Annotated in this window: 40 protein-coding genes and 1 pseudogene; 6 read left to right on the forward strand and 35 right to left on the reverse strand. The window is 46.5% G+C overall.

Annotated elements, in window-relative coordinates; all coding sequences use genetic code 11:
- Positions 1 to 255 precede the first annotated feature (255 nt).
- The 13 genes from BUA56_RS19200 to BUA56_RS19260 are packed head-to-tail and all read right to left on the reverse strand — an operon-like array spanning position 256 to position 11,925.
- Entirely contained in the window at positions 256 to 723 is a 468-nt protein-coding gene (locus BUA56_RS19200) for a PTS sugar transporter subunit IIA (protein WP_072854400.1), read from the reverse strand.
- Positions 724 to 764: 41 nt separating this feature from the next.
- A complete protein-coding gene (locus BUA56_RS19205; RefSeq protein WP_084068127.1) occupies positions 765 to 1,430 on the reverse strand; it encodes a ribulose-phosphate 3-epimerase in 666 nt (221 codons plus the stop codon).
- Positions 1,431 to 1,450: 20 nt separating this feature from the next.
- Positions 1,451 to 2,269 carry a BtpA family protein gene (locus BUA56_RS19210; protein ID WP_072854402.1) on the reverse strand — a complete coding sequence of 273 codons (819 nt, stop codon included), beginning with the start codon at positions 2,267 to 2,269 and terminating at the stop codon, positions 1,451 to 1,453.
- Between the two features lie 36 nt (positions 2,270 to 2,305).
- A complete protein-coding gene (locus tag BUA56_RS19215; RefSeq protein WP_084068129.1) occupies positions 2,306 to 3,427 on the reverse strand; it encodes a M42 family metallopeptidase in 1,122 nt (373 codons plus the stop codon).
- Positions 3,420 to 4,157 (reverse strand): SDR family NAD(P)-dependent oxidoreductase, encoded by a 738-nt coding sequence (locus BUA56_RS19220; RefSeq protein WP_084068130.1) that lies wholly within the window; start codon positions 4,155 to 4,157, stop codon positions 3,420 to 3,422. The genes BUA56_RS19215 and BUA56_RS19220 overlap by 8 nt, the downstream gene beginning before the upstream one ends.
- A complete protein-coding gene (locus BUA56_RS19225; protein WP_072854404.1) occupies positions 4,154 to 5,206 on the reverse strand; it encodes an alcohol dehydrogenase catalytic domain-containing protein in 1,053 nt (350 codons plus the stop codon). Before BUA56_RS19225 ends, BUA56_RS19220 begins: the two co-directional genes overlap by 4 nt.
- A 37-nt stretch (positions 5,207 to 5,243) precedes the next feature.
- Positions 5,244 to 6,509: a PTS galactitol transporter subunit IIC gene (locus BUA56_RS19230; RefSeq protein WP_072854405.1), complete on the reverse strand. Its 1,266-nt coding sequence runs from the start codon at positions 6,507 to 6,509 to the stop codon at positions 5,244 to 5,246.
- A gap of 26 nt (positions 6,510 to 6,535) precedes the next feature.
- A complete protein-coding gene (locus BUA56_RS19235; RefSeq protein ID WP_072854406.1) occupies positions 6,536 to 6,841 on the reverse strand; it encodes a PTS sugar transporter subunit IIB in 306 nt (101 codons plus the stop codon).
- A complete protein-coding gene (locus BUA56_RS19240) occupies positions 6,826 to 7,656 on the reverse strand; it encodes an HAD hydrolase family protein (protein ID WP_072854407.1) in 831 nt (276 codons plus the stop codon). The genes BUA56_RS19235 and BUA56_RS19240 overlap by 16 nt, the downstream gene beginning before the upstream one ends.
- Entirely contained in the window at positions 7,649 to 9,394 is a 1,746-nt protein-coding gene (gene ptsP / locus BUA56_RS19245; RefSeq protein WP_084068132.1) for a phosphoenolpyruvate--protein phosphotransferase, read from the reverse strand. The genes BUA56_RS19240 and ptsP overlap by 8 nt, the downstream gene beginning before the upstream one ends.
- On the reverse strand, positions 9,387 to 9,653 hold the full coding sequence (locus BUA56_RS19250; protein ID WP_072854408.1) for an HPr family phosphocarrier protein: 267 nt from the start codon (positions 9,651 to 9,653) through the stop codon (positions 9,387 to 9,389). The genes ptsP and BUA56_RS19250 overlap by 8 nt, the downstream gene beginning before the upstream one ends.
- A 12-nt stretch (positions 9,654 to 9,665) precedes the next feature.
- Positions 9,666 to 10,121, reverse strand: a complete 456-nt coding sequence (locus BUA56_RS19255) for a PTS sugar transporter subunit IIA (RefSeq protein WP_072854409.1) — start codon at positions 10,119 to 10,121, stop codon at positions 9,666 to 9,668.
- On the reverse strand, positions 10,078 to 11,925 hold the full coding sequence (locus tag BUA56_RS19260) for a BglG family transcription antiterminator (protein WP_072854410.1): 1,848 nt from the start codon (positions 11,923 to 11,925) through the stop codon (positions 10,078 to 10,080). The genes BUA56_RS19255 and BUA56_RS19260 overlap by 44 nt, the downstream gene beginning before the upstream one ends.
- Positions 11,926 to 12,214: 289 nt before the next feature.
- Between BUA56_RS19260 and BUA56_RS23065 the strand changes: the two genes are divergently transcribed.
- The 4 genes from BUA56_RS23065 to BUA56_RS19280 all read left to right on the forward strand — a co-directional run bounded on the left by BUA56_RS23065 (position 12,215) and on the right by BUA56_RS19280 (position 15,246).
- Positions 12,215 to 12,490 carry a PTS sugar transporter subunit IIB gene (locus BUA56_RS23065; RefSeq protein WP_072854411.1) on the forward strand — a complete coding sequence of 92 codons (276 nt, stop codon included), beginning with the start codon at positions 12,215 to 12,217 and terminating at the stop codon, positions 12,488 to 12,490.
- A 15-nt stretch (positions 12,491 to 12,505) separates the two neighbouring features.
- On the forward strand, positions 12,506 to 13,765 hold the full coding sequence (locus tag BUA56_RS19270) for a PTS galactitol transporter subunit IIC (protein WP_072854412.1): 1,260 nt from the start codon (positions 12,506 to 12,508) through the stop codon (positions 13,763 to 13,765).
- 22 nt (positions 13,766 to 13,787) lie between these two features.
- Positions 13,788 to 14,291, forward strand: coding sequence for a GNAT family N-acetyltransferase (locus BUA56_RS19275; protein ID WP_072854413.1), 504 nt, complete (start codon positions 13,788 to 13,790; stop codon positions 14,289 to 14,291).
- 169 nt (positions 14,292 to 14,460) lie between these two features.
- Entirely contained in the window at positions 14,461 to 15,246 is a 786-nt protein-coding gene (locus BUA56_RS19280) for a DeoR/GlpR family DNA-binding transcription regulator (protein WP_072854414.1), read from the forward strand.
- A 130-nt stretch (positions 15,247 to 15,376) separates the two neighbouring features.
- Here BUA56_RS19280 and BUA56_RS19285 read toward each other — a convergent pair whose 3' ends face one another.
- The 13 genes from BUA56_RS19285 to BUA56_RS19345 form a co-directional block, all read right to left on the reverse strand.
- Entirely contained in the window at positions 15,377 to 16,288 is a 912-nt protein-coding gene (locus BUA56_RS19285) for a LysR family transcriptional regulator (protein ID WP_072854415.1), read from the reverse strand.
- Between the two features lie 90 nt (positions 16,289 to 16,378).
- A complete protein-coding gene (locus BUA56_RS19290) occupies positions 16,379 to 17,698 on the reverse strand; it encodes an O-acetylhomoserine aminocarboxypropyltransferase/cysteine synthase family protein (protein WP_072854416.1) in 1,320 nt (439 codons plus the stop codon).
- Positions 17,699 to 17,829: 131 nt separating this feature from the next.
- The gene (locus BUA56_RS19295) at positions 17,830 to 18,273 is read right to left on the reverse strand and encodes a DUF3021 domain-containing protein (protein WP_072854417.1); all 444 of its coding nucleotides are present in this window, start codon (positions 18,271 to 18,273) and stop codon (positions 17,830 to 17,832) included.
- 13 nt (positions 18,274 to 18,286) lie between these two features.
- A complete protein-coding gene (locus tag BUA56_RS19300; RefSeq protein ID WP_072854418.1) occupies positions 18,287 to 18,724 on the reverse strand; it encodes a LytTR family DNA-binding domain-containing protein in 438 nt (145 codons plus the stop codon).
- A gap of 35 nt (positions 18,725 to 18,759) precedes the next feature.
- Positions 18,760 to 19,674, reverse strand: coding sequence for an ABC transporter permease (locus BUA56_RS19305; RefSeq protein WP_072854419.1), 915 nt, complete (start codon positions 19,672 to 19,674; stop codon positions 18,760 to 18,762).
- Positions 19,667 to 20,590, reverse strand: a complete 924-nt coding sequence (locus BUA56_RS19310) for an ABC transporter ATP-binding protein (protein ID WP_072854438.1) — start codon at positions 20,588 to 20,590, stop codon at positions 19,667 to 19,669. Before BUA56_RS19310 ends, BUA56_RS19305 begins: the two co-directional genes overlap by 8 nt.
- Positions 20,591 to 20,783: 193 nt before the next feature.
- Positions 20,784 to 22,025 carry an LPXTG cell wall anchor domain-containing protein gene (locus BUA56_RS19315; protein WP_072854420.1) on the reverse strand — a complete coding sequence of 414 codons (1,242 nt, stop codon included), beginning with the start codon at positions 22,023 to 22,025 and terminating at the stop codon, positions 20,784 to 20,786.
- A gap of 439 nt (positions 22,026 to 22,464) precedes the next feature.
- Complete coding sequence (locus BUA56_RS19320) at positions 22,465 to 23,997, reverse strand: acetyl-CoA hydrolase/transferase family protein (RefSeq protein ID WP_072854421.1); 1,533 nt, start codon at positions 23,995 to 23,997, stop codon at positions 22,465 to 22,467.
- Positions 23,998 to 24,031: 34 nt separating this feature from the next.
- A complete protein-coding gene (locus BUA56_RS19325; protein ID WP_072854422.1) occupies positions 24,032 to 24,586 on the reverse strand; it encodes a 2-oxoacid:acceptor oxidoreductase family protein in 555 nt (184 codons plus the stop codon).
- Between the two features lie 12 nt (positions 24,587 to 24,598).
- Positions 24,599 to 25,330: a thiamine pyrophosphate-dependent enzyme gene (locus BUA56_RS19330; RefSeq protein WP_072854423.1), complete on the reverse strand. Its 732-nt coding sequence runs from the start codon at positions 25,328 to 25,330 to the stop codon at positions 24,599 to 24,601.
- A gap of 2 nt (positions 25,331 to 25,332) precedes the next feature.
- A complete protein-coding gene (locus BUA56_RS19335; protein WP_084068138.1) occupies positions 25,333 to 26,409 on the reverse strand; it encodes a hypothetical protein in 1,077 nt (358 codons plus the stop codon).
- 11 nt (positions 26,410 to 26,420) lie between these two features.
- Positions 26,421 to 26,624, reverse strand: coding sequence for a 4Fe-4S binding protein (locus BUA56_RS19340; RefSeq protein WP_072854424.1), 204 nt, complete (start codon positions 26,622 to 26,624; stop codon positions 26,421 to 26,423).
- A gap of 22 nt (positions 26,625 to 26,646) precedes the next feature.
- A complete protein-coding gene (locus BUA56_RS19345) occupies positions 26,647 to 27,633 on the reverse strand; it encodes a C-terminal binding protein (RefSeq protein ID WP_072854425.1) in 987 nt (328 codons plus the stop codon).
- A 165-nt stretch (positions 27,634 to 27,798) separates the two neighbouring features.
- Here BUA56_RS19345 and BUA56_RS19350 point away from each other — a divergent pair, with 165 nt between their 5' ends.
- The gene (locus BUA56_RS19350) at positions 27,799 to 28,458 is read left to right on the forward strand and encodes a GntR family transcriptional regulator (RefSeq protein WP_072854426.1); all 660 of its coding nucleotides are present in this window, start codon (positions 27,799 to 27,801) and stop codon (positions 28,456 to 28,458) included.
- Positions 28,459 to 28,860: 402 nt separating this feature from the next.
- Here the strand turns inward: BUA56_RS19350 and BUA56_RS19355 are convergent, their stop codons facing one another.
- The 9 genes from BUA56_RS19355 to BUA56_RS19395 all read right to left on the reverse strand — a co-directional run bounded on the left by BUA56_RS19355 (position 28,861) and on the right by BUA56_RS19395 (position 45,338).
- A complete protein-coding gene (locus BUA56_RS19355; protein ID WP_072854427.1) occupies positions 28,861 to 31,656 on the reverse strand; it encodes an ATP-binding protein in 2,796 nt (931 codons plus the stop codon).
- Positions 31,657 to 31,727: 71 nt separating this feature from the next.
- Positions 31,728 to 33,599: an extracellular solute-binding protein gene (locus BUA56_RS19360; protein ID WP_072854428.1), complete on the reverse strand. Its 1,872-nt coding sequence runs from the start codon at positions 33,597 to 33,599 to the stop codon at positions 31,728 to 31,730.
- 13 nt (positions 33,600 to 33,612) lie between these two features.
- On the reverse strand, positions 33,613 to 35,751 hold the full coding sequence (locus BUA56_RS19365) for an ATP-binding response regulator (protein ID WP_072854429.1): 2,139 nt from the start codon (positions 35,749 to 35,751) through the stop codon (positions 33,613 to 33,615).
- Between the two features lie 49 nt (positions 35,752 to 35,800).
- Positions 35,801 to 37,270, reverse strand: coding sequence for a GntR family transcriptional regulator (locus tag BUA56_RS19370; protein ID WP_072854430.1), 1,470 nt, complete (start codon positions 37,268 to 37,270; stop codon positions 35,801 to 35,803).
- Positions 37,267 to 39,363, reverse strand: a complete 2,097-nt coding sequence (locus tag BUA56_RS19375; protein ID WP_242946815.1) for a diguanylate cyclase — start codon at positions 39,361 to 39,363, stop codon at positions 37,267 to 37,269. The genes BUA56_RS19370 and BUA56_RS19375 overlap by 4 nt, the downstream gene beginning before the upstream one ends.
- A gap of 390 nt (positions 39,364 to 39,753) precedes the next feature.
- Positions 39,754 to 40,596: a carbohydrate ABC transporter permease gene (locus tag BUA56_RS19380; protein ID WP_072854432.1), complete on the reverse strand. Its 843-nt coding sequence runs from the start codon at positions 40,594 to 40,596 to the stop codon at positions 39,754 to 39,756.
- Positions 40,593 to 41,474, reverse strand: coding sequence for a carbohydrate ABC transporter permease (locus BUA56_RS19385; protein WP_072854433.1), 882 nt, complete (start codon positions 41,472 to 41,474; stop codon positions 40,593 to 40,595). Before BUA56_RS19385 ends, BUA56_RS19380 begins: the two co-directional genes overlap by 4 nt.
- Before the next feature lie 65 nt (positions 41,475 to 41,539).
- A complete protein-coding gene (locus tag BUA56_RS19390) occupies positions 41,540 to 42,859 on the reverse strand; it encodes an ABC transporter substrate-binding protein (RefSeq protein WP_072854434.1) in 1,320 nt (439 codons plus the stop codon).
- A gap of 13 nt (positions 42,860 to 42,872) precedes the next feature.
- Entirely contained in the window at positions 42,873 to 45,338 is a 2,466-nt protein-coding gene (locus BUA56_RS19395; protein WP_072854435.1) for a GH116 family glycosyl hydrolase, read from the reverse strand.
- Positions 45,339 to 45,487: 149 nt separating this feature from the next.
- On the opposite strand from BUA56_RS19395, the pseudogene BUA56_RS23455 reads away from it, so the two are divergent.
- Positions 45,488 to 45,704 (forward strand): annotated as a pseudogene (locus BUA56_RS23455) (IS1182 family transposase); the annotation flags it as partial.

The raw sequence follows: 45,704 nt of genomic DNA on the forward strand, positions 1-45,704 counted from the left end.
CTATATCCTGGCAGAGACTCACTTCACATTCACGGAAAACGGGTGGGGAAGGTCGAGAGTGGTACACTTTTCCTCTTGTTCCGCACTATTGTCCGCTTGATGTTTTGGATAAACTGCCAAAAACCTCCCTCCCGCCCGAACCAGTCAGCCCGCTGCCGCGGGATTTCTCTCACCGTCCCCCTGCCACACAACACCTGCTGTCATGAAGCATCTTGAGCCGAAGTACACGTAGTTATATCCCTAAATTCCAAATATCTATAGATAAGACATCAAGATATCATACACCTCATCCCCAGCCCCAGCCCCAATCAACTGTTCAATCATCGCCCCGTTTTGAACCACTAAATTAATCAGCTCTTTCAATACCCCAAGCTGAGCTTTCTGCTCCTTAATGGCCAGCATAATCACTAGTTCAACTGCAACCTTCTCCCCTGATCCGCTGCCCATAACCTGGAATTCTACCGGGTGTTTTAGGACAGCCACACAGATTCTGGTTTCCTTTACGTATACCGCATCCGTATGGGGGATTGCCACCTTACGGCCCTCTAAAGGAAGTCCTGTGGGATATTTCTGTTCCCTCAGTATTACATTTGATTCGTATTCCTCTGTTACCAGCCCAAGCTGAAACAGACGCTCTGATAACGTACGCAGCACTTCCTCGCTGCTCTCCCCGCTCACCCCTACGTAGCAGGTTTCTCTGCTTAAAGCCTCTTTTAACGGCATAATCTTCCCCCTTATACTTTATCATACGGCAAATCCGTACGTCAGTGCCCTGGACAAGTACGATGGTGTGTCCCCGGGTATAATTTACTAAATTTTTCAATAGTGTCACAAGGATGTTCTGATGCAAAGATAGTCCGCCCCATAACAGTTCCTGTGGCTCCTGCTTTTCTCAGACAGAGAAATTCGTTCTCACCAATTCCCCCATCTGCAATAATCTCTGTCTCAGAGCCGCATACTCCGGCCAGCCATTCTACTTTTTGAATCATCTCCATCTGAAACAGATCACCCTCGCCGTCTGGTTCAGAAGTCATAATTAAAATATAGTCCAGCCGGTTAACATACGGCTTTAAGACAGCTGCAGGCGTATTTGGATTCAGCGCAATTCCTGCCTTCATCCCCATTTCTTTTATCTTATGAAGCACCCGGAGGGGATAGCCCGTGGATTCCCAGTGAAAAGCGGCTGCACTGCATCCCGCTTCCGCCAGTTCCTCTAAATACATCAAAGGGTTTGTGACCATAAGATGGGCATCCCATATCTTATTATATTTAGACACAACCGACCGAATAGTTTTCATACCAAACGTTATATTCGGGACAAAGTTACCGTCCTCAATATCAAAATGCAGATACTTATGGTTCCCCAGCGCTTCTATCTCCCTGCCCAGACACAGCTGATTGGCAGATGCCGCTGACGGCAGAATCTTCATTATTACCTGCCTCTCCGCCGTTACAATGTGGCTCTGAATTCTTTTACAACATCCATAAATTCTTTTACGCGTACCTCATCCACCGGATTCTCAAACTTGCCGTCCCTCTTGAAAGTGGTGCCTACCACTGCACCGTCTGCTATCTTTAACTGCTCCTTTACATTATTGATCCGCACACCTGTGTTTGCAAATACAATCGTATCCGGGACCTCATTTTTTACAGTTTCAAGCACTTGGGAATCCGTCGCCGCCCCTGCGGTCAGTCCGGATACACAGAGTGCGTCCGGTTTACAGTTAAATACCGTACTCTTAGCAATCTGACTGATATCATCTCTCTGAATATACTTAGCCGCCTCCGGTACAATATTAAATAGAAGCTTCACATCCTCCGCACCAATCTCGTGCTGGTGTCTTACGACTGCACCGCAGTTCGTATTCCACAGGCCAAAGTCACTTGCATATACACCTGTAAAAATTTCTCGGACAAACTTTGCGCCTGTCGCCACTGCCAGGTCCAGAGACTTCGCCGGATCCCACAGCACATTAACCCCGAACGGAATCTCAAGCTCTGATTTCAGTTCCCCGATCACCCGGGCCATGGCTGCCACGGTCTCTGTTCTCACGTCCGTGAGATAAGGCAGGCTGAATTCATTGGAAAACATAATTGCATCCACTCCGCCCCGCTGCAGTGCCAGCATCTCCTCCCTGGCCCGTTTAATCACAGCTTCCATGCCGCCGGCCTTGTCAAATCCCGGGTCCCCCGGAAGCGCCATAAAATGACACATTGCGATAATTGGTTTGTCTGTTCCCAGTACTTCCTCTGTCCATTTTCTTTCCATAATAAATTCTCCTTTATATATGTTTTATTAATTTTATTATTTGATGCCTCTGGCAAGCTCCACCTGTCTGCTGAATCTGCAGGCAGCTGCCATCATAAGGGCAATACAGTCTTCGATATCCTGCCGGCTGGCTACTTCAGCCAGTGAATGTGTGTAGCGCAAAGGAATTGATAAGTGGGCCATAGGGATCCCTTCGGTTCCTGCCAGCTGGGTAAATGCATCATCAGTGATTACCCCGATAACCACTTCTTTCTGGCATTTCAGTCCCTCTTCTTTTGCTGTCCTTTCCAGGAATGCATTCAGCCTGGGGTTGGGCAGCAGCCCTCCCAGCGTGCCTCTTCCGTGAAAGTTCATATACATAATGGCAACCCCTTTGTCAAGCTCCATCTCATACCTTCCTTTTAACTCCGGTGTATCGCAGGCAGGGGAAATATCTACACAGATAGCTGCATCCGGCTGCAATCTTTGAAAGGTCGGTGTTGAGGAACGGATATTGAATTCCTCCTGAACGGTAAATATAAGATGCACGTCGGCCTTATGTTCCCTCTGGTTTAGTTCCTCTGCCATTCTGAGCAGGGCATAAATCCCCATTCTGTCATCCAGCGATTTGGAAGCCACATAGTTTCCCAGGCTTGTATAATTGGGTAGGTAGGTGACAACACTGCCGATATCAATCCCCTTCTCTAAAACTTCTTCCTTGGATTTGCATCCCAGATCCACATAAAGTTCCGATATGGTTGTGACCGCAAACTTTTTGTCGGCCGGTGTCAGATGATGGGACGTATTCCCCACCACCCCCCTGTAAGACTTTGTTTCGTCCAGCGTATGCACATCCAGAAATGCTGAGGGCAGTACCTTCTCAGGAACCCCACCCACCCGCTCAAGCCGCAGGAATCCATTATCCTCTATTTTTTTGACCATCAATCCCACCTCGTCCATGTGGGCAAAAAATGCAATAGATGTCCCATCTTTCTCTGTCCCGGGGTAGGTTGCTGTAATATTTCCCAGCTTGTCTACGTGAATCTTATCGCAGGTCCTCCTGAGCTTTTTCAGTACATAGGCAATCATTTTGTCCTCATGCCCGCTCAGTGCAGGTATATCCGTCAAGTCCTTCAAGTCTTTATCAAAGTTCATCATAATCTCCTCTCTGTTAACCAATGTGCATTCTGCCTCCGTCCGCGATTAACACTTCTCCGCACAGATATTCGGAGAGCTCACAGGCCAAAAACAGGGCAATGTTAGCAATATCTTCTGGCTCCCCCATTCTCCCCAGAGGCATTACTGTCTTATAATGTTCCCTGGCCGCCTCCTCAGATCCAAACCGCTCCACAAGCATCTTGCTCATGATCACAGCCGGGGCTATCCCGTTTACCCTGATACCCGCTTTTGCGTATTCTCTTGCCAGAAACAAGGTCAATGCATAGCTGCCCGCTTTTGTGGTTACATATTGGGGAATCCCTGTGCCTCCGCTGAATACAGACGCCGATGTCAGAATAATAATGGTTCCTTCTGCTTTTTCCAGGTAAGGTTTAGCCGCCTCGGAGCAATAGTAAGTTCCCTTTGCGTTAATAGCGTAACTCTTGTCCCAATCAGCCACCACGCCCGCATTGTTTACCAGAACATCCACACGTCCATACCTGTGAGCTACCTCTGCAAACACAGCTGCAACCGCCGTGCTGTCTGAAACATCACACAAATAATAAGCTGCCTTTTTCCCATATTTAGAAAGCTTCTGCAAAAGCTCTTCTGCACAGGATTTGGGGCAGACATCCAGAATTACAACCTGCGCTCCGGCCTCTGCATATTTTGATGCTATAGCCGCCCCTATCCCCTGAGCGGCACCGGTCACCACAGCGACCTTATTTTCCATAGTTATCTGATAACTCATACTTCGCCTTCTTCCGATTCTTCAACTTTAACAATACATTTCAGACATTCTCCCCGTCCAAGGGTCCGGGCAATTGCCTGCTCCACTTCATTCATAGCATACCTATGGGTTATATATGATTTAGCGTCCACTTTTTGACTGCTGATAAGGCGCAATGCCTCCCGGGTGTTATTGTGATTTGCGGAATAGGTAAGCAGTATATCCATCTCCTTAAAAAATGCCTCGCTTACATAAAGCTTTAAATATTCCTCAGGGTCCGGGGTAGCAAACAATAACAGTTTCCCCCCCTTTCCGGTAAGCTTCATACCAATTTCCATAGCCTTAATGTCTTTTGCCATGACACACACTATATCAAACTGATTCCATCCAAAAGTTTCTTCCAGGCACTTCAGTTCTTTGTCCAGATCGGCATCCGCCTCACGGACCGCCTTCGCTCCCTTTTTCTCCGCCATCTTCTGCCGCCATGGGCTCCTCTCATAGGCCACAATATCCGTTACTCCATAGGCCTTCAGGGCCTCAATCAGCATCAATCCTATAGTTCCTGTGCCAATAACCGCAATCCGTTCAGAGGGCCGTACATGGAGACGTTCAATCCCGTGAAGGACACATGCCAGGGGTTCAATCAAGGTTGCTTCTTCAAAACTCATACTGTCCGGCAGCTTTAACGTGTCTGTCCTCACATGGCTCGGCCCAGCCTTAAAATATTCAGCGAACCCTCCGGGCTTGTAGTTTGTGGCTTTGAACTGAGGGCAGAGAGTATACTTGCCTTTCCGGCACTCCTCACAGCTCATGCAGGCAACATGATGGTGCACAAACACCCGGTCCCCCACCTGAAATCCCTCCACATTTTTTCCAATCTCTTCTATCACTCCCACTGCTTCATGTCCCAGGACAACCGGGGCTTTGGGTTTGTTATACCATTCCATGGTATCTGCAACGCAGACGCCGCAGGCGTTGGTCTTTACTACAATCTCTCCCTCTCCCGCCGTTGGTTTGGGCATTTCCTCTACCCGGACATCCGTGTTGGTATAATATACTGCTGCTTTCATCGTGTTCTCCTTCTTATCCTTAAGTCTTTTCTGTCACCTAAAAAATGGCTGCGATTTTAGACAGGATCCAAGTCAGCCAGTTGCCGGCCGAAAGTGCCGTTATGTTAACTGCCCCGTCAGGAATGGTGTATCCCGCCTGTACTGCCATAGTGGTCATTGAGGATCCAAAACTTGTACAGATAAGCATTACCACACTCATAATGACAATCCCGCAGATCAGAGAGCGGAAAAGATTTCCCTTGCTGAGGCAGGGAACCAAAGCCACAAAGTAAGCCAGGGATGCCAGATCCCCGAAAGGAAGCACCCGGTTTCCCGGAAGGATCACTGCCAGTACCAGTACAACCGGAATCAGGATAATTCCCGCCGCTACTGTGGTGGGGTGTCCGATAAGGATGGCAGAATCCAGGCCAACGTAAAACTCCCGATCTCCAAAATGCTTTTTCATAAACTTCTTAGCCGCATCTGAAACTACGGTCAGAGACTCCATAAACAGTGCTATAAATTTAGGTATAATCATCATTACAGCGCCGATAGATATGGCAGAGCTTAACAGCAGGGGAATATCACTCCAATATCCGGCCAGGCATCCCAGGATAAGGCCCAGAACTGTTCCCAGTACAAGAGGGCTTCCAAAGATTCCCCATTTTTCCTGAATGTGTTTTTCGTCCCAGTTAATGTTCTTAACGCCCGGTATACGGTCCAGCAGCCAGTTCACCCCTGCTATAATCGGCACACTGGTTACCGCCCACCCGTGAGGGATGGACACGCCTGGTACATTGTAAAAGGCCTGTACCCTTTTTGCCGTCCGGTCTGCCATCACCAGGCAGAACGCCGCATGAATCCCGCCCGCAATCAATCCGATAATTAAATTTCCTGAAATGATATACACTACGGATGCAGTAAACGCGTGATTCCAGAAGTTCCAGATATCCACGTTTAACGTCTTGGTGAGTCTTGTTGACAGCATTAAAATATTTACCCCCAGAGAAACCAGGATAATCAGAGCCCCGCAGGTGGTACTGTATGCAATAGCAGATCCTACCGCCCAGCCCACGTCCAGAATATCGTTTTTGATTCCCCAGTTCTCCACCATAATATCTACCATAGGACTCACTGTAGAGATGAGCAGCCCTATAATCAGATTCAGCCCTATGTAAGCGGCGCCAAAGGTAAGCCCTGCCATCAGAGATTTTTTAAATTTTGCGCCGAATACCATACACATAATAAAGATAAAAATGGGTATTAGTACCGATGCCCCCAGACTTGTCAGCGCACTTGTTACTTTAGTAATCACATCAACCATAAACGCTTTCTCCTTTCCTTTTCCCTTTAAACAACCGTATTCGAGATTTCCAAAATCTTGTCTGCCAGCTCCTTCAGCAGTTCATCATCCCCCACTCCAGTCAGCAGGGGCACACCATTAAACACAGGCAGCCCGGATTCAAAGGAAACCTGAGCTGTACTCAGAATTACATCGCATCCGCTTAAACGGTTTGCAAGGTCCTGCACGCTGCAGGTCATAATGGATACGGGAATATGCCGTTCCTCCATATATTCCTGTACCATGGACGCTGCATGCGTTGATGTTGCTATGCCTGACCCGCAGGCCACCATTAATTTTACTGTTCTTCCCATAATATCTCTCCTTTTTCGTTATATTCCTGTGCCATCTGAAATGCAGCCGCCATGCCTCCCTGCTCCGGTATCTCTATGATCCTGTCCCCGGCTTTTTTCAAGTTTTCCGGGGCGTTGGCCGGGACAAAGGAATACCCGCTGCTGACCAGCATGGTATAATCCGTCATAGCATCCCCTGCCGCAAAGGTCTGCCCCAAGTTCATGTCATACAGCCTCAGGAGCTCTGCCATAGCTACGCTTTTATCCGTATGTTCCGAGACAACTTCCACAAAATGCCGGCTGGCAAATCTATAGGTTGTTCCCCTCCAGACGGGCCAGGTTCCGCATCTCTCCAAATCTCCCACATCCGCCCCGGTCAGGAGTATCTTTAATATCCTGCCCTTTACAAAAGATACCTCGGGGATACGAATACCCCTCTCTGCCCTCACGGCCTTTTGGTCCAGGATGTCATTGCTTTGCAGCAGGTAGATTCCAACATCCGTAAAGACCTGGACGCTTACATCCGTATACTGATCCAGCACATACTGCACTGCCGCCAGAACTTCTTCCCCCATAGGACTGCTCCACAGCAGTCTGCCCCGGATAAAATCAAAGATTCCGGCTCCGCTGTATACGATGCAGGGATGTGTTATATTCATGAGCCTTGCCACCTGCTCTGTGGCAACAGGCGCCCGGCCTGTGCTCAGCACCAGGAGGCCTCCGGACTCCATATAGGCAGCAGCAGCGGCTATCACCTTCGGATGGATGTTAAAGTTACGGTCCGACAGGGTGCCGTCAATGTCTGACAAAAAAACAGATTTAAAGTTCTTATTCATGCTCTTCCTCTTTCTTTTTCAGATATCCATCCAGAAGCTGCTCTGTCTCTGCGGCTGTCTTCAGTCCTGTAATCTGCTCTGCCAGCGCTCTGCACTCCCTGCTGTCGAGCCTTGGGATAACTTCCCGGGCCTCCAGCAGTGAACCGGGTGACATGCTGAACTCATCCAGTCCCAGCCCAATCAGAAGAGGAATCATCTTTTTATCTCCGGCAGCTTCCCCGCACATACCGCACGGAATCCCTTTTTCATGAGCTCCTTCAATGGTATACCGGATTAGACGAAGCACTGAGGGATGGTAGAAGGAATACAGCTGAGAAACCTTATCATTTCCCCTGTCCACTGCCAAAGTGTACTGGATCAGGTCGTTTGTACCGATGGAAAAAAAATCGCATTCCTCAGCAAAAGCCTCAGCCAAAACAGCTGTAGAAGGAATTTCAACCATAATTCCCATTGGAATTTTATTCTTTACCGCAATGCCCTCCCGGATCAGCTGTTCCCGGCACTGTCCGACCCTTTCTTTGGCCCACCTCAGTTCTTCCAGAGAAGAAATCATGGGAAACATAATGTGCAGGTTTCCTTTTTCTGAAGCGCGGAGCAGTGCCCTTATCTGGGTCGTAAACAGCTCCTCCTCCGCCCGGCACAGGCGAATGGCCCGAAGCCCCAGAAATGGATTCTCCTCTTTTTCCAGTCCCAGTGCAGGTACTTCCTTATCCCCTCCTATGTCCAGTGTACGGACAATAACCGGGGCATCTCCCATAGCTTCCAGGACACTGGCGTATGCCTGGTACTGTTCTTCTTCCCGGGGAATCCTATCCCTTGAGAGATACAGGAACTCAGACCGCAGAAGTCCGATTCCCTTTGCTCCGCAGATCAAAGCCCTTTCCGTTTCGCCAGGGGTTCCAATATTTCCATATAGCTTTATCTCCCGCCCGTCTGCGGTCCGGCACGGAAGTTGGGCCAGCCTCTGCCTTTTCTCTTTCCTCTTTCTTTCCCGGGCAATCCTCTCCCGGAATGCCCGGCAAGTCTCTTCCGAGGGATTGAGATACACCTCCCCTGACTCCCCGTCTACTGCCGCCACATCCCCGTCCTCTGCATAATCCAGGATCCCTTTGACCCCTACAACAGCCGGAATTTCCAGCGTTCTGGCTAGTATCGACGTGTGGGATGTCCTACCGCCGCCTTCCATTACCATACCGGCAACATGGGCCAAATCCATACTTCCCGTCACCGAAGGAGCAATATCCCTGGAGATAATGACCGCATCCTCCTTCAGTTCACTCAGATCCGGCACTGCAATCCCTAGAATAGTCCGCTGCAGCTGCACCTTTATATCCTGAAGATCCCCGGCACGCTGCCGCATATATTCATTTTTCATTCCCTGAAAGATACGAATATGCCCCTCTATGACCTCTTCGATGGCTTTGACTGCCGTTTTTCCTTTTTGTATCTCCTCCACGATTGGCCGAATCAGCTCCTCGTCCCTGAGGATAGAACAGTGAGCCTCGAAGATGGCTGCCTCCTCCTTTCCAACAGACTGCCTGGTCTTTTCGGCCAGCGTCCTCGTTTTTTCGTATATATCCTCCGCCGTGCTCAGGAATACTCTTTTTTCTTCTTCATATCCCTTCCATATACCGTCCAATGGAATCGGGCTTTCCTTAAACACGATTACTTTCGCCAGGCACAGACCTTTAGATACTCCTGTTCCCTGCATAGATTCACCCCAATCCTCTTTACTCATCCAGCCCTTCTTTTATCGCCTGCACAATCCTTTTACTGGCCTCCTGCTCATCTTCGCCTTCACAGACCACTTCGACCTCAGCCCCGCAGTTAATTCCGGCTCCCAGGACATGCAGAATGGACTTTGCATTAATTGTCTTATCCTCTCCGCACACAATCTCTATCTTTGAGGCATACTGATTCGCAAGCCTAATCAGAGTATCCGCCGGGCGTGCGTGAAGCCCTTCCTTTGAAATTATTGTTACCTTTTCTCTTACCATAACTGTTCTCCTCTACTGAAATATTCCGATAATCTCCCGGCTTTGTTCTGCACGCATCAGCCTGTCTACGGTTTCCTTTTTCCCCAGCTTACGTACCATATCCTTTAAAACTTCCGTCTCCGGCCCCTCCTCTTTGGGTACCGCAAATACAAAAACTAGTTTTACCATCTTATGCAGAGGAGGATAGGCTTTCCCCGGCGCCCAGTCTATATATTTCTTAAGCCTGATACATGCGGTCACCGGACAATCGACAGTAACAGACTCTGCATGGACCAGGGCAATATGACTGCCAATTCCTGTATAGGCAAGACGCTCCCGTTCCCAGATTTCCTGCTTCAGTTTCTCTTTCGCCCTGCCGCTGCAATCCCCCAGCACAAGTTCTGCAGCATAAGCAATCACTTCATCTTTCGAGCGGCAGCCGCTTTCAAGGATGATATTCTTTTCCGGAAGAATTGTTTGGTTCTTCATTTTTTGCACCCCCCTGTCTGAGACATTTTTGTACCTCCTCCTGTGTCCTGCACCGTGTAATCGCCCGGACATTTTTTTCCTCTAAAGTCAGGCGGTAAAGCTCCCGGAGTAATTCCTTTTGATGCTCCACCCTTCCCGGCAGAAGATCAATCCGCAGCATTTCGTTTTCCGTGTCAACGGTTAAAAATACTTCTGTCTTCTCGTCCTTCCTTTTCCAGACCACTGCCAGGCACTGAGGCAGAAGGTAAGACTCGCATATCTTTTGCCCTCTCGCACTGGCGCCGTTCCAGTATCCGAAGGTTATATGCCCTCCCGGCAGCAGCCGTTCCAGCAGACCGTAATTAACTTTTTCTCTCTGTTCCAGGAGATACACGTTATTTCTTATAGCACTGATATCCCGGTTAGTCAAAAAGGAGGACACTACCAGATAGGGCACCTCCGTGAGATTGACAGGTACTGTGGAAATTACCAGATCCGCCTGTTTTAAATCAAAAGATCCTAGCTTTCTGGAAGGAATTACATCCAGGATATTAAAATTTGGAAACTCCTGCTGGAGCCTTGCGCTGAGCAGCTGTGAGGTGCCGTAACCGCTGTGGCATACTACCAGAACGTTCACCAGGGAAGTTTGCTTTACCATAAGTGTCTGATAATACGTTGCAATATTTGCAATCTCATCCAGACTAATTTCCTTCAGTCCATATTTCTCACAGATCATACCGCATACAATCTGGCAGATGCCCACCATCTGGGGATAACTCATCTGCATCTCCTCCAGCAGCGGATTAGCAATCTTTATATTGTATTCCAGGCGGTTCAGCAGCGGTCTGATATGCATCATCAGTCCCCGAAGGAGCATGTCCTCATCACGGACCTCCATATCCAGAATTTCTGTCATGTATTCTGTCAGAACAGCCGCAACTTCGTCACTTTTGCTGTCCGGGTCTCCTACCCATCCGGGGGACTCATCTACGTTTCCCAGCGAACTGATATACTGGTATATGCAGCAGGTCTCATTCTCCCCAATGTCAATACCGTAACGTTCCTTGATCTTTGCAGAGATGTTCTCAGCTCTCTGGTATTGCCTTGCCGCCTTAGCACTGAATACGGTATCCTTCTGGGCGGTACTCAGCTTTCTTCCGCTTCTGACTCTCTGGATACAGATAAGAATATGGGTGAGCAGGTTTTTATAATAGATATCGCTGGTATCCAGTTCCAGATCTTCCAAAAGCGCCTCCACAAATGCAATTTCCTCCGGCTGGAAGATTTCCAGGAGGTTCTGCAAAGTTACCTCATCCAGATGGATCACTGCAGTTATCGCCTCCCTTATATCTTGTTCCCTGCCGGAAATCTGTGTGCCTTTTTTGTTTTTCTCCAGGGTTAAATGATATGGCGCAATCCACTCCTCCACATACTTAAGGTCATTTACAATACTCGCTTTTCCTACATAGTAGGAATCTGAGAGCTTTTGCACAGAGGTGGCTGTCCCTGAATGAAGCAGAAGATCTTTCAGTATAGTATTCCGGCGCTCTGAGGAATTCCACTTCTGGGTCTGGTTCCCTGCATGCAGATGATTGAGCAGAACCATGTTATGTCTGATCCCGTCATCGGCCAGAATCCCTTTTCCGGTTTTTGCCAGAACCCCCGCTCCGTACTGCTTCAGTTCTCTCCGAATGGTCCTCAGATCCTCCTGCAGTGTCTTATCAGATACTTCCAGTTTTTGTGCAAAATACTGAATGGACCTGTACTCTTTTTCCTCCAGCAGCAGACTGACAAATTCCAGCTGCCTCTGATTCAGATTCTCCATACGCGTCTCTCCTTAGGTTGTCCCCTTGCAGATGTGCATTCTGTTTACATCTACACTATATCATTCGGTTTTTATATTTAAAATACCAAACAATTTCCCTATCGTTAGGGAACTTTTAATACACATTATACCATTTTTGTTTTTTCAGTTCATGGTATCCTGTCACAATATACAAATCGCCCATCATATTTTCTTGGTTTTTTACAATTATTTATTGACTTTATCAAATTTAAATGGTACTATCCAGATAAATAATTGGTTTTTTACAAATTTTAAAGGAGGATTCTTTATGAAGCATGTATTATTTGTATGCGGAACTGGAGGCATCACTTCCGCGGTGGCAGAGAACCGGGTCATAGAAGCCTGCCTTGCAGCAGGGCTGAAGGTACAGACCAGGCGCTGTACTCCAGCTGCCATTGACTCTAATCTGGATGGCATAGACTTAATTGTCTCTACCACTTATCTGGCCGGCGATTACCCCGCAGAAGTTATAAACGCAATTTCCCTCATTACCGGGATCGGCTGCGATGCGGTATTGGAGGAGATCGTTTCCAAACTAAAATAGAAGGAGGAAATACCTATGTTTATTCAGGTCATTAATTTTATTATGGATGCCGGTTCCTCAGTCTTCATGCCTGTCATCATTCTCATTTTAGGACTTATCTTTGGGCTTAAACCGGGAAAAGCATTTAAAGCCGGAATCACGGTTGGAATTGGCTTTATCGGAATCAACCTTGTAATCTCACTCCTTGCGGACAACCTTATGGTTGTGATCAACCAACTAGTTGATGTTTATGGATTTAAGCTTACGGCTGTTGATGTGGGATGGCCCATCGCAGCCAGCATCGCCTGGTCAAGCGGCGCTGTGGTGCCTGTGATTCTGGTGTCTGTATTTGTGATGAACATACTTTTAATCCTTGTGGGCTTTACGAAGACCCTGGACGTAGATATCTGGAACTATTGGCAGCCGCTGTTTATCGGAGGGGCCCTGTATCTAATCAGCGGCAATATGATCCTCGCAGTGGTTACTGCCTGCATTTCCATGGCTGTCATCTTTAAAATCGCCGATTATTCACAGCCTTATGTGGAAAAGTTTTTTGGCATGCCAGGTATCTCTATTCCTCACATTGAGTCCACTGGATGGGCACTGATTGGTATTCCTCTGAATAAACTCATAGACAAGATTCCAATCATCAATAGAATTGACTGGACTCCTGAGAAAACCCAGAAAAAACTTGGGGTGCTGGGTGAGCCCTGTGTTCTCGGCCTCATGATAGGCGCACTTCTGGCTATTATCGCCCGAACGGACGCCTCAACAGTCTTGAATACCGCTATGGTAACCAGTGCAGCCATGTATCTGCTTCCCAAAATGATCGGGGTTCTCATGGAGGGATTAATGCCCATATCCGGTGCGGCTTCCCAGTTTATGCAGAAACGATTTAAAGGAAGATCACTGTATATTGGCCTGGACGCCGCTGTGGTAGTTGGGCATCCTTCCATTATTGCTACCTCACTGCTGCTCATTCCCACCACACTGCTCTTGGCTGTTGTCATTCCCGGCAATGTAACCCTTCCCCTGGCCGAATTAAGCGGGCTGGCTTTCTTTATCGTGTGGGCCGTTGTCCCCTGCAACGGGAATGTATTCCGTGGCTGGCTCATCGGTACCCTGTTTATGTCCGCTATCCTGCTGATTTCTTCGGATTACGCCCCTGTTATGACCTCTCTTGGACAGAGCGTAGGCTTTGAGTTTCCTGAGGGTGCCAGCATGGTTACCTGCCTTTCCATTGGCTCCCAGTGGATCTCCTATGTATTTTACAAAATAGCTGTATTATTCATATAAGAAAAAGAAAGAAGGGAAAAAGATGTGTAACAAACGGATGTATATCCGCATGGCCGCTACGGATCAGGAATTTGCTAAAAGCGCGGCCCTTTTAAGTCAGAATGAACCATGGGTGAGCCTCGGCCGGACCTATGACTATACCATGGGAAAGGTACGGGACTCCTCCGGAGAACTGTATGTTGTCTACTGCGGCGATGAGATTGCTGGCTGCATCCTTTTAGAAATGCACGGCAACCTGAAAGGATTTATCCGCTCCTTCTGCGTTGACCCCCGGTTTCAGGGACTGGGAATTGGAAGCAAAGTTTTATCCTTTGCAGAAACCCTTATCTTTAAAAACCATCCCAACGTCTTTGTCTTTGCCGCTTCCTTTAACGAGGGTGCCGTGCGTTTTTATAAACGCCATGGCTATGAGCATATTGGGACCTTCCGGGATTATGTAACAGCAGGAAGCGACGAACTTTTGTTCCGCAAAACAATAGGCCCCTCCAACAGCTTTCCGGCTGTTCATGAGGAAACCGACTTGTAACAGTATTCAAACAGGTTCAGCATTGTTGGCCGCCGCTTTCTATGATATACTTTAACATACAGAAAATGCCGCATAATCGCCTCATGGCACGCGGAAAAGGGCACCCTTTGCCTGCCTTAAAGGGTGCCCCGGATAGTTTAGCAAGTACTGTATTATAGAAGGAGAATCCATGCAGTCTAATAATAAAATTGATGTGAGAAGAGAAAAAATGTTAGATGTGATCCGGCGTTCACCTGTGACCACTATAAACGAGCTGGCAGAGTTCTTCTCCGTTTCTGCGGAGACGGTCCGAAAAGATATCGAGTATCTGGATGAACAGGATTTGATCATAAGAATTCACGGCGGGGTAGCCCCAAAAGTGAGTACTGGCAGCGAAAAATCTTACGATATAAGATATGCAGAGAATCTGGAGAAAAAAAAGGCAATCGCGGAGGCTGCCTGTAATATGATAACACCTGGTGATTCCGTTATTATAGAAAGCGGCACCACAATGCAGGAACTGGCAAAAGTCCTTACCGGTCGGCCGGAACTTTTACAGACCCTAACCATTATCACCATGTCCTTCCGCGTTGTAGAAATACTAAAAGACAGTAATTTTGAGAAAGTCTTCTTTCTGGGCGGCTGGATCCGCAAGGATGATTATATGAGCTACGGCCACCACACCATTGAATTGTTAAAAGACTTCCACGCAGACAAAGCCTTCATCAGCTGTGCCGGACTGAACACAAAGCTTGAAGTAACCGATTATTTTGACGAAGAAGTCATGCTGCGCCGCCAGATACTAAAATCCTGCGACAAATCCATCCTATTGGCAGACAGCTCCAAAATGAATAAAACCACTATCCTATCCGTCTGCAGCGCAAAGGACATTTACCGTCTCATCACAGATAAAGAATGCAGCAAAACCATGACAGACCTCTTCGCCAAAAACCACATCAACTACAAACTCGTATAACCCAAACACTAAAGCTTCAGCCCCATCCCATACTCAGGTGTCAGGAATTCCGCGGCGGCGTGCTGACTGGTACGGGCGGGCGGGAGGGCTTAAGTTCCGCGGATGTTTCCGCAGGAGTAGCCAGAGATTCTTAGGCAAAGCCGGGATTCCCATACTTCCCCAGCTCCTCAATGTACAGCCGCCCCATCCCGCTCAGAGGAATCCCCTTTCTTTTTATGTACCCAATGGTCATAATCTCCTCCATATCCAGGGGCACTGCCGTATAATTTCCCCCGTTCAGCTCCGCGCAGATAATTCCGGAACAGAGGGTATACGCATTCAGCTCCATCATCAGATTCAGGAACGTGGCCCTGTCATTTGCTTTTATCAGGCGTTTATACTCGTAAGTACTCAGAACCTCTTCTGCCAAATAAAAAGAATTATTCTCCCCCTGTTCAAAAGCCAGGCAGGGGTAGTCCTCCAGATCTTTCATGGAAACCTTTTCTTTGTCTGCCAGAGGATTGCCCTTCCAGAGATATACATACACACAGCAGTCAAAGAGAGGGATAAATTCCAGTTCCCTCTCACTCAGCATCTTATTCAGGACCTTTTCATTAAATGTATTTTGGTAAATAACCCCTACTTCACTGTAAAAATGCCGGACATTTTCTATTACCTCAAAGGTTTTTGTCTCATGAACAGCAAATTCATATTCGTCCATCCCAAACCGCCTCACTAGTTCCACAAATGCTTTGACCGCAAATGAATAGTGCTGCATGGAGACTGAAAATTTCTTTTTCCCCTTTTTTTTCTCAATAAAGCGCTCATCAATGAGGCGGTACTGCTCCATCATCTGCCTGGCATAGCCAAGGAATTCGTTTCCCTCTGCGGTTACCACGATTCCCCGGTTGCTTCTGTGAAACAGTGTGATTCCTATTTCCTCTTCCAGCTCCTTCACTGCCGCCGACAAGCTGGGCTGTGAGATGAAAAGTGCATTCGCCGCCTTATTCAGAGAGCCTGCGTCCGCCACAGCTATGATATATTTTAACTGCTGTAAAGTCATAATGTGCCTCCCAAAAGAGATGTCTTTCCGTTTCTATCGGTTACAGCAATACTTTACCATCATTCCTCAGCGGCGTACAGCCTTTTTCTGTCAGCCCTGCTGTTCTCCAATCGCCCGGAAGGCTTCCTCCAGATCCTCCAGGATATCCTCTATATTCTCGGTTCCTATGGAAAGGCGTATGGTATTGGGCTTGATCCCGGATTTCTCAAGCTCTTCTGCGGACATCTGAGAATGAGTGGTAGACGCCGGGTGAATTACCAGGGATTTGACATCAGCCACATTTGCCAGCAGGGAAAATAGCTCCAGCTCATCGATAAATGCTTTTGCCCTTGTATCATCGCCTTTTATCTCGAAGGTGAAAATAGAACCGCCTCCATTTGGAAAGTATTTTGCGTATAGTTTCTTTTGTTTTGGATCCTCTGCCACCGAAGGGTGATGCACCGCCTCTACCTGAGGATGTCTGCTCAGATAGTCCACTACCCTCAGCGCATTTTGCACATGACGCTCTACCCGCAGGGATAAGGTTTCCAGCCCCTGGAGGAATAGGAAGGCATGGAAGGGAGAAAGCGTAGCTCCGGTATCACGAAGAAGAATTGCACGGATTTTCGTTACATAGGCAGCCGCCCCCACTGCTTTTGTGAAGCTGATTCCGTGGTAACTCGGATTCGGCTCAACCAGAGAGGGGAACTTTCCGGAAGCCTCCCAGTCAAATTTTCCGCTGTCCACAATAACACCCCCGATGGCTGTGCCGTGTCCCCCGATAAATTTGGTGGCTGAGTGTACTACAATATCTGCGCCGTACGCAATGGGCCGCACCAGATAAGGGGTGGCAAATGTATTATCCACAATAAGAGGAATCCTGTGGGCATGGGCGATCTCAGCGATCCTTTCTATGTCAACCACATCAGAATTAGGATTTCCTAAAGTCTCAATAAATACCAGCTTTGTATTGTCCTGAATAGCCGCCTCCACTTCACTGTCGTTGAAAATATCCACAAAGGTAGCAGTAATGCCATACTGCTTAATCGTATGAGCAAGAAAATTATAAGTACCTCCGTATATATTTTTTGCTGCCACCACGTGATCCCCTGCCTGGGCAATGTTTTCTATGGCATAGGCTATTGCCGCCGCCCCGGATGCCACAGCCAAAGCCGCCGCGCCTCCCTCCAGAGCTGCAATCCTCTTTCCAAATACTTCCTCTGTGGGGTTTGTCAGTCTTCCATAGATATTGCCCGCATCGGAAAGACCGAATCTTGCCGCCGCATGTTCGCTGTTCCGGAACACAAAAGACGAAGTCTGATAGATGGGTACTGCCCTGGCATCCGTCGCGGGATCCGCCTGTTCCTGGCCTACGTGAAGCTGTAAGGTTTCAAATCTGAATGTTCTGTCTGCTCTTATTTTTTTACTCATATCCTATACCTCCATCTGGAAATTTTCTCTTTGTTTTCTCTCGATGGATATATCATACAATAGGAATAGGAAAAGTGTTAATATGAATACTCTATGCTTTGCTATAGTCTATCCCTATAGCCTCATCCACATTATTCTCCCTTCCTCTCCCGCAGTTTACGGTTCATCTGCTCTGCCATCCTGTAAGCGGAAAAGTAACTTACCGATGTCACAATAGCAAATACCCCAATAATGCACACCTCCATACCGGCCAGCATATGGGGCTTGGAGGGGGAAAACCATGCAAACCACAGACCGCAGCCCAGAACAACAGCATTCACATAGATAAAGTAAAGAATCATCCGGACCAGCATGCCTCTCTTGGATACCTCTTTCTCTGCCCCGCAGGGAAGCAAAAGACTCCCCAGTGTACATAGGGCCGATACCATAAGAATCTGCCACAGAATATTTACCCCTATCTCGCTGCCGGATCCCCAGAAGATACCGATATAAACCGCAGTTACAAACACAATTCCTGTGGTAATCCGAAAAAACATAGCCAGCATATCCTGCATTCGTTTTATCATATGACTCATCCTAACTGTCCTCCTATAGACCAAGCTTCTCTTTCAGGCTCCCCACATACTGCCTGGATATAATCACCTTTTCCCCATTGTCCAGAACCGCTTCAAAACGCCCTCCGAATGCCGGTGTCAGGCTCTTTATTTTGTTCAGATTCAGGATCGAGGACTTGGTTGCCCGCAGAAAGTCGTGCTGGGGCAGCTCTCTCTCCAGTTCATACAGCTTACTCTTTGTCTCATAAACCTGAGTCCTGCAGTATGCGAATACCTTCTGATCTACAGACTCAAAATAATAGATCTCCCCAGGTGGTATCCGGTAGATCTCTCCGTCACGGTAGACGTTCAGTTTCGTATCCCCCTGCTTAAAATGATTCAAAAGGTTCCTAAGGCTGTCATCTATCCTATGACATTTCAATATAAGTTCCTCTTCTTCCCCGGGATCGGTATCCAGGATTGTAATTTTCATTCTGCGGTTCCTTTCCTTTCAAATGCTGTACAGAGTCACCTGTCACTGCTTTTTCTCCGCCTTCCCAGCAGCACCGCTGCAGCTAATGCTACTATACCACAAATGCACAGAAACAGGATCTGGAAACTTACGGAGACCTCTCCACCCGTCATCTTTATGGTGATCCCCATATATTCTTTATATTCTTCTGTTACAGTCCCGGGTATCCCTGTAAAGGCTGTGCGCAGCGCCTCCCTGCAAAAGACTCCCCGCATCAGTGATGCTCCGTGGAGGACAGGCGTATAACGGAGAATCCTGGTCACTCCTTCCGGCAGAGAGCCCATAGGAATATAGATGGCCCCCAGGAATCCTACCAGTGTGCCTGCAATGGTAGCAATCCCTGACCAGGCACTGCTGCTCTTAACAAACAGTGCTGCCAGAAACATAATTACCGCATAGATACAGACATTTAAAAAAATGTACACTATAATCTGTCCCAGTGTGCCTGGAGACAGAAGTTCACCCCCGGTAATCCGAATATAGGCAAGGGCTGCCGTCAAAGTCAGCAGGCAGAAAAATGTTCCGATGACTGCGGCGGACGTCATATATGAGAGTGCCAGCATATTTTTGCCGGCAGGAGCAGTGTAAAAACTGTCCAGACGATTTTCCGAGGCATCGTTAACCATAACTCCCACTGCAGTTAAAGTGACTGTAACCGCATTTACTATCATAATTCCGGCTAGCGTCCAGTACTGAACCAGGTGGAGGGCATTCTCTCTGTCCAGGACGGCATTCCTGGCAGAGCCATATTTGGCCAGAAGGTTGGTTACATTCTCCACATTCATATTTCCCAGAAACACACCTGTGAGCATTAAAACAATCAGCATTGCCAACAGAGAGAAGAATACAGCTGATCTGTCCCTCAAAAACACCAGACAATTTCTCTTTGTAAGACTCAGATATTTACGCATATACTGCCTCCTCCCCTGCTGCATGCAGAAAAACGTCGTCCATGGTGCCCTGCACAACCTCAAACCCCAAAAGCATACCCTGATAATTTTCTACAATGGGAAGGGCTGACATCGTAGAGGCAATGGGGACAGTGATCAGGCCCTCCTTCTGCTGATACCGGATCTGCAGTCTATCCAAATCCATAAGAATTTTTTGTACGGCACCCTCCCTGGGGAACAGCCGCAGCTTGTCTTTTGCGAACCTTTCCTTCAGAGAAAATGGGGTGCCGTACTGTACCAGATGTCCCCGGTCTATCATTGCAATATGATCCGCCTTTGCCGCCTCCTCCATATAATGCGTGGTTAAAAAAACGGTCATTTTCATCTCCTTCTGCAGAGTGTGAATGATGCTCCAGACACTTCTTCTTGCAGATGGATCCAAGCCAGTGGTAGGTTCATCCAGGAATAAAATATCCGGGGTATGGAGAAGCGCCCGGGCAAGCTCACACCGGCGCTGCTGTCCCCCGGAAAGCTTTCCAAAGGGCTGCTTCAGCACTTCTCCCAATTCCAGAACCTCACAGACAGTGTCCAGGTTTTTGCGCAGTTTTCTTTTGTCCCCCTCATACAAAGCGCCCCGTATGGCAAGGTTTTCTTTCACTGTGAGCAGATTGTCCAGACAGTTATTCTGATATACAACACCAATCCGGCGTTTGATCTCTTCATTATCCCTCCCAAGTTCAAGTCCCTCCACAGTCACTCTGCCCTCTGTAGGGGCAGACAGCGTGCAGAGCATCCGGATCGTGGTGGATTTCCCGGCCCCATTCACTCCCAGGAAGCCGAACAGCTCTCCCTTTTCTACAGCAAAACTGATATCATCCACCGCTTTTATCCTTTGAAAATATTTTTTTAGGTGTTCAACTTTTATAATTTCTTCCATCCCGCCGTCTCCCTTCCCGATTGCCTTTTCTGTACTATATTTTCTTTCTTCTTTTTTTGCAATACTGAGACTGCTAAGATGTAAATATGAAACCATAACCTGCAAGATCCGCCGGGTATCACGCATGGATAGGTTAACCTCCCCGTGCTGCAAAAAAAGACAGAGCCGGCGGCTCTGCCTTTCTATCTGCCTATTAGTCGTTATCCTTCTTCTTTTTCTTTGTAAATATTACAATGCCGATCCCAGCGGCAATGAGAACAATAACCAGGATAGCAATAGGAGCTGTATCCCCAGTTTTTACTGCATCAGTGGTGTTGGAGGATTCTTTATTATCTTTTGTACTTTCCTTTTTATCCTTAGAAGCTTCTATGGTTTTTTCGTCCTTTTTGTCTTTTTCTTCGTCTTTATCTTTGTTTTGCTTCTCTTTGACAACCTTGATGGCACAAGGCAGCATCTCACTCTCTGTACCGTTGGCATCTACCACACTGATTCCAAAGCCATACCCCTCCGAAAGCTCCGTTGCCTTTCCGACAATTGCATTGTTTTCAAGCTTTACCCACTCCGGAGCACTATAAATTTTTATAGTGTACGGAGCAGTGCCTCCGGATATCTCAATGAGAAATCTAAATTCCTCGTCCAGTACCACCGTCAAGTCATCCTCATCAGCAGCTAATTTAACCTTTGGCATGCTGTCGTCTCCTCCTCCCACCACAATTTGGGAGTCTAATCCCCAGGAAACTTTGCCCTTTGCATCTATTACACTATAGGATAATACATAAACGCCTGCTTTCGGCGGCTTGCCTGAAATCGTAATGCCGTCAACCTTCAGCCAGTCCGGCCCGGCGTATCCCTCAATTCGATACGGAGGCTCTCCCCCTGATACCTTGAGCGTTATCTCAAATTCTTTGTTTACCTCAAGTTCTAACTTATCATATCCAAGGCTGACATCCAGAAGGTCTTCTTTTACATACTCCTGCTTCTCCTTTCCATCGCCTTTCGCCTGTTTAAAAATTGACACCGCAGAACTGTTTTCTGTACTTTCCTCTGCTACTTCCTTATCAGTTAAGTCCTTGTCTGTATTCTTCTCCCCTGTCTTTTTTGTCTCTGAATCAGTGCTCTCCTTCTCCAATTTGCTGTCTTTGCCTTTCGTATCAGAGGCATCTGTTTTATTAGTATCCTGCTTGTCTTTACCTGCGTCCTTTGTATCCTCTTTCTTATCCTGTACCTGTCCCTCTTCCGGCTGCTCTTTTTTACCCTCATCCGATGATTCAGTCAGTGTATCCTGATTCACTTTCTCCTTATCTGTTTCCCCCTCTTTGCTTTCCGCGCTTGTGACTGCCGATGCGTGAACCATCCTTCCACCGGTGCCGGGTACCAACCCGGAAATACACAGTGCCAATGCACATCCCAATGCCAATAATTGTTTTCTCCTCATATCCCCTTCTCCTTTAGTAATTCATCCTATTTCTCCGGATATAGCTCCCTGAGATAGGCATATTGTAACACCATATATTGGCATTTTGTTAATAATTAAGCAGAATTTTGTCTTATTTAAAGGGATTGCAATATGGTTTAAAAGTCATTAGCAAATCTTTTTATTTTTGTAATTATATAGTTTGAGTTTTAAAATAAGTTTGACACATTTATGAATAAGCCCCACAGGTTTATAGCTCTCCCGGCAATCAGCAATAAGAGCCCCCTACACTTGCAGTATAAAAGGCTCTTTATTTGATTAATTTTGGTGTAGACACGTCAATAGCATAACCGCTGTCTGCCGCTGATTATTCCAATCTTTCATGTCCCCGGAACATCGGCATTGTACCAGGGGTGCGGCAGGGCGGTTGGGGGCAGATTAACGAAAACAGTCTGTGAGGTCAATCCGTTGAAAGCATGCTGCCGTTGTCGCGGGCCCTGATGTGCCAGGTTCCAAGCTCCTCCAGCAGGACAGGCGTATGCGCCTTGTCCGGACCGCAGGCTTCCAATGCACGCTCATAGTAATCCTTCAGCATTGGGCGGTAATCCGGATGTGCGATGCGCAACATCTCCTTCACTCTCTGCTTGGGTGATTTGTTGCGGAGATCCGCCACACCGTATTCTGTTACAATAATACACGGCTCATGTTCCGTAATATCTATGTGTGAGCAGGAAGGCACGATACAGGACAGCGCACCTTTTTTAGCGGTAGACAGGGTAAAATAGCAGGGCAGACCGGCATTCTGGGCAAAATCAAGGGCTCCGCCGATGCCGCTGATGACACTGGTGCCATTTACATGGCTGGAGTTGATATTTCCGAAAATATCAGCCTCTACTATATTATTCATGGTAATAAGTCCAAGTCTGCGGATAACTTCGGGATTATTGGAAATCTCTACCGGGCGTACCATCAGCTTACCTTCATACTCCTCAGGATGTTTCAGAATATGATCAGTTGTATCACCGGCACAGCCAAACCCTGCAGTGGAAATAAAGTCAATGCTGCCTTCGCGCACCATATCCATGGCGTCTTCCAAAACCGCCTCCGTATACATTTCCATGCCCTTAAAATGCTTGCCCATTTCACGCAGAACCGTTCCGGCAACCATCCCTCCTCCGGTCTGAATGGGTGGAAGCTTCTCGGTCATCCTGCCCTCCGCAACCTCTCTCTGAAGGAAATCAACAAAGTTTTTCGCTATCTGTTTCACCTCCGGAGGCGCCGCGTCGGCAGTCAGAGGATACCACATAGGACTGAGGAACAGGGGTTCATCTGTAATTACAACCCCTAAAACCTTATCCGGGTCACAGGTATAGAAATGGGAACCAATTACATCTGTGGCCTTGGTGATAGGAATCGGCTGGCGGCCGGGACGCGCACCGGGTTCATAGACGTCGTGCAGCCGGTACATACCCTCGGAAGACTGAAGATTAATCTCCAAAATCACCTTTTTGGCACAGTTGAGCACTGTCTGCGTATATCCCGCACATACGGATGGTTTTAACTTTCCGTCCTCTGTAATACCTGCAACGGAAACCAGAGCCACGTCAATATCTCCCAGATAACCGCTTCTGATATATTCGGGAATCATACTGAGACGATAGTCCATAAAATTAAGACCGCCTTCGGCAGTGTTGGCACTTTTCCGGACGCCGGAATGTGCCTGTGTATAAGGCATGAAGCTTTTGATCATACCCGCATTGGTCCAGTCCTCGTCTATTACCGGGGTACAGGAAGCGGCAGAGATGAGTTTTACTTCAATTTTCTCACCGGCATTCCGGCGTCCCAGCAGGGCACGCGCCGTGCTGACGGGACTGTCATAGCAGATAAAATGCGGAACAGATACGGTCATACCGTCTTTAATGTAGCTTGCCGCCTGCTCCGCAGTAATCACTTTCTCGCGGAATACAGGGCTTTCGATTCGACTGAGATTCATAAATGTCCTCCTTGCGTATGGTTAAGTTAACAAATTATGCTAAATTTTTCTGTACGGCGGCATTGCCGGCCTCGAATGCCTTTTTGTTAAGCTCCAGAAGCTCCGGCTTATTGGAAAGCTGCCGCAGCATAAATTCCTTAAACACTTCTTTATCCGGAAAGACATCCGTCAGCAGTTCTACGACAGCGCCCAGCGCCACGGAACTAATTACCTTCGTATTTCCAAGCTCTACGCAAACTCCGTGTAAGGGAGTATGCACCATCTTTACCCCTTCATCCGGGTCCTCCGTTTCCGGTACAAGCGTACTGTTGACAACCATGACTCCTCCGGTTTTTACGTCATGACGGAACTGTTGATATGCCTTGGGTTCCATCACCAGCAGAATATCCTGTTTCTTCTTCCGGGGGTTGCCGATAGGTTCATCACTTACGGTGACAAAGCAGGAGGTCAAACCTCCCCGCTTTGCAGCTCCATATTTTGGGGAATAGGTTACGTAAAACCCTTTCTCATTTGCAACTTCGGCAATGGTTTTTCCAAGTACCTGGAGCCCCTGACCGCCGACCCCGGCAAAATACATGCATTTTTCCATGTGTGCACCTCCTTACAGTCGTTTACCATCCCGCTTGAATTCGCCCAGCGGGAAGTCTGTTTTGATAACCTTATCAATAAATTCCGGGGATTTCTCCGCCTTTATGCCCATAGTGGTCACGCAGGCGCTAACCACCTCAATAAAAGAATATTTTCCTTCCAGCTGCCGCTCAAACGCGTGCTTGATGGCCTTTTTGCACCGGATGATGTGCTTCGGATTATTCACCGCGCAGCGGGCCACATAATCCGGCTCATCCAGGGTAGCCAGCATCTCCGGAAGCTTCAGGGGCGCCTCACGGTTCCCCTTCTTGGAGGTAATCGTCCATGTGCCAACAGGCGTAGTGGGCGCTGCCTGCCCGCCGGTCATGCCGAACACACTGTTGTTGACAAAGATTACCGTTACGGCTTCGCCCCGGCGCGCTGTGTGTACGGTCTCAGCCGTACCGATTGCCCCTGCATCCCCGTCGCCCTGGTAGCAGATAACAAGACTTTCAGGGTTTAACCTCTTAATGGCAGTTCCCGCAGAGGGTACACGGCCATGGAGAGAAAAGATAGTGTCAAAGTTGGCGGAAGGCACCGTCATACCGCCGCAGCCAATAGGAGCAGCCAAAACAGCCTGTTCCCTGAGGTTCATCTCATCAAGAACCTCGGCTACCAGCTTTATCAAAATGGCATGGTGGCAGCCCGGGCAGAACATCATTGGGTAGGGTGTAAGAGATTCCGGTCGTTTATATACACATTCCATTATTACTGCACCTCCTTAATCAGAGTTTCCATAGCCTCAGCAGCCTCATTTTCATCAACAGTATTTCCGCCGCAGCGGTTATAGAATCTGCAGGGAATATTTTGATCCAGATGCAGACGCACATCATAGTGAAGCATAGGAGGCATAGCCATTTCCACAGTCAGAACCCCCTTGATTCCCCTGTCTTTGAAGCCGGCAATCTGTTTTTCCGGGAAGGGGCAGATAGTAATGGGACGGAACATCCCCACAGGGTAGCCCTTTGCACGCAGCATTTTAATAGTATCCCGGCAGATTCTCGCAGAGCTTCCGTAGGAAACAATTATGTACTCTGCATCCTCCATCATGTATTCCTCATACATAACTTCCTCATCAAGCCATTTCAGCTGTTCCAGATACAGATCGCTGCGGTGGCGTTCCAGAGCATCCTCTAACGTCTCGTTCATAGACAGCGGACGCGGCATGGATCTGCTGTCCTCTTTGGCACGCCCCTTACAGCCCGTGGGCGGAATCAGTTTGCCGGATATCTTGCTTGGCTTGTAGGGAGGGAACTCAACGGGTTCTTCCATCTGTCCTAACATACCGTCCATCATCAGAAGCACCGGGCACTCAAGCTCCTGGCCTTTGTCAAGTGCGGTATATGCCAGGTCTACCGCCTCCTGCAGCGTAGATGGCGCAATGGCATAACCCCGCTGGCCATTGTGTCCCAGTCCCTTGGTTGCATAATTGTAGTCCGCCTGCTCCGGCGTAATATTATTGGCTGCACGCTGCACTACAACGAACAATGCAGTGGTACGGGCAAGTATCATGTTGCTGAGATTCTCGGTCATCAGGGCCAGTCCCGGTCCTGATGTGGTTGTAAAGGCACGTCTGCCGATTAATCCCGCGGCTGACAGCATGGTGGACGCGGCCAGCTCACTCTCCACCTGGATGAATTCAGCGTCTATATCACACATGTGATCAGAAGCATACTCTAACATTTCACTGGAAGGTGTGATTGGATAACCGGCGAATAGATCAACACCGCCTCTGATAACAGCTTCGGCAACGGCTTCGTTGCCCTTCATAAATGCTTTTGTCATATTTTCCCTCCTTACTTATAAACCTCGATTGCCCCGTCCGGACAAATCATCCCGCAGAAAGCACATCCAATACACTTGTCCGGCTCCGCCTGCACACAATACATGTCGCCGTTTGCATTGAGAGCCTTACTCATCCCCAGGATCTTGCGCGGGCAGGTGACAACACAAAGCTTGCAGCCTTTACATCTATTCTCATCTACTTTAATCATTGCCATAGAAGAAATCCCCTTCCTATCTTTAAACTAGCCCAAGGGCCTTTTTGTTGACACAGTTGTACGGCACCTCGCCATTGCAGACATTTACTGCTGTCAAAAGAGATTTTCTGCGCAAATCCTCACCGGACTCAATGGAGAAATATGCGCAGTGGGTAGACAGCGTCGCATTATCATCCTTTAAAATCGGATGATCTGCTGCAACAGGCTCGTTCTCCCAGACGTCGATCCCCGCCGCTCCAATCTTGCCGGACTGCAGGCCCTCTGTAACACTCTCCAGATCAAACAGCGCGCCCCGGGCAGTATTCACGATGATCACACCGTCTTTCATCTTGGCAATGCTGTCCCTGCTTATAAGGTGATAGGTCTCATCATTTAACAGCATACATACAGAGATGATATCGGATTTCTCATAAATTTCGTCAGGGGTCCCGGCACGTTCCACATTCATAGAGTCAAATACGGTTTCCGGCACATAGGGGTCGTATGCGATAATTTTTACCCCGAAGCCTGTCATCATTGCTGCAACCTTCTGACCGATCCGGCCAAAGCCCATAAAGCCCATCGTCAGAGTGGACAGGCGGTGACGGGCTCTCCCTAAAACCATGCCCCGGTTATCCCATTTTCCTGCACGAATGTAGCGGTCATACTCACAGAGATTTCTCAGACCGGCAAGGATCAGCGTCACCGTATGGAGAGCGACCTCCTCGGTACAGTAATCAGGGATGTTGCAGACCAATATGCCTCTTTTGTTTGCTGCGGCGACATCGATGGTATCAAAGCCAATAGATGTAACCACAATTCCTTTTACTGATGGGGCAAGCGCGTTCACCAGTTTCTCATCCAATGGAAAAAACGTGATGATGGCCTCATGATCTTTGCTGTCCTCAGCAAGGGCCTCAGGACCGCCGGGCTCTACCAGATCGTATCCGATGTCCTTTTCATCCAGGATAGCCAGCAAATCACCAAAAAAGACCTTTGCAATCTCAGCTCCGTACATTAAAACTTTCATAATATTTACCTCCTTAAAATATTTTCTTGGTAATTATGTTCTATTTTGAACTTTTTTATTGCTAAAATCAGCAAAAATTGCTATAGTAAAAGATACATAGATAAAAAGTCAGGGCAGGGCATTTATTTCAAAGAATCCAATAAACAGAGGGGGGATATTTAAATCATGACAAGAGCGGAACTTATAAAATCCATAAGCAAGGAAAATCCTTTTATATCTAATCAAGATTTAATCTGTAAAGTACTTATCTCTGAAATACTTACAATGAAATTAAAATGCGGTGATAGTCTCAGCCAGAACAAACTCAGTATTGATTTCAATCTAAGCCGTGGCCCGGTAAAACTGGCGCTGGAAAAGATGGAAAGTAACGGTTATCTGGCCCATGATGAGACAGGAGCCTTTTATGTTGCCAAACCAGGCATCCGTTTTGCCGCCGATATTCATTCCTTTAAGCGGCAATTAGATTTGCTTGCCGCCAATCAGGCGCTCTATGACATCTCAAAGGACAGACTCGAACTTCTGCATGAATGCTATGTAAGTATGTCAAAATCATTTAATGAAAAAAATTTCGTAAGGTTTTGCCATTGCGACCTGAAATTCCATCAGACAATCGTCGATGCCTCTCAAAATACGTTTTTAAAAGATACCTACACCCGCTACCAAAACTTGTTTCTTTTTATGTGCATCTGCGCAGAGACGGATGAAAGACTGTTCGGGCGTTTGCTGCATCAGCATCAAAAAATTTATATTGCCCTTAAGAACCGTCAAAGCGAAGCGCTGCAGGATGCTGTCAATGCACACTACTCCAGTTTGATTTTATTCTAAATACCTCCTCCGGGCGGAACTTACGTTTGAACTGGCTCTTACCGCCAACTGACCGAACATGAATTTTGGAGTGAGTAAGAACTCATATGCTGTTTTATCAGCATCTGCATCGCCCCCTTCCATTGTTTACTCTCTTATATTCATTAATTATAATTGCCTTTTTATGAATTCGCTCAAAATTTACCAATCATCCGATTTCAGTCAGATTCATTGTGCAGAAAAAGCTTTTCTGTTAATACAAATTACAAAGCAGGGATTATTATTTTGTTTATTTTTTATCAGTGTTGTGATTGTCTGGACCTCCGAGTCCCTTCAGTTTGTTATTTATAAAAAAAGAGCAAAAAAAGAGCTTTCTATACGATTGTCGTATAGAAAGCTCTTCAGCTTCCGGTTAGCTTACTGTCATGAATCTCTGTTTTGACGCAGGAGCCACTTATGAATCACAGCATAAAGCAAATCATTCTCCAGCGGCTTTGTAAGAAAATCGTTCATTCCTGCCTCACTGGCCATTTCTCTGTCCTCTTGGAATGAGTTAGCGGTTAGCGCTATAATAGGGATTTTTCCTGCATCGGGGTGCTCCGAATCCCGTATAGTCTTTGTTGCCTCTATTCCTCCCATATTGGGCATCCGTATATCCATTAAAATAAGGTCGTAATATCCAGTATTGCTTTTCTCAAAGGATTGAACCGCTTTTTCTCCATCCTCAGCAAGCTCCACCTGTATGCCTTTTGACTCTAATATTTCGATAGCTATCTCTGCGTTAATCGGATGATCCTCGGCCAGCAGGATACGTACACCCTTAAAACATTCAGAAGGATCAGCCTGCGTTTTTAACACTGTGGAATTTCCAAACGGAAGGAAAATACAAAAGTAAAATTCGCTTCCAACATTCACTTCACTTTTCACCTTCAGGGTGCCGCCCATAAGGTGTACAATGTTTCGGCTGATGGGCAGGCCCAGTCCTGTCCCCTGGCTTCGCATTTGATTGGCTCCTGTTTGTTCAAAGGACTTAAAAATACGCTCTAAATCCTCTGCTTCGATACCAATTCCGGTGTCAGAAATTTTAAACAAATACGTGGCCTGTTCGTCGGAGACTGCGCTCTCCTCTACTGTCAGCTGAACTTTTCCTCCCGGAGGTGTGAATTTAATGGCATTGGAAATCAAGTTCATTAAAACTTGCTTTAGCCGAATAGGATCTCCAAGTAAATCAGAATGCTTGATATTTGTTTCGCAGCTAAGCTCTATTTCCCGCGTCTGTGCCTGTGACTGCATCATGCTGCAAAGCTCATCAAGCATCTGCTGTAAAGAAAAGTCCTCTTTAGCAATCGAAAGCATTCCATTGTCAATACGGCTCATATCCAGAATATCATTGATAAGCCCTAATAAATACTGAGAAGCTGATTTCAGCTTTTCCAAGTTACCTTTCATACTCTCGGGGATATCATTCTTCATGGCAATCAGTGCAGTGGTTCCAACAATTGCATTCATCGGTGTACGGATCTCGTGGCTCATACGGGAGAGGAATTCACTTTTAGCCTTATTTTCAGCCTCAGCTTTGGCCATGTTTCTTTGCATATTGGCGTTCTTTACACGCAGGCTGGCTATTACAGCAATCACCAGTGTCACGAACAGCAAAAAAGTTGATATAGCAGTGATTGATACAATAGGATTGGTTACTACAAAACTTTTCAGCGATACTTTAGAATCTCCGGTTGAGACCTGATTATGATCCAAAAGAGAGAGCCTGTCGTCCTCGGATAAACTGTTAATTCCTTTGTTGATAATAGATAATAGTTCCGGTGATGCCGGCATAGGTAAAGCAAAGCTAATGTCCATACGGTTTGTCAGCAAGGTAACAGGAACCACGTTGGTATACACAGTTTCCTGCATCTCCTGTTCCACCCGTGCAGAAAGTCCGCATGCAAAATCCACTTTGCCTGTATTCACTGCATCCAAAACTTTGTCAATGCTCTTATAATACTTTACTTCACTTGCTTTTACATAAGTGGGCAGGTGGCGTCCTTCTAAGAGACCACAGACTAATCCATCTCCCGGATAAGTTACCGTCCGGTTGCGTACAACCAGGTCATTTAATGCAGCATAAGGCTTGGTCTGTGCCAGGTCCTGACGCATAGATTCAGCAGCATCATCAAAGAAAGCGCCGGATATATCAGCTTTCCCTTCTATCACAAGTTGCTGGGTTTGCGCGTAGGAGTCTGCCAAGACATAAGTAAACTCTATGCCATATCGCTCAGTAATTTTGTCCAGCAGCTCTGGGATGAGGCCAACATGGTCTCCATCGTTGGAATCAATGCAGTAAAGCGGGTGAAAAGATTGGGGAACCGCTACCCTCACGGCACCCTTCTGTTTACAATATGCCTTCTCTTCCTCGGTCAGAAGCAGGCTCTGCACACCGGCATCATCAAAATACCGCGCATATACTTCGTCCGGGAAGTGAGGATCGGATAGCAAGATTTTTTCCATGGCCCAGTTCAGCTGATCTAAAAGCTCCTGATCGTACGGCTGTGTAACCAGATAATGGGGCTGTGCATCAAAGTACGCTACGGCACGAAAAGCACCTGAATCATCCGTCGCATTTCCCAGTTTTAAGTCAATGATACCATTTTCCAAATCCTTATCCATTTGTTTAGCAGTAACTTCTTCGGAAGTATATTGTTTAAGTGTACAGTCTAAGTCATTGACAGAGAGAAACTCCTTAAGCCGGCGCACATTCTCGGCAGCCCGCTCAGCGACGCCTATGGTTTTCCCTTTCAAATCTCTTACATCGTACCCTTTAATGTTAGTATCCTCCCAGCGGGCCAGCAATACTGCTTTGGTATTGCCGCAGCTATAATCGGGATAAGAAAAGTATTGCTCAAACCCCTCTGAATAGTAAGTGCCCCCCATAAGGTCATATTCACCGGCAATAAAATCATTCACCATACCCTCAGCATCTGTATCAATAAATTCGTATGTCCAACCCGTATATTTTGCGATTTCATACAGATAATCCACGACCAGACCGGAGCGCCTCCCATTCTCATCGAGCATAGTAAAACCTTCGACCTCCGGAAATGGAATTCGAAGCCGGGCGGGGCGTTCTTCTGAAGCCCAGACCGGAATCGCACCAGAAAACAGGATAGTAAGCAGAACTACTCCAGCCAAAACTCCTGTTATATGTTTATTCAATTTTTTCATCTTTGCTCCTAATCAGATAGCAGTATTCTAAAATCATACGGTTTCTGTGTGATATTCCTGTGTGCCTGCAGCTATTTATCCTCCCATCTTAGTGTAAGGCGGTTGTCCTTTGCCGGAGCTATGGTGCCGGCCTGCCTGACCGCTTCAGTGACCAAATCAATATTACTGCCCAGCCCGCTGTAAGTATCCAGAGTAGACGAAATATAGGATTCATCAATAGAAGCCCCCCAAGCAGCAACCGTGTATATCTTATCATCTTCAATTTCACAGCCGTGTGTTAAGGTTAGCTCTAAGACATTCTCATTCATATCACGCCAGGGAGCGTATTCCATGACAAGACCGGAGAATGCGTACATAGCGTTTATCTCCGCACCGTTGATAATGGGATGCTCCATAAGTTTTTTTATATTCGCCCCAGTAATCTCATAGGTCGTAAGATAATCTTCGGCGCCCAGCCCGCGCAGATAAAACGGATACAGCATTGTCACGTCACCCTCATAGAATTTTGCAAGATTTCCTTCGTAATAGGTGCCGTGGGGAATAAGAGCGATATCCGCTCCGGTTGCAGACCGCATAGCGTCCGCAATAAAGCAGCTGGTTTCCAGTATACTAAATTCCTCGGCTGCGGTTCCCGCGGACTCCTCCGGCTCCTGAGAGGCCAAGATTTTTTTATACAGGGCATCCGTTTCGTCAATGACCTGCTCCAGGGACAGCTCCCCCTCTAAATACCCCTTCATAGTTTGATTGTGAAGATCATTTCCAATTCTGTCTGCAAAAAAGATCCGTCCGTTTTCAATACACGCTTGTACATCCCAGAACTCTTCCCTTAAATTTGCCTGAGCAGATTTCACGCTGCTTAGGCCGGAATAAAGCTCCAGCAAGACATCCTGGCCTTCGTTGGTGCTGAGAAATCCAAAAATATCCAGCAGAATCTGCGCCTTATCAGAGTCCTCCATGGATGCTTTGGAAAGCGCCATACTCCGCCCCGGCAGCATCTGCATCCACCGTTCCCCGGGAGTATTGGAGGGATAGCCAAAAAAGCCAATCTCGCACTCCGGATTTTCGTCTTCATACAGGGAAAACATCGTCAGTTGTTCCGGCAGCATGGCAATCTCGCCGGCGTATAGCGCATGGCGGTTTTGCGTCAAGCTGGAGGAGAAGTCTTCCTCCAGCACAATACCACGGTCATAGAGTGTTTTGTGCGCCTCAAAATACGGCTCCAGCAAGCCTTCGCAGGAGGCTTGGCCGTCGCAAAACAGATCGTACTGCTCCTGCTTTTCTATAGAGGAAAAAACAGCGCGGTTGCTGAACCCCAGGCCCACCCCATCCATAGAATATTTAAAGCAAGGAACAAAGGGGCGGATCCCCTGAGCAGAAATTTCGTCACAAAGGGTGTAAAATTCGTCGATTGTCTCCGGAATTTCCCAACCGTGCTCTTCAAACAGACTCTTGTTATAAAAGATGCCTTGTACCGAGCTGTTAACCGGGAGCTGATAAAGCTTTCCGTCAGAGCTGAGGTCATTCAGTGCGGACTGGTTGTACCGGGAGGTAAAATCCTCAGCCGATAAATCATAAAAAATATTGCTGATGCTCGCCCCATCTCTGATAATGCCTGTGAAGACAATATCCGTTAAATCTCTCTGGACCCCGGGATGCTTTATGTGATTCTGAATGTCGGGAATACTGGCCTGTTCCAGGACAACGATGTCAACGCCGGGGAATTCTTCCTCAATGGCAAGCTCCACCGGCTCCGGATTGCAGGGTGCGTATACACCGATCGTGATAACCGTTTTCTCAAAATCCACCGGCTTATAGGTCAAAATTTCATTTTCCGCGCAGAAGCGCGCCTCTATTTCCCCTTTGTGCGGCGTACCGGCACAGCCAGCTATCCCCAGCAGCATGGCACCTGCCAGGAATGTACTTACTAGTCCTTGCTTTTTCACAGGGAGTTCCTCCTTAATGTATATATTTGACGAATACTCTTTTGACAGTGTCGATATCCACCGGCTTACTGATATGTGCCTGCATACCGTGGGCAAGAGAATTTTCTACATCTTCTTCAAACGCATTTGCTGAGAGGGCAACAATAGGGATGCTTTGACTGTCCGTATGTGAAGTGCCCCGTATGGCGGCAGCGGCATCCAGCCCATTCATCACCGGCATCTGTATGTCCATTAAAATCATGGAGTAATACCCGCTGGCAGAATTTTGGAACCGTTCCAAGGCCTCCGCACCATTTTCTGCCCCATCAATCAACACTCCAAGCTCCGTTAGCAAATCTGTAATAATCTCACGGTTAATTTCGTTGTCCTCCGCCAGCAGAATTCTCTTTCCAATCAGATACGCAGGCATTGGCACCGTATCATGGTTCTTCTCTTTCTCTGTTGCCTCACTCAGTACGGTCCGTTCCAGCAAAAGTTCAATGACGAATTTGCTCCCTTGCATCAATTTACTCTCCGCATAGATGGTGCCGTTCATCAGCGTCACCAGACTGTGTACGATTGCCAGCCCCAGGCCGCTGCCTACATGGGACGAGGTGAGGGAGGATTGTGCCTGTTCAAAAGGATGAAACATCTGCCGCATAAACTCGTCGCTCATCCCAATCCCTGTATCCTCCACCACAAAGCAAGCCTTCGTATATTCCCCGTTTACCCTCTCCTCACGATAGGTAAAAGTCACGGTTCCATGCTCGGGGGTAAATTTGATGGCATTAGAGAGCAGATTGACAAGACATTGCTTAATGCGGACCGGATCTCCCAAAAATCCTCTATGAAATGTGTCAGGACAGTCCAGACGGAAATTCAGCCCTTTCTCCCCGGATGGATACGTTTCCAGCTGAACCACAGTCTCCAGCAATTCCTTCATATCAAAAGCCGTGCTTGTGACCCGCAGCTTTCCGCTCTCGATCCGGCTCATATCCAAAACGTCATTGATGATAGAGATCAGATATTCACCAGACATCTTTGCTTTTCGCGCACAATCCGCCACAAGATCCGGCTTGTATGGGTTATGCAGCACCAGATCGTTCAGCCCGATCACAGCCGTCAGCGGTGTGCGGATATCATGGGATACCTTATTCATAAAATCACTCTTTAGGTTGGCTTTTGCCTGTTCCAGCTTGCTTTGCTGCCCTTTTTTCACAAAATAATAGATCCACACCAGGGCCAGAGCCACCACAGTTGAGAGTGTAAGCCCGATCATTATGATTACATTCCGCATCCCATCGTAGGTAGTTCGGGCTGTGATTGAAATGGGGACGACTATGACAATGCTGTTGCCCCCGCTTTCCGGAAAGCTTTGTATCCGCCAGGTCTCCCCTTTTATCTTTGCGATGAACTCCACTTTCCCCTGATTTTTTAGTCCCTTCTGCAGTGCAAGAACCTGCTGCTCGTCCACTTGCATTTCCTGCAGTATTTTCAGCAGATTATAACCGCCAAAATAGTGATTGGCCGTGGTGCTGGTCGGCCGGAGCTTAATCACCCCCTGGGGATCCACCACATAGGAAGCGCCCTGATTTTCGTATAGGGCGGTGGATGCATTCCTGGCATAAGTACTGGAATCCACCAGTATGAAAACACCTGCCATTTTTTGGCCGCCTATCTCCGTATTCCGCAGAGGAGCCATAAAAACCCAAAAGTCACCTTTCGTCTGTACCGTGCAGAAATCCGTCCGGGTTTCATCCGAGGTTTTCAGCTTCTTGATTTCTTTCGACTCGGAAAGTACGACTTTTTCTCCTGTGAGGGAGGTGCAGGTGCCATCCTCAGCCAACAAGTATAACTGGTCAAAGCCCAGAAGCAGTTCTTGTCCCTGTTCCAGCGACTGCACATGATTACTCATTATGACAAGTGCCGCCTGCCGTATCTTATCCTCATAATTTGCTCTCAGCAGGCGCAGCTTTTCCGAGATAAGAATACTCATTTGCTCAATGGAGACGATACGCTCACTTTGAATGGATTGATTTAAATGCCTGTATGCAGCAGTAAGCAAAAAAGCATCAAATAAAAGCAGTAATGTCAGCAGGATAGTTATCCACCTAAACCAGGGTAAAATATCCACCCCTATCTTTTTGACTTTCCGATTCTTTCCCCTGATCATGATTTACCTCCCGCCCTTCTGCGTTTACCGGCAGGGCATTTGTATTCTATCATTTCCACAGCTCAGATCCATCATATATACTCTTAACTGTTTTCCAGTAGTCTAACCGTTTGCACTCTTCAATCGTAAGTTGATGGGTATACCAAAACATCTCTGCGGCCTGTTTTGCAAATGCACTTCGCTCTCCCCTAAGCAATGCTTCTGCGGCCTCTGTGCACTTTCGGTGCAGCGCAAGCTTTTTGGATGCATTGCCGCTGTTTACCAGCTTTGGTATCTTTCGGCCCATTCGGTAATTCCTGAGTATAACGGTGTAGACGGATTGCAGGGCTTCATATGGGATATGCTCTGTCAAAAATTCCAGAAGAACAATAGGTGCAGGCTGATATAAATTACCGATTTTTTTCGCTTCCTCTAACTTCCGGAGCAAATCCTGCATTTGCTCAAATGAAACATGACCCGCAACATGATATGCCGTTCCCTCTGCCGTAAGAGAAAGCAGCTCCAAACACTCTATAAATCTTCTTATATGGCTGGCAATTAACTTAGGATCCACATAAATATCATGTAACGTCTGCACATCTGTAGAAACAAATATCCCTTTGCCCGGGGTTGCCTCTACAATGCCCCAATCCTGCAGACATCTGACAGCTTGAGTAGTCGTGTTTACACTGACGCCGTATTGCTTCTGCATCCGGGCATGAGATGGCAGCCTGTCTCCGGGCTGATAGTAACCGATAGAGATAAGTCCCAGAATATCCAGATACACACTGGAATAACGCTCTTCCGCCGTTTTCATCCATTTGTCGAGGCCTTGAACGCCGATGCGAAAAGGCGAGTCAGCAGGAACGTAACATGCAAAATCCTCTCTTGAGATCGTAATTCTATGGATATCTGTTAGAAAATCCTTAATAGCATCGCTTGCAGGGGTTGCTTTTCTGCTTTTGGCTGTAAAGTCAATAAGCGCTTTCTGATATGCAATACGTGAATCAAAATTGTTTTCCCTATATTCCAGCTCTAAAAATCCAAGACAATCCACTGTATGAAGGCTCAGCTCATTTTCACATCTGGCGATAAAAAAACGCCAGAAAAGTTTAGAATTTTTCCAGAATAATTTCGGCAGTTCAGGATCCAATTGCCTGGCGATCCTTTCAGGAATATCCCAATCGCTCTTGCTGCACAGTGAAATCCCCCGGCAGATAAGAGGATAGCAGAGTATTTCGGCTGTTTTTAAAATATCGGTCATAACCGGAACATTTGGTTCTTTTAAATTATCCGCAGAGTGTCTTTCCCCGGTCTCCTGATCAAAAATAACAAGGGAAGGCTGCCGCTCCTTTGTCTCAATTAGTCCTGCGTCAGACAACATTGCAACCACCCGGCGAATCGTTTTATTTGAGACTTTGTACTCCCTGCAGAGTTCAGTATAGGAGGGAAGAACCGAGCCTTTCGGCATCCGCCCCGTTTCAATTTTGTTCTTTAGTATTTCAAATATTCTGTCATATTGAAATTTATCGTACTTCATCTCGCATCTACCTCATAAGATATTTCTTCTGATAAAACAGATAAAAAGTTATCCATGGAATCGTCATACATACAATAGCAATTTCGCCCTTTATGTTTGGCTGCATAAAGCGCCTGATCTGCACTCTGAAACAGATCGCTGTACTCTATGGCATGTACAGGAAAAAGAGCCACGCCCATACTGGCGCTAATAACAAATCCCCCATAAACTCCGCCAAGTGATCGAAATACACGGTCCGCAACAGGTGAAATTTCGTTTGTATATTCCACAAAAACCAAAAATTCATCTCCGCCGATTCTGGCAACGATATCCGAATTCCGAACCGAGTGCTTTAATCTGCGGGCTACCTCCTCAAGCACTTTATCTCCAAACATATGTCCATATAAATCATTGGCATTTTTAAAAAAATCCAAGTCAAACACCATAAGTGCATATTTTTTATCGGAACCGTATGTATTCCCTAGAATCTCCTGTACCTTGCTTCGTGCATAATTCCTGCGATACAGGCCGGTCACGTCATCGATACTTGCAATCTGCTTAAGATGAGCAAGCTGAGTCACCTCATCATGAATATCTGTGCATTTCCCAATAGCACCTGTGACAACGGTTGAATCACCGCCTCTCCAAAGGGGGCGTGCAACAATCTTAAACCACCGCCATTGTCCGTTAATGCACAGGCAGTATTTTTCCGTTACCGTAGGGGCGCCAGGTGATTTATGGCGGAGCTTACTGCGTAAATCCATATAATCTTCAATCTTTATCACCTGTCTGAACTGTTTATTCTCTGCCAAATGAACCATAATCTCCGGCAGCTTTAGCTGGGCAGCACCCCATTCAGACAGCATCAGCATGTCCGGCTGGCGGTCATACTCAAACAAGATTTCATTGGACATCGCAGAAAAGAACCTGTGTTTAATACGTTCCTGTTCTAAGAGTGCCAATGTTCGATTGGAAGCCTCACCTCTCTGCAGCAGATTTCGGGTAATCTCTTTCACCTCTTCTTTTGTTGCATATCTAAGAGAACGCACTTTTAGCTCTTTTTCTAAGGCAGGGCCAATATCCCTAAGACATTCCAAAAGCAGCGGATTAAATGCACCGCAGTACCCGCTGAAAATCATCTCCAGCGCCTCTTTGTGGGGATAGGCCTCTTTATATACACGGGCATGGGTCATAGCATCATACACATCCGCAAGAGAAACCACCTGCGCCTCAATAGGGATTTCATCACCCACAAGGCCGTCAGGATATCCCTTCCCGTCATATCTCTCGTGATGCCATCGGCAAATATCTCTTGCGATCCTCACAAGTTCCTCGCCGGGATAATGCCGCGTTTTTTCCAGCATATCTGCCCCGATCAAACTGTGTTTTTTCATAATCTCATATTCTTCAGGAGTGAGCCTTGCAGGCTTATTTAGTATTTTCTCATCAATGGAGATCTTACCAATATCATGCAGTGCGGAAGCATTCGCAATCAGCAGAATTTCAGACTGAAGATAGCTGTATTCAGCATACCGAATACAAAGCTGCTTTAACAGCATTTCAGTAATGGTACGGATAGTAAGGACATGCATTCCGCTTTCCCCATTACGGAACTCTACAATGTGGCTTAAAACCTCAACCATAATGAGATTGCTTTTTTCTTTTTCTAACACCTGCTCTGTCACAGCATTTTCAAGAAACTTTTGCTTGGAGTAAAGCATAATGGTGTTGGAAACACGCCGTCTGATTGTTTTCGGATCAAAGGGACGATTGACGTATTCCGTTGCCCCTAAATCATAGGCGGCATCGGTATAGGCAGCAGCAGTTTCCGACGAAATAATGATAACCGGAATTCTCTCTATCCACTCGTTCTTGTTCATCATCACCAGGACTTCAAACCCATCCATCTCCGGCATGACAATATCCAGCAAAACCAGGGAGAGCTCAAAGTGATGGCGTTCCATAAGCTTTAATGCCTCTAAACCATTCTCCGCCTCCATAATTTCATATTCATCGCAGAGCATATCTGCGAGTAAAGAACGATTCAGCTCTGAGTCATCAACGATCAGAATTTTCTTTTGGAGTTTCATCCTATCATCCTCTCTGGTAATCATTGTTCACATCATCCATGCATCTTTGAACCGGTGCATAAACCGCAATGCAAAACAACCCTTTTCATGTATGTGCTGCACAGCACTTCTCCAGACAACCCCTTTAACTGCCCCAGAAAAAGGACTCTCCTGATACGTCTATGTTTCATTCGACAAGTTCCGTCCTGTGTACCTTTACCAAATAAGTTTATCACGCAAGATTATAAAAGTCAATTTACAGCGCAGCTATAACAGCAAAAAATTACATAGATAAGGAAACTTCTCTTCAGAACATAAAAAAGACACTATGACTTTCTGTGTAAAAGTCATAATGCCCTTGCATTACCTTGAAATTTTCTTTCTAAATAACAGCACTGTCTATAACTAAATATGTTCCAACGTATGTCCCGACACCTATCCTTTTACCGCTCCTGCAGTCATCCCGCCTATAATATACTTCTGCAGAATCACATAAAAAATCAATTCCGGAAGCATAATCATCAGACTGGCCGCAATGATTCCGCTGTAATCCATGGAATACTGTCCCTTGAACATGGACGCCATCAGCGATACGGTATTCAGGCTGCTGTCCTGTATAAAGGTGGAGGCAAAGGGAAATTCATTGTAAATATATACTGCATTAAAAATTACAATTGTCACAAAGGTAGGCTTCATAACCGGAATCACTACTCTTGTGCATAATTTAAAAAGATTACATCCGTCAATGATTGCTGCTTCCTCCAGTTCCCCCGGAAGATCTCTTAAGAATCCGGTAAACAGCAATGTGTTAAAAGAAATGTTAACCGCAACATAAGGCAGAATCAACCCCAGTCTGGTCCCTAAAATCCCAATTAAGGAATCAATTCTATAAATTGGGAACAGCAGTACGTAGATAGGAATTGCGATACCGATCAGCAGAAATAAATACAAGTTTTCCGAGTTCTTTCTCTTCTTAAACGACATTCTGGCAATCGCAAAGGAACTCATAAAAGTAAAAGCAATGCTGAAGAATGTGGACACTATAACCAGTAATAGTGTATTAAAATACATACTACCAAAATCAATCGTGTCCATTGCTCTCTGATAATTGTCAAAGTTCAGAACTTGAGGCAGAGAGAGCGGACTGTTCACAATCTCATTATTCGATTTAAACGAAAGCAGTATTGCCCATAAAATTGGTATCAGCAGCAGCAGGATCAGTGCTGCCAGGCCAATATAGAATATCATTCCTCTCCAGGAAATTCTCTTCTCTCTCATGCTTCACTCCTCTGCTTTCTGGTCGTGATCTTGATATAAGAGAACGAACCGATAATTGATAGTACCAGAATTGCAACCGCAATTGCCATACCATAGCCATATCTTCTGGAACTAAATACTGTAAAATACATATAAGACGTCAAAAGTTCCGACTGATGAGCCGGCCCGCCGCCTGTCATCTGATAGACAAGTTCATAAATCTTAAATACACCGGTGACAATCAGAACGATGTTTATAATGAAGGTTTCTTTCAACATAGGAATGGTTACATAAAACAATCTCTGGAACGCATTTGCCCCGTCAATAGAGCAGGCCTCATATATGTCCCCCGGAATCGCCTTGATTCCGGATAGAAAGATTGTTGCATGAAACCCCAGCACCTGCCAGGTAAATACAATAGCCAGTGCCAGCGGCGACCATTTAGTCCCTCCAATCCACTCAATCGCTAATACATCCAAGCCTAAGCTGCGCAATACACTGTTTACCAGCCCGTAGTTAGGATTCAATATATACCCCCAGATAATTCCGATAATAATGGGTGCGATTACATACGGCGCAAATACCACCATCTTAAAAAATGCATTTCCCCGAAAGCTGACGTTCATCAGCAGTGCCATAAGAAATGAACCTGCCAGCAGGAATACGGCACTGCAAATCAATACAACTACGGTGTTTCTAAATGCTATCAAAAACAGGGCATCGTGAAACATCCGGGTATAATTCTGTATCCCTACAAATTCAGCTTTTCCAAGCCCGCTGTAATCCGTAAAGCTATAATAAATTGCCACAAATACAGGAACTATTATAAAAACAGCATAAATAATAAGGGTCGGAAGCACCATAACTGTTTTTGCTCTTCTTGTACTCAACCAATGCATAGGCATCCTCCATTCTACATAGCCAAAAAGGGCGGTATATTCTGCTACCGCCCCCAGCCTTACGCTTATCTTTCTGCACTCTGCAGACCTTCTACATAATCAGCGGCCTCCTCCGGCGTATATACACCATTCATAACGCCAAAGGTTGCATCAAAGAAACCGTATGCAACGGTGGAAGACAATGAATTAAACGGCTCTGTAACTGCTTTCCAGTCATCATTCAGAGCTTCAATCATAGTTCCAAGCACCGGATGCTCCTTTTGATCAATGCTGCCGTCATAAGTGGAGCATGGCAGTGCAGAGGTATCTTCAGCAATTATTTTTGTTCCTTCCGGGCCGTAATAGAACTGCCAGAACTGCATAATCGCATCTAATAGCTCAGGATCCTTAGCTGCCTTTGCGGATATTACATAGACGCCGCCGGAAGCCTTTATGCCAATCTCCTGTTCGTACTCACTGTCGGAAAAGGTAGGTCCCCAAAAGAAACCGATTTTAGATGCCATGTCACTGCTCTCAAATTCTCCGATATCCCATGCGCCGGAATTGAACATTGCTGCATTACCGCCGAGAAACTGCTCTTTTGCCTCAAAGTATCCCATGTTGGATATATCTTTTGTAAAGGTATCGTTTTCTCTCATTTCCTCTGCTTTTTCAAAAAAGTGGATAAAGTCCTCATTATTCCAGGAGATACTTCCATCCAGAAGTCCATCCAGCTTTTCAAAGAATCCATATCTCGCCAGCATAGTCTCAAATGCCCAGATACTGTAGTTATCCTTTGCACCCACAGTCAGCGGCGTAATGCCTGCCGCATTCAGCTTATCCACCGCGTCTGTAAACTCCTCATAGGTAACCGGCGCCTTATCAATTCCAGCCTGCGCAAAAAGGTCCTTATTATAAAAGAAGCCCACCATCATTACTTCACTCGGCATACCATAATCTCTGCCATCCACGGTGCATGAATTTACCAGTCCGGGCAGCAGGCTGTCGTTAATACCATAATCCTTCAGCACATCTGTCAGATCATACAGATATCCGTTCTGAGCAAACTCCTTAGCGGGCGCCTGTTCCAGCCAGAAAATATCAGGCAGTTTATCTTCTCCTGCGAGAAGAGTCATCTGTGTATTATGCTCAGAAACCTCCTTTCCCGAAATATCAACCTTAATTCCAGGGTGACTTTTTTCAAATGCATCAATGATTTTCATCATATGCGGTTCCTGTGTCTCAATATCCGCCACGTGCTCTGCAAAAGTTATAGTGATTCCATCATCCGATTTGCTTTCGCTCTGTTCCGTCCCGCTCCCACTGTTTCCGCAGCCAGCCATAGATGCTGCCATTGCCGCTGCGCAAACTGTTCCAACAAGTTTCTTCCAATTCCTTTTCTTCATGTAAATACCCTCCTTACGCTTCTACAATAATATCTTCTAACGTCCCATAAAGAACGTCAATGCTTTTTACTAACTTCCCATCTTCCATTTTCTGGCTGTAGACACCCCATGCCTTCCCGCAAATAAAGAAACTTGATAATTCCTTGTCTGTAAAAGGGTGTATAGAAAGTGTCCTGCGGTACATATCACTCTTTAGTCCAAGCAATGCATTTAATATCCCCCAGCTGGCCATTGCCCGGCAGTAATGATGTCCGGATTCAATTTCGCTGAATGGGTTTCTCTTATATCCGTCATAACGGTCACGGATGGCTTTGACAATGGTAAGACCTTCCTCCACACACCCGGAATAAATAAGATTTACTGCCGCCTCATATTCCACACCGGTCCATACCTCGCCGGCATAAGATAACGGGAACTTCGGTCTTCCGCCTTTGGGCCAGGTTGCAACTACCATACCGCGCTCGTCATTAATGGCATAGGCTCTGTGCACACTGTCCGTATGATAGAAATCGGTCTTAAAATTATAACGGAACACGGATTCCATAGCAGATCGCACATGCTCTTTCGGAAGAATTTCACCGATTCCTGCCATATATGCCAGATACTGTCCCAAAAGCTGATCCGAAAGGCAGCCTTTGCCGAACTGATATTTATACTTATCAATATCCTCCTGTACCTGGACATAATATTCGCCATCATACATCCGCTCATCCGCACGCCTGGCACCTATCTCATAGGCTTCTCCATATTTTTTCCGGTGTTCCTCATCATCCAGAATTTCTGCCATCTCTTCACAGCATTTTAATGCAGCCAGGAAAATACTGTCGGTCATAGGATTCGGACCATAGAACTCAATATCATAGGTCGTATTCTGCTGTCCATCCAGTACATAATCTCTGTCTAAGTCCCACTGGCGAAGCGCATATTCCATCGCCGCTACTGCTTTTGGCCAGATGTTCTTTAAAAATTCCACATCCCCAAGATTCTTAAAGTCCCGGTAAATCCTGACAATACTTCCAAGCTCACCGTCACAGGCCGGAACCATGGCATACCGCTCCTGATCAAATACAGAGAACATTCGGGTGGACATACATCCCTCCTCATCTGTCTCCCGCAGGAACTCAACATTCCGCATGGTTTTCTCCAGATCAGGAAACAGGAATGCAGCGGTCTGCGCATAATTCCAAACATGGGGAACACTGCCATAGCCGCAGCCAATATAGTCCCGTATTCCCTCAAAGCCTCCAAAAGTTCCATCCTCTAACCGAAAGCAAAGATTGCTTCTTAAATTCGTAATATTTGCTGTCAATGCATCTATTACATAATAGGGAAGTGTGGTGCGGCAAAACATTGCTTCTGAAAAGTTCCGGCTCTCCTTTTCCAGCCGTTCCTTATTTCGGTATACATATTGTCCCACATCCCATGCATCCTTAAACTTGCCTGCATAATAATTCCTTACCGTTCCATATTCTCCCCGCCGGAACTTCTCATAATCCTCATCAAACTCAATCCAGGCTTTCACCCGATTTGGAAAATACCAGGTAATGACAAACTCAAATACCTTTTCTTCGCCGGGTGCCAGCTCCTGCCAGGATCCGATAGATCCGATCTTTTCTCTTCTCTTTAAAAAACTAAAATTATGGAACTGTGCAAACTCACATCCCACACTATCTGACTGTGTTTCCTTTTCCAGAAGTCCGTCTTCAGTGAAATCATCCCAGAAGTCCTGGATTCCGTCTACCCACTCCCCGTCAAACCACTGGGTCTTATATGTAATATTGTCTCCGCTGGTGAGAATAGCCATATTGCCATAGCGCAGATGGTCTCCTTTTAAATGTTCCGGTTCATAATAGAGTCCACTGACATTATCAAACTCTCTATACTCATTCTTTACACTGTCTGCCAGTTTCAAATTTTCAATTACATCGTATCCCTCAAATGCCGATGCATTTGGCAGCGTCCCCACCAGGCTCACCTTTGTCCTGCAGTCTGCTGTATTTTTTACCTTATACCTGATAATTCCACATGGAATGCTGGAATCATCTGTATTTAATGGAATAAAAGGCGTATATGCTTCCATGGAAACCTGGACCGGAAGCTCAGAATCTTTAAAATCCACTCTGGCAAAAGGATATTCACACATCATTTCTGAGTCTTCCATTCTTGGAAGATTTACCAGCTCCGCCTGCAGATATCCGTGGGAGCTGGTATAAGGAGGAACCAGTCTGGATTCCAGTATTTTTGAAATTGGCCTATCCATCTTTTCATTCTCTGTGCGGATTGCAAAAAACGTAAGAGGAAATTTCGTATTCTTAGATGGCCAGTTAAAAATCTCCCAATCCAGGAACTTCCCCCTGGAATTCACAGAAAAATTGCCCGTACCGATTCCTCCAAGCAGAAATCTTACCTCAGAAGCCTCCCTTTTATATACCCTGGGAGTTCTGTCATACAATTCTTCCTTTGTAAAAACTTTGCCCATAGTACCCTCCAACTCTATCTTATTCGGTTGTCCGAATAACTTGTTTTATATTTTAAGAGGCTGTGAAAAAACAGTCCGAATAAAAAAAGAGGATTTTCAATACACTTTAGTGGTTGAAAATCCTCTTTTTGTGGTAAAATTTATCTGCTATGAAAAACAATACCACAACTTATTCTATACCAAAACAAGGCACTTTGCCAATGTTTATTTCAGATTTTCTTGATATTTGTGACCCTGTTTTAACTTTTGACAAATTCATGGAGGGAATTGATCTAACTAAGTATCTCGACAAACTGCCGGCGCGTGAGACCGGACGGGTCAGATATAATCCTGTCAACATGTTAAAAACAGTTCTTTTCGGGTTTA

Origin of the sequence: Lactonifactor longoviformis DSM 17459 (assembly GCF_900129135.1) — a bacterium.
Classification (GTDB): Bacteria; Bacillota; Clostridia; order Lachnospirales; family Lachnospiraceae; genus Lactonifactor; species Lactonifactor longoviformis.

Coding starts and splice junctions, on each gene's coding strand:
- BUA56_RS19200 (WP_072854400.1), bottom strand. CDS start 723: ATGCCGTTAAAAGAGGCTTTAAGCAGAGAAACCTGCTACGTAGGGGTG.
- BUA56_RS19205 (WP_084068127.1), bottom strand. CDS start 1,430: ATGAAGATTCTGCCGTCAGCGGCATCTGCCAATCAGCTGTGTCTGGGC.
- BUA56_RS19210 (WP_072854402.1), bottom strand. CDS start 2,269: ATGGAAAGAAAATGGACAGAGGAAGTACTGGGAACAGACAAACCAATT.
- BUA56_RS19220 (WP_084068130.1), bottom strand. CDS start 4,157: ATGAGTTATCAGATAACTATGGAAAATAAGGTCGCTGTGGTGACCGGT.
- BUA56_RS19225 (WP_072854404.1), bottom strand. CDS start 5,206: ATGAAAGCAGCAGTATATTATACCAACACGGATGTCCGGGTAGAGGAA.
- BUA56_RS19230 (WP_072854405.1), bottom strand. CDS start 6,509: ATGGTTGATGTGATTACTAAAGTAACAAGTGCGCTGACAAGTCTGGGG.
- BUA56_RS19235 (WP_072854406.1), bottom strand. CDS start 6,841: ATGGGAAGAACAGTAAAATTAATGGTGGCCTGCGGGTCAGGCATAGCA.
- BUA56_RS19240 (WP_072854407.1), bottom strand. CDS start 7,656: ATGAATAAGAACTTTAAATCTGTTTTTTTGTCAGACATTGACGGCACC.
- ptsP (WP_084068132.1), bottom strand. CDS start 9,394: ATGAGTAAAGAGGATTGGGGTGAATCTATGCAGGGAACAGGAGTATCT.
- BUA56_RS19250 (WP_072854408.1), bottom strand. CDS start 9,653: ATGGTAAGAGAAAAGGTAACAATAATTTCAAAGGAAGGGCTTCACGCA.
- BUA56_RS19255 (WP_072854409.1), bottom strand. CDS start 10,121: ATGAAGAACCAAACAATTCTTCCGGAAAAGAATATCATCCTTGAAAGC.
- BUA56_RS19260 (WP_072854410.1), bottom strand. CDS start 11,925: ATGGAGAATCTGAATCAGAGGCAGCTGGAATTTGTCAGTCTGCTGCTG.
- BUA56_RS23065 (WP_072854411.1), top strand. CDS start 12,215: ATGAAGCATGTATTATTTGTATGCGGAACTGGAGGCATCACTTCCGCG.
- BUA56_RS19270 (WP_072854412.1), top strand. CDS start 12,506: ATGTTTATTCAGGTCATTAATTTTATTATGGATGCCGGTTCCTCAGTC.
- BUA56_RS19275 (WP_072854413.1), top strand. CDS start 13,788: ATGTGTAACAAACGGATGTATATCCGCATGGCCGCTACGGATCAGGAA.
- BUA56_RS19280 (WP_072854414.1), top strand. CDS start 14,461: ATGCAGTCTAATAATAAAATTGATGTGAGAAGAGAAAAAATGTTAGAT.
- BUA56_RS19285 (WP_072854415.1), bottom strand. CDS start 16,288: ATGACTTTACAGCAGTTAAAATATATCATAGCTGTGGCGGACGCAGGC.
- BUA56_RS19290 (WP_072854416.1), bottom strand. CDS start 17,698: ATGAGTAAAAAAATAAGAGCAGACAGAACATTCAGATTTGAAACCTTA.
- BUA56_RS19295 (WP_072854417.1), bottom strand. CDS start 18,273: ATGAGTCATATGATAAAACGAATGCAGGATATGCTGGCTATGTTTTTT.
- BUA56_RS19300 (WP_072854418.1), bottom strand. CDS start 18,724: ATGAAAATTACAATCCTGGATACCGATCCCGGGGAAGAAGAGGAACTT.
- BUA56_RS19305 (WP_072854419.1), bottom strand. CDS start 19,674: ATGCGTAAATATCTGAGTCTTACAAAGAGAAATTGTCTGGTGTTTTTG.
- BUA56_RS19310 (WP_072854438.1), bottom strand. CDS start 20,590: ATGGAAGAAATTATAAAAGTTGAACACCTAAAAAAATATTTTCAAAGG.
- BUA56_RS19315 (WP_072854420.1), bottom strand. CDS start 22,025: ATGAGGAGAAAACAATTATTGGCATTGGGATGTGCATTGGCACTGTGT.
- BUA56_RS19320 (WP_072854421.1), bottom strand. CDS start 23,997: ATGAATCTCAGTCGAATCGAAAGCCCTGTATTCCGCGAGAAAGTGATT.
- BUA56_RS19325 (WP_072854422.1), bottom strand. CDS start 24,586: ATGGAAAAATGCATGTATTTTGCCGGGGTCGGCGGTCAGGGGCTCCAG.
- BUA56_RS19330 (WP_072854423.1), bottom strand. CDS start 25,330: ATGGAATGTGTATATAAACGACCGGAATCTCTTACACCCTACCCAATG.
- BUA56_RS19335 (WP_084068138.1), bottom strand. CDS start 26,409: ATGACAAAAGCATTTATGAAGGGCAACGAAGCCGTTGCCGAAGCTGTT.
- BUA56_RS19340 (WP_072854424.1), bottom strand. CDS start 26,624: ATGGCAATGATTAAAGTAGATGAGAATAGATGTAAAGGCTGCAAGCTT.
- BUA56_RS19345 (WP_072854425.1), bottom strand. CDS start 27,633: ATGAAAGTTTTAATGTACGGAGCTGAGATTGCAAAGGTCTTTTTTGGT.
- BUA56_RS19350 (WP_072854426.1), top strand. CDS start 27,799: ATGACAAGAGCGGAACTTATAAAATCCATAAGCAAGGAAAATCCTTTT.
- BUA56_RS19355 (WP_072854427.1), bottom strand. CDS start 31,656: ATGAAAAAATTGAATAAACATATAACAGGAGTTTTGGCTGGAGTAGTT.
- BUA56_RS19365 (WP_072854429.1), bottom strand. CDS start 35,751: ATGATCAGGGGAAAGAATCGGAAAGTCAAAAAGATAGGGGTGGATATT.
- BUA56_RS19370 (WP_072854430.1), bottom strand. CDS start 37,270: ATGAAGTACGATAAATTTCAATATGACAGAATATTTGAAATACTAAAG.
- BUA56_RS19375 (WP_242946815.1), bottom strand. CDS start 39,363: ATGATTACCAGAGAGGATGATAGGATGAAACTCCAAAAGAAAATTCTG.
- BUA56_RS19380 (WP_072854432.1), bottom strand. CDS start 40,596: ATGAGAGAGAAGAGAATTTCCTGGAGAGGAATGATATTCTATATTGGC.
- BUA56_RS19385 (WP_072854433.1), bottom strand. CDS start 41,474: ATGCATTGGTTGAGTACAAGAAGAGCAAAAACAGTTATGGTGCTTCCG.
- BUA56_RS19390 (WP_072854434.1), bottom strand. CDS start 42,859: ATGAAGAAAAGGAATTGGAAGAAACTTGTTGGAACAGTTTGCGCAGCG.
- BUA56_RS19395 (WP_072854435.1), bottom strand. CDS start 45,338: ATGGGCAAAGTTTTTACAAAGGAAGAATTGTATGACAGAACTCCCAGG.